We start from the raw sequence: 57671 nt of genomic DNA, 5'->3' as shown, positions 1-57671 counted from the left end.
GGTGACGCGGCTGCCGTCGGCGGCGGCGCGCGGCGAGGCCACGGCGGCGAAGTGCAGGAGGTAGGGGTCGCGGTCGTGCAGGACCCAGTGCTGAGCGCCGTCGAGCCGGGGCGCGAGCCAGCGGCCCATGGAGCCGGTGCCGCAGCCCAGGTCGTGGATGACGCGCCCGCCCGCCTTTCCGGGCAGGTTGGCCAGCCGGATGCGCAGCGGGTCGAGCAGTTCGACGGAGCGCGCGGCGGCGTCGGCGCCCTCGCGCAACTCCAGCCAGTCCGGGGCGTAGCGGGGCGGGTCGTCGGGTCCGGTGTCGCGCAGCCGGATCGTGCTCCGCTCCCCCGGGCCCACCGGCCCGGCGCCGGCCTTGACGTCACGGTGCGTGGGCTGGGCCGGAATCCCGGCGGCGGGCTGGGAATTGGCGTCCACCGGTGTCACCGGCCCCCGTCGCTGTATCTCCGACGCCGCCGAAGCGCTGATCGTCGTCGTCTTCTTCATGCCGCGCTCCTTGCGTCCCGGGAGGTTCGCCCCGGCGTTCCCACGAGACTCCGTAGCGCGGCCGCACGGCGGCCGGGCTCCGACCCGGCCGAAGCCGGGAACGTCGTCACCTTATTCGGGGCGCTCTTCGGGGCGCCGACCGGTATCCGTCCTCGTACCCCGACCGCGCTTCGCAGCGCGGCCACCCGAGGTCCCCGGGCGGAGACCGATCCGGCGGCCGAAGCCGCTGTCGCGCTCGCCGTCCTCATGCGGCCCTCCGGGGTTCCCAGGGGATCCGGCCCAGGACTCCGGCCAGGCTCCGTGCCGTTGCCGCCCAGCCGTCCAGGGCTGCCCGGCGGCCCCTCGCGGCTGCCTTCAGGCGGCGGCGGACGTCCGCCTCACCGAACCAGCCGCGCAGTTCCGCGGCGAGCGCCGCCGGGTTCTCCGGCGGTACGAGGATGCCGGGGACGCCGCCGTCGGGCGCGCGCCCGACCGCCTCGGGGAGGCCGCCGACGTCGGTGGCGAGGACGGGGATGCCGCGCGCGAGGGCCTCGGTGACCGCCATGCCGTATGTCTCCGCGTAGGAGGTGAGGACCATCAGGTCGGCGGCGGCATAGCTGGCGTCGAGCTGGGCGCCCGCCTGGGGGCCGGCCAGGGTCAGCCGGTCCTGGAGGCCGTGTCGCGCGATCAGGGCACGCAACTCGGCGACGTACTCGGGGTCCTGTTCGAGGCCGCCGACGCAGACGCAGCTCCACGGCAGGTCGGTCACCGAGGCCAGGGCTTCGACCAGGCGGTGCTGGCCCTTGCGCGGGGTGACGGCGGCCACGCACAGGAGGCGGGAGACGCCGTCGGTACCGGAGGCGAGGGGCGCGATGTCCGCACCCGGGGCCGCCATGTGGACGCGGTCCGGGGCGAGTCCGTGGTGGGAGACGAGACGGCGGACCGCCCAGTCGCTGGTCGCGATCACCGAGGGGACCGCCCTCAGGGTGGTCCGCTCCAGGGCGTCCAGCTCCGCCGCGTCGGCCGGGTCGAGGCCCGTCTCGTCGCCCAGCGGGAGGTGGACCAGCACGGCGAGGCGCAGGCGTTCAGCCTCCGGGACAATGATCTCGGGGACCCCGCAGGCCACCAGTCCGTCGAGCAGGACGACCGTGCCGTCCGGCAGGTCGCGCAGCGTCCGCGCCAGTTCCGCGCGGGCGTCCGCACCGGGCCGGGGCCACGAACCGGCGACGGCGTGCTTGTGGACCTGCCAGCCGAAGCCGGGCAGATCGAGGCTGATCCGGCGGTCGTAGGCGTTGCCGCCGCTCGGCCTGACCGGGTCGTCGACACCGCCCGGCATCACGAAGTGCACGGAGCGCAGGGACATGGGGATGATCGCCGCGTTCTTGAGGGTCGCGTTCTGCACCGGTACGTAGTTGAGCGACTTCTGCACGTGAGCCTGTACCTGTACCTGAGCCGGGGCGACCGCGGGGGCCTCCGGGGAAACGGGAACCGCGCGGTCGAGGGTCGTGTCGGTCACAGGGCACGCTCGTAGCTCGCCCAGGCGACGTGCGACTCGTGCAACGTGACCGTCAGGCCCGCGAGGCCTCGCGCGCCCTCACCCAGGGCGCCCTTCTCGATCCGCGCGGCGAGCCGGTCGGCGATGACCTTGGCCAGGAACTCCGTGGAGGTGTTGATCCCGGCGAAGTCGGCCTCGTTGTCGAGGTTGCGGTAGTTCAACTCGCTCACCACGGCACCGAGTTCCTGGGTGGCCAGGCCGATGTCGACGACGATGTTGTCCTCGTCCAGCTGTTCGCGGCGGAACGTGGCGTCGACGAGGAACGTCGCTCCGTGCAGGCGCTGCGCGGGTCCGAAGACCTCTCCGCTGAAGCTGTGGGCGATCATGATGTGATCGCGGACGGTGATGCTGAACAACGGACGACCCTCCAGGTGCGGCACGCCTTGTCCCCTGCTGATCGCTGCGGGGACATGCCGAGTAGTACGTCTGCCCAGGGCAGCTTGTTCAAGGCTTGTTCAAGGGATTCTGTCAGTCGGCGTCCGGATACCGGACCCGGTGGCAGAGGGCCGGTGTCTGCCCGGAGGCGAGCCTCGGCAGTACGTCCGGGAGTTCCTCGAAGGCGCACTCACCGGTGATCAGCGCGTCGAGCGCCGGGTCGGCCAGCAGGTCCAGGGCGAGGGCGAGGCGGTCGGCGTAGGAGCGGCCGGGCCGCGCGGCCGGAGACACGGTGCCCACCTGGCTGCTGCGGACGGTGAGGCGCCGGGAGTGGAACGCCTCGCCCAGCGGCAGACTGACGCGCCGGTCGCCGTACCAGCTCAGCTCGATCACCGTGCCTTCGGCGGCGAGGAGTTCGAGCGAGCGGGCGAGCCCCGCCTCTGTCGCGCTCGCGTGGACGACCAGGTCGCACTCCCCCAGGGCGTCGCCCGGCAGCGCGAAGTCGACGCCGAGCGCCGCCGCGGTCTTGGCCCGCCCGGGGTCGGCGTCCACCAACTGGACGCGTACGCCGGGGAACCCGGCGATCAGGGCGGCCACCGAGCAGCCGATCATCCCGCCGCCGACCACCGCTATCCGGTCGCCGGCCAGCGGCGCCGCGTCCCACAGGGCGTTCACCGCGGTCTCCACGGTCCCGGCGAGGACGGCGCGCTCGGCGGGCACCGAGTCGGGTACCGGTGTCACCGCGCTCACCGGCACGACGTACCGTGTCTGGTGCGGATAGAGGCAGAAGACCGTACGGCCGACCAGCGCGTCCGGGCCCTCCTCAACCACACCGACGTTGAGGTAGCCGTACTTGACCGGGCCGGGGAAGTCGCCCTCCTGGAACGGCGCCCGCATGGCCGCGTACTGGCTGACGGGAACCCCGCCCCGGAAGACGAGCGTCTCCGTGCCGCGACTCACCCCGGACCACAGGGTGCGTACCAGTACTTCGCCCTCGCCGGGCTCCGTCAGTTCGACGTCACGGATCTCTCCGTGGTCCGGCGAAGCGAGCCAGAACGCTCGTGCGGCGAGCTTCATCGGAGTCCTCCTGAACGCTTGGGAAGTTGTTCACGTACTGCGATGTGCACAGTCCGCGCACAGTACGCGGCATGATCCACTCTGTACATACGGCGGAGGACTCGCGGTGGCCCTGAACAACACGTACGAGGCGAGGCTCGTCCAGCAGGAAACGGCTCTGGGGGCAGGCCTGCAGGTCCTGTTGCTGGTTCTGCTCGGCTCGGCGATAGGCCTGGGCCCGGCGGGCTGGCTGACCGGACTGACGTTCGCCATCGCCACGTGGGCCGTCCTGTCGCGCGCGCTGCACCGGTCCGGGTCCAAGTCCTTCGGCCCGGCCAACCGTGTGACCCTGGGCCGGGCGACCCTGGTCGGCGGGGTGACGGCCCTGGTCGCCGACTCCTTCGAGAGCTCACCGCCGGTCACGCTGTTCGTCGGGCTCACGGCCGTGGCCCTGATACTCGACGGCGTGGACGGCAAGGTCGCCCGCCGCACCGGTACCTGCTCGACGCTGGGCGCGCGCTTCGACATGGAGGTCGACGCGTTCCTGATCCTGGTGCTCAGCGTGTACGTGTCGATGTCGCTCGGCCCGTGGGTCCTGCTGATCGGCGGTATGCGCTACGCGTTCGTGGCCGCCGCCCGCGTCCTGCCCTGGCTGAACGCCCCGCTCCCCCCGAGCACCGCCCGCAAGACCGTGGCCGCCCTCCAGGGCGTCCTGCTGCTGCTCGGCGCCTCCGGCTACCTGCCCCTCGCGGCGACCCAGGCCGTCATCGCGCTGGCGCTGGGCACGCTGGTCTGGTCGTTCGGCCGGGACGTCCGGTGGCTGTACCGCACGTCCCGCCCGCGTACGACGCCCCTCGCGTCGATCGCCTCGGTCGAGCAGCAGCTCCGCGCGCTGGTGCCGGAGTCGGTGTCGCGCTGAGACACGGTCGCACCGTTCAGCCCGTCCGGCGGCTACTGAGACACGGTCCGCACCATCCGGCCCGTCCGGCGACTACTGAGACACGGGCCACACCATCCAGCCCGCCCGCCCGGCGGCTACTGAGACACGGTCCGCACCATCCGGCCCGTCCGGCGACTACTGAGACACCGGCCGCACCCTCCAGCCCGTCCCGCGACTACTGAGACACGGTCCGCACCATCCGGCCCGTCCGGCGACTGCTGAGACACCGGCCGCACCCTCCAGCCCGTCCGGCGATTGAGGACGAGCGCGTTCAGCGCGACCCGGGGGTCCGGGGGCAGAGCCCCCGGGTCGGGGACCGGGGAGTCACTCGCCTCCCCCGGTCACCTCGTCCTCCAGCTCCTTCGCCATCCGGCGCAGATGCGGCCCGTACTCGGGGTCGTTGAGCGCCGCCGCGAACTGGGCGGTGAGATAGGCGAGCGGGTTGCCGGTGTCGTACCAGCGGCCGTGGATCACCTGGCCGTAGACGGCCCGGCTCGCGGCGTAGGCGTTGATGGCGTCGGTGAGGTAGACCTCGCCGGTGCGGTGGTCGTACCAGCGCTTGGTCTGGTCGCGCAGTTCGTCGATGATGCCGGGCGTGATGACGTAGCCGCCGATGGCCGCGTACGAGGACGGCGCGTCCTGCGGGCGGGGCTTCTCGACCAGGCCGGTGATACGGAGCAGACCGTCGTCGAGGTCCTCCTTGACGACGGGGACGCCGTAGCGCTGCGAGTCGCCCGGGTCCATCGGCATCAGCGCGAGGACCGGCGAGTTGGTCGCCTCGTACGCCTTGATCAGCTGCTGGGCGCGCGGCACCTCGGCCACGAACACGTCGTCGGGCCACAGCACCAGCATCGGCTCGTCGCCGAAGTTGCGGGCGGCGTTGAGGACCGGGGTGCCGTTGCCGTAGGGGCCGTGCTGGTCGAGGTAGGTGATGTGGCCGAGCCGGGACAGCTCGCCGACCTCCTCGACGGCGTCCGCGTAGGCGGCCTTGCCGTCGGCGCGCAGCTGGTCGACGAGGCCGGGGTTGGGCCGGAAGTGGTCCTGGATCAGGCCCTTTCCGCCGGACACCACAATGGTGATGTCGGTGATACCGGAGGCCACGAGCTCCCGGACGGTGTGCTCGATGACGGGTTTGTCACCGACGGGCAGCATCTCCTTCGGTGTCGCCTTGGTGAGCGGCAGCAGCCGGGACCCCAGTCCGGCTGCGGGAATGACTGCCCTGCGAATCGTGGCCATAGGCCCCCCTGTACAAAAGCGCGTACGCGTATCAACGGTCGTCGTGCGTGGTGCGTGGGTGGTACGTGGCCGTGCTCAGCGGCGCTGATCGATGCTCACCCGTGCCGGTCGGCGCGAGTGGTGTGACGCTACCAATTCGGCATGCCCCACCGCCCTGCCGCCCAGACTCTCGAGGTACTCCCCCGGCCACGGTTCAGGCCCGGCGCGGCAGGACGGCGATCGCCGCGAGGGGTACGGCGGCCAGCACCAGCCAGGGCACCGGCGCGGGCAGCCCGGTGTCGAGGAGGGTGCCGGTCAGCGCGCTGCCGACCAGCACGATCGCGCCGGATACCGATGAGAGGGCGCCGGTGTAGAGGCCGAGCCGGCCCTCTTCGGCCAGGTCGGGCACCCAGGCGCGGGTCACCGGCGCGACCAGCATCTGGCCGAAGGTGAGCAGGACGACGAAACCGGCGGCGGGCAGCAGCCCGGTGATGCCGGTCCAGCCTGCGGGCCTGGCCAGGGCCACGACGGCGAACCCGGCGGAGATCAGCAGCATCCCGGCGACCATCGAGCGACGCAGGGCGAACCGGTCGCCGACCCAGCGGGTGACCGGCAGTTGGGCGGTCACGACGAGCAGCGAGGACAGGGCGAACAGCCAGGCCAGCGCGGTCTGCGAGCCGGTCGCGCGCTCCACCTCGTCGGGCAGCGCCAGGTACAGCTGGTTGTACGCGAGCAGATAGGCGCCGTACGCGCAGCAGAGTGCCAGAAATCGCCGGTTGCCCAGCAGGGTGCGCACGCCCCCTTTCGCGCGGATGCGCTCCCGGCCGGGTGTGTGCTGCGGGAGCAGCACGGCGTGCCCGGCGAGGACGAGGACGAAGATTCCGGCGCCCGCGAGGCACACCAGCCGGAAGTCGACGGACAGCAGCAGCCCGCCCAGCAGCGGCCCGACGAAGGCGCCCGCCTGTCCGGCGACGGTGAACAGCGCGAGAACCCGGGTGCGCGAGCCGTTGCCCTGCTCCTCCCAGGCCACGGCCTGCCGGGCCACCTCGGACTCGACAGCGGGCGAGAACAGCGCGGCGGCGAAGCCGATGAGGAGAACGGCGCCGATGACGGTCGCGGTCGAGTCGGCGTAGCCGAGCCAGGCGAAGCCGGCGATGCGCAGGGCGCAGCCCGCGAGCACCACCGGCCGGAGGCCGTACCGGTCGGCGAGGGCGCCGCCCACCACGAACAGCCCCTGCTGACTGAAGGTACGCAGCCCGAGCACGAACCCGACGAGCCACCCGGCCATGCCGATGCCCTTCCCCAGATGCTCGGAGAGGAAGGGCAGCACGGCGAAGAAGCCGACGTTGAAGGCGAGTTGGGTAAGGATCAGCAGCCGCAGCAACGGCGACAGCCGCGTCCGGCCGGACGCGTTGCCTTGAAGGGCGGTTGCGGGGGTGATCATGGGAAAGCCGACTCCCGTGTCTCCGGGCACGGTTGAGCGCCCCTCACTGGCTTCCGCCGCCGCCGCGTCCCGAGCGACGGCGCCGGGCTCGTCCGGGCACGCACCCTCTCCGCGACGGCGGCCGGGCATGTCACGCTCCTCCCACGCCGCCGCGCCCCGAGCAACACCGGCAGGCACTCCAGGCAGGCGTTCCTCCCTCGGCGACGGCTGCGGACGATGTGATCACTGGAAGGCCAACTCTCGTGCCTCCGGGCGCGGTTGGGTCGCCGGCGCCGGCTTTCGGCGGGGGCGGCGGACCGTCAGGCCCGCCGCGGTGACTGCCAGGGCGCCGAGCAGAGCGAGTACGGCGGCGGGGGCGAGGACCGCCCAGGGGGCTCGTTCGGCGTACGGCTGGTTCTCGGCGAGGAGCAACCCCCATTCCGGGGACGGTGGTTGCGCGCCCAGGCCGAGGAAGCCGAGGGCGGCCAGGGCCAGGGCGACACCGGGCAGCCGCAGCAGGGCGTGCCGGGTGACCGGGGGCAGCGCGGCGGGCAGGAGTTCGTGGCGCAGGACGTACCAGCGGTCGGCGCCGAGGCCCCGGGTGGCCGCGACATGGAGGGTGGCCCGTTCCTGGCCCAGCAGGGCGGCGGTGTGCGCGGCCAGCGGCGCCCAGGCGACGGCGGTCACGGCGAGCGCGGGGGTGGCACCGCCGCTGCCCACGACCGCCGTGACGAGCAGCGCGGCGAGTACGGCCGGTATCGCGTTCACGGTGTCGACGAGGGGTCCGGACAGCCTGGGTGCCAACCCGAGGAGCAGCCCGATGAGGAGGGCTGCGGCGCTGATCGCGGCGGCGAGGAGCAGCGTGTCGAGGGCGCCGTGCCCGACGCGGGCGAGGACATCGCGGCCGAGGGCGTCCGTCCCGAACGGGTGTGCCCAGGACGGGTGTTGGAGCCGGGCACGGGTGTCCAGCGCGAGCGGGTCGCGCGGCAGGCCGAGGGCGACGACACCGAGCAGCACACCGGCGTACAGCAGGGGCGGGGTGCGGCGGGCGGGCGGCGCGGGCCGGTGCAGGGAGGAGAGGCCGCCGTCGCGCAGGGCGGGGCCGATGAGCAGCCTGGCCGCCAGCCGGGTGCCGCCCGCGGCGACCGCCGCGAGCAGGACGAGGGCGAGGGTGCCGGCCTGGAGGACGGGCAGGTCCTGGGCGACGGCGGCCTGGAGGGCGGTGCGGCCGAGGCCGGGGATGTCGAAGATCTGCTCGACGGCGACCGAGCCGCCGGTCAGCCCGACGACGAACAGCCCGGCGTTCGGGAGCAGGGCGGGCAGGCAGCGCCGTACGGCCTGACTCGCGATGCGCCGGGCGCGGATGCCGCGTGCGGCGGCGGCCAGCGCCCAGGGCTCGGTGAAGGCACCGGGCAGCAGGTCGTCGAGGAGCCGTCCGAGCAGCGCCCCGGCGGGCACGCCGAGGGCGAGGCCGGGCAGGATCGTCCACTGGAGTCCGTACCAGCCGAGGGCGGGCAGCCAGCCGAGCTGGACGCCGACGACGGTGGCCAGTACGGACGCCGTGAGGAACTCGGGCAGCGCGGCGACCATCGCCGACCCGCTGCCGCCGCGCCGGCGCCCGCCGCTCCACAGCGTCGGCGCGCACACCAGCGCGGCGACGAGAAACGCGATCGTGAGCGCCACAGCCATCAGCAGCAGTGAGGCGCCGAGCGCCTGGACGACGCCGGGCATGACCTCGGCCCCGGATATCCAGGACCGCCCGGCGTCCCCGCGCGGCAACCCGCCGAGCCAGTCACCGAGCAGCTTCAACGGCCCTGCTTCGAGGCCGAGTTGCTCCCGAACGGCGGCGAGCACGGCCGGGGTCGCCTCGCGCTCCGCCGACCGGGCCCTGAGTACGGTGAGCGCCGGGTCGGTGCGGGTCAGCCAGGGCAGCAGGCCGATCCCGCACACGAGCAGCGCGGCGAGCAGGGCACGCCACACCAGGGTGCCCACATGTCCCCGCACGGGTCAGCGCCGCGTTCCGGTACCGACCAGCGTGCGCTCGTACGGATCGAGGAGCACACCCTGTACGCCGGCGTCGACGCCGGTGATGATCCGCTGGTGGACCAGCGGGACGACGGCGTCTGAGCCGAGGATGAGGGCCTCGGCCGCCATGGCCGCGTCCTGTCGCTCGGCGGTGTCCTCGATGCCCTCGGCCTTGGCGACGGCCTGGTCGACCTTCTTGTCGCAGAGCAGGGAGAGGTTGTTGCCGCCGTCGCAGGTGTAGTCGCTCGCGAGGACGGAGACAGGGTCCCCGGTGTCGAGCATGGTGTTGCGGGCGGCGACGGCTGCGTCGAACTTCCCGGCGAACAGGTCGCGTTCGAGGCGCGAGTACTCCCGCACCTCCAGTGTCACCTTGAAACCGGCCTTCTCCAGCTGCTGCTTCAACACCTGTGCGGCTTCCGGGAGTTCGGGCCGGTTGTCGTACGTGGCGAGGGTGATGGAGGTGTCGTCGGGCGCCGCCGCCTTCGCGCGGCCGACAGGCTGGACGCGCTTGCCCTCGGCCCAGCTCAACGCGGGGCCGTAGATGCCCTTCCCGGCGTCGGCGTGGCCTTCGTAGACACCGTCGGCGAGTGCGCCGGTGGCCACGGCGGCGCGGGCGGCCGCCCGCAGCTTCGCGTCCTTGAAGGCGCCGGCCTTGGTGTTGAGGTGCAGGAAGGCGGTGCGGGCCGTGGCGGTCTCGCGGCGGGTCGCCTTGTCGAGGGAGGCGGCCTGGGCGACGGGGATCGACTCCGCGATGTCGACCTGGCCGCTGCGCAGGGCGTTGGCACGGGCGGTGCCGTCGGCGATGAACCGGGCGTCGACACCGGCGGCCTGGGCGCGTCCGCCCCAGTAGTCGTCGAAGCGGTCGAGGGTGGCCGCGGTGGTGCCGGTGGTCTTCGTCAGCTCGAAGGGTCCGGTGGCGGTGCCGACCGGGTCGACGGCGCCTTTCTTCGTGAACGCCTTCGGCGCGAGCACGGCGAGGGCGGGGCTGGACATGCGCAGGGGAAGCACGGGGTCGGGCGCGGCGGTGGTGACGGATATCCGTCCGTCGCCGGCGACCTTCGCGGTGAGGGTGACGCCGGTGAGGGCGGCGGGTTGGGGCTCGGCCCGGGTGGCGTGGGTGAGGGCGGCGGCGACGGTGGCCGCGGTGACGTCGGTGCCGTCCTGGAAGGTGGCCTCGCGCAGCGTGAACAGCCAGGTGCGGTCGTCTTCGCGGGTCCAGGACTCGGCGAGCGCGGGGGCCGGGGAGCCGTTGGCGTCCAGGGCGGTGAGGCCCTCGGTGACGCCGAGGCGGCTGAGAAGGGTGGCGTCGGCGCCGTACGGGGAGAAGTTCTCGGTGGGCGGGAAGGCGAGCGCGACGCGCAGCCGGGAGCCGGATCCGGCGTTCGAGGACGAGTCGCTGTCGGCGCCGCCGGCCGCGAAACAGCCGGTGAGCAGCGGGGATATCAGCAGTCCGACGAGCAGTCGGCGACGGCGGGGGGTGCGCATGGTCCTCAGTTCCGTAAGAAGGGTGGGGTGGGTGGGGTGGGATGGCGCGGACAAGGCCCGCACAGAAATCGGAGAGTATCTGATAATCATTTCCAATAGCCAGCCCGGGTCAGCCACCCGACGATCACCCGACGATCACCGGGTCAGCGGAACCTCGAAATGCAGGACGCTCTGCCCGCCGCCCGCACCCCCACGTTCGTCGTGCACGACCTTGCCCAGCGACCGCCAGAACCCCTCGGCGCCGGCCACCGCCGGATCCGTGTGCAGATACACGGCGCGATAGCCGCCGTCGGCCGCGGCGAAGGCCAGCAGTTCGCTCACGAGCCGCCGGGCCAGACCGCGCCTGCGGTGCTCCTGACGGACGTACACCCGGCGCAACTGGGCGGTGGCGCCCGAGGGATAGCACTCGGCGACCTGGCGCGGGTTCGGCGGATGGAGGGGGCCGCGCGAGTCGAGGGCGGCGGTGGCCACGACGCTCGCGTCGCGCTCGTCGACCGCCACCAGGAGGGTGTGGCGGGCGGGCGCGAGGTAGGCGGACACCGGGTCGATGATGTCGCCGTGCCAGCGGGGCACGTAACCCGTGCCGAAATCGCGGTACACGGTGTCGAGCATGACGGCTCGCGCGCCGTCGAGGTCGTCGGGCGTTGCCGTCCTGATGCAGTAATCATGCACCTGCACATCATATGCATTTAGGTTGATCGAACAAACGCTCGCCAACTGCACGCCACCGCTGCCCAGTTGGCGGCGAGGCGATTTGACAGCACCCCGGGTGCCGCATAAAAACTTGCCACATGACATTCATTTTCAAAACAGCTGCCGGGAAGCCGGCTGCCGCAGAACGAGAAGCGGCCCGGTAATGCGCGTCGCGTTCGTCGGCAAGGGCGGCAGCGGCAAGACCACGCTGTCCGCCCTGTTCTCCCGCCATCTCGCACGTTCCGGCGCGCCCGTCCTCGCCATCGACGGCGACATCAACCAGCACCTGGCCCAGGCCCTCGATCCGGTCGGCGGCGAGGCCTTCGCCGCGCCGCCACTCAGCGCCCACCTGGGTGACATCAAGGACTTCCTGCGCGGCACCAACCCGCGTATCGAGTCGCGCGAGGCCATGGTCAAGACGACCCCGGCCGGCCGGGGATCACGGCTGCTGCGCCCGCTCGGCGACGACGAGCTCCACCAGCGGCACGTCCAACGCGTGGGCGGCGTACCGCTGATGGCGACCGGCGCCTTCGAGGAGAGCGACCTGGGCGTGGCCTGCTACCACTCCAAGCTGGGCGCGGTGGAGCTCTACCTCAACCATCTCGTCGACGGCCGCGGCGAGTACGTCGTCGTCGACATGACCGCCGGCGCGGACGCGTTCGCCTCCGGACTGTTCACCCGGTTCGACATGACGTTCCTGGTCGCCGAACCGACCCGTAAGGGCGTCTCCGTCTACCGCCAGTACCGCGACCACGCCCGCGAGTTCGGGATTCCGCTCGCGGTGATCGGCAACAAGGTCACCGGCGAGGACGACCTGCTCTTCCTCAAGGAGGAGACCGGCGACGACCTGCTCACCCACCTCGTCCAGTCCAGTTGGGTGCGCGCCGCCGAACAGGGCCGCGAACAGGGCGAGTTGGAGGCGCAGAACCTGCATGCCCTGAACCTGCTCCGGGACGCGGTGGACGCCCGGCCCAAGGACTGGGCCACCTTCCAGCGGCACGCCGTCGAGTTCCATCTGCGCAACGCCCGGGCGTGGGCGGACCGGGCGACGGGCCTGGACCTCGCCGAGCAGGTGGACCCCGAGTTCACGCACGGGCCCTCCGCTCTCACCTGAACACCACGCCTCTCATGCACCACACGCATCTCCCCTGAACAACACGCAAGAGACCGCAAGAGACCTCCCGCACGAGACCGCGCGAGACCGCACGAGAACCAGAGAACAGGACACCCCTTCATGTCGCTCGACGTCTCCCCCCAGCTCCTCGCCGAAGCCGAGCAGGGTGACATCCCTGAGGACGCCTTCGTCGAAACCGTCCGCACCTCGCTCCCCTATGCCTACCGCCTCATCTCCGATCTCGCCGCCGAACTCCAGGGCGGAACCGCCGAGTTCGCCGACAACCAGACCCCGCCGCCCTCGGAGCAGGAGCGCGGTCAGCTGCTGCGGGCGCTCGCCAGTGACGCGATCCGGGGGAGCCTGGAGCGGCACTTCGGTATCGCGCTCGCCTTCCAGAACTGCCACCGGGTCGCCGCCTTCCACCCCGGCGCGCGTAGCGGCGCGACCTACGCCCGTTTCACCTCGCCGCGCTCGCAGGTCCTCAACCAGTCGCCGGAGTTCCGGGACTGCTGACTGCTGACGCTGTGGCGGCCGGGTGATTGCCCGGGGCACTGCGGAACACGGGGCGGTCCAGGCGCGTTCCCCTACGGGACGTTCCCGCGTGCACTCCTGGAGAGGAAGTGAGCACGATGGCGGCCGACACCGAGGTGACCGACGTGTTCGACCCGGCCGCCGAGGACGAGAGCGACGCTCCCCTCCCCCGGCTCGCCACCGGGGGCGGTTCGGTCGACCAGGTGCGGGACTACCTCCGGCTGATCTCCCGCGTCCGCCTCCTCAGCGCCGAGCAGGAGGTCGACCTCGCCAAACGGATCGAGGCCGGGGTGTACGCGCAGTACAAGCTGGTAAATGAGCCGCCCGCGGCCGCCGCGCTCCAACGGGAGCTGGAGCTCCTCGCTGAGGACGCGGAGCGCGCCAAGGACCACCTCATCGAGGCGAACCTGCGCCTGGTCGTGTCCGTCGCCAAGCGCTACACGGGCCGCGGGCTGCTGTTCCTGGACCTGGTCCAGGAGGGCAACACGGGCCTGATCCGGGCGGTCGAGAAGTTCGACTACACGAAGGGCTTCAAGTTCTCGACGTACGCGACCTGGTGGATCCGCCAGGCGCTCTCGCGCGCGCTGGCCGACCAGGGCCGCACCATCCGCATCCCCGTGCATCTGGTCGAGGTCATCAACCGGGTGGCCCGCACCCGCCGCGAGCTGATCCAGGACCACGGCACGGAGCCCTCGCCGCAGGAGCTGGCGGAGAGGGCGGGCGTCCCCGTGGCGCGGCTGTCGGAACTCGCCGCCTACACCAAGGAGCCCGTCTCGCTGCACACCACCCTCGGCGAGGACGGGGACGGCGAGTTCGGCGACCTGATCGAGGACCGCGACAGCGTCACCCCGATGGACATGGTCACCTTCCTGCTGCTCCAGGAGACCATCCGGTCCATCCTCGCGGAGATGACCCCACGGGAGGCCGGGATCATCTCCCTGCGTTACGGCCTGTCCGGCGGCCGGTCCAGAACCCTGGAGGAGATCGGCCAGGTGTACGGCGTGACACGCGAACGCATCCGCCAGATCGAGTCCAAGACCATGTCCAAGCTGCGCCACCCGTCCCGCTCCCAGGTACTGCGGGACTATCTCGACGCCATGTGAGGCGGCGGTCCTCCGCTGGGTAACGGGCTTCAGTCGGCGCCGAGTTCGACCATTCCCTCCGGCTGCTCACCGCGGACGTGAGCGGCGGCCGACGCCGGTCCTGCGAACAGGGCCCCCTGCCGTGCCGGGTGTTCACCCCGGGGACGTAGTCTCCCGCTCGGCGAGTCGCTGACCCTGCTGTGCCGCCGTACGCACGATCCTGGTCCGGCAGGCGGCAACCCGTCGGCACCTCGCCGGTACCTCGCCGAAACGACGACCGTCTCCCCGTACGGTCCCGAACCGCTCCAGAGCCACCGGAGAACCATGGCAACCGACGACACCCCGTCCGAATCACCGTCCCCCGCACCCTCCCCCGCCACCGGCGGCCAGGCGCGTGCGACCGCTCTGCTGGGGCGGCCCAAGCTGTGGCTGCTGCCCACCGTCCTGACCGGGCTGCTCGCGCTGCTGCTGTCGCTGCTCTACATGGGCGGCATCGTGAGCCCCAACCGCGATCTGCACGACCTGCCCATCGGCATCGTCAACGCGGACCGGGGCGCGCCGCTGCCCGGGCAGAAGGAGAATCTGGGTGCGCAGATCACCAAGGCGATCACCACCGACACGTCGGGCGGCGACAAGGCCGAGTGGCGTGAACTGAGCCTCGCCCGGGCCCAGGACCAGCTGGACGCGGGCAAGCTCTACGGCGCGCTGGTCGTGCCCGACGGCTTCACCGCCTCGATCGCCGCGCTCACCGGCACCGACGCCGCCGCCCGCCCGGCGCTGATGGTGCTGACCAACCCCGGCAAGGGCAGCCTCGGTTCCTCCCTCGCCAGCCAGATCACCACGCAGGCCGCGCACCAGGCCTCGCAGACCATCGGAAAGCAGCTGACGGCGAGTGTGCGGGGGGCGAACGCCACGACGAAGCTGCTGCTGGCCGACCCGGTCACGGTCACCCCGCAGGTCGGCCACCCCATCGGTACCCACAGCGGCCTCGGCCTCAGCACCTTCTACTACACGCTGCTGCTCGTGCTGGCCGGATTCCTGGGCGCCAACGTCATCAGCAACGGGGTGGACACCTCCCTCGGCTACGCCGACAACGAGATCGGCCCCTGGCACACGCGCCGGCCCACCGTGCCCATCAGCCGGACCCAGACGCTGCTGCTGAAGATGGGCATGACCGCCGGGATCTCCCTCCTGAGCGTCTCCCTGATCATGGTCGCCACCGTCGGCATCCTCGACATGGACTCCGCTCACCTGCCCCTGCTGTGGCTGTACTCGTACTGCTCCACCCTCGCGGTCGGCCTCGGCGTCCAGGCCATCAACACGGCCTTCGGCGGCATCGGGCAGCTCGTGTCGATGTTCGTGTTCATCGTCCTGGGCCTGCCCTCGTCGGGGGCCACGGTCCCGCTCCAGGCGGTGCCGGACTTCTACCGCTTCCTGTCCGTCTTCGAACCCATGCGGCAACTCGGGGACGGCGCCCGCGCGATCCTCTACTTCGACGCCCGCGGGGACGCGGGGCTGACCCGCGCCTGGATCATGATCGCGGTCGGCACCGCGCTCGCCCTGCTCTTCGGCTTCGCGATGGCCCGCTACTACGACCGCAAGGGCCTCAAACGCCTTACTCCGCAGCCCTCCTGAGCCCAAGTCCGCAGCCTTCCTGAGCCCAAGACAGCACCGGAGGCGCGGTGTTGAGATCAGCAGTTGCCCGTTCACCCTTTCGGTCAGTGGCCCCGGACTGACAGACTCACGAGGGTGCCCGACTTCGACATGCTTGTCATAGGATCCGGCCCGGGCGGCCAGAAGGCTGCCATCGCGGCAGCCAAGCTCGGCCGCCGGGTCGCCGTCATCGACCGCCCCGACATGGTCGGTGGGGTCTCCATCCACACCGGCACCATCCCCTCCAAGACGCTGCGCGAGGCGGTGCTCTACCTCACCGGCCTCACCCAGCGCGATCTGTACGGCCAGAGCTACCGCCTCAAGGAGGACATCACCGTCGCCGACCTGACCGCGCGCACCGAGCACGTGGTCAGCCGGGAGGTCGATGTCATCCGCAACCAGCTGTCCCGCAACCACGTCTCCCTGTTCGCCGGCAGCGGCCGCTTCGTCGACGACCACACCATTGCGGTCGACGAAGTCAACGGCAACGAACGGCTGTTGACCGCCGAGCACATCGTCATCGCCACCGGGACCCGGCCCGCCCGCCCGGACACCGTCGAGTTCGACGAACGCACGATCATGGACTCCGACAACGTGCTCAACCTCGAAGGTGTGCCGCGTTCCATGGTCATCGTGGGTGCCGGGGTGATCGGCATGGAGTACGCATCGATGTTCGCGGCCCTGGGCAGCAAGATCACGGTGGTCGAGCGGCGCCCCGGGATGCTCGACATGTGTGACGTCGAGGTGATCGAGTCGCTCAAGTACCACCTGCGGGACCTGGCCGTCACCTTCCGCTTCGGCGAGACGGTCGCGGCGGTGGAACGCCATTCCCGGGGCACCCTCACCGTCCTGGAGAGCGGCAAGAAGATCCCTGCGGACGCGGTGATGTACTCGGCGGGCCGCCAGGGTCTCACCGACGGACTCGCCCTCAACAAGGCCGGGTTGTCCGCCGACCGGCGCGGGCGGATCACGGTCGACGAGCACTACCGCACCGAGGTGCCTCACATCTACGCCGTCGGCGACGTCATCGGCTTCCCGGCCCTCGCCGCGACGTCGATGGAGCAGGGCCGGGCGGCGGCGTACCACGCGTGCGGCGAGCCGGTCGACCGGATGCACAACCTCCAGCCCATCGGCATCTACACCATCCCCGAGATCAGCTTCATCGGCCGGACCGAGGACCAGCTCACCGAGGAGAGCATCCCGTTCGAGGTGGGCATCTCCCGCTACCGCGAACTGGCCCGGGGCCAGATCATCGGCGACTCCCACGGCATGCTCAAACTGCTCGTCTGCCCCGAGACCCGCAAACTCCTCGGCGTCCACTGCTTCGGCACGGGAGCGACCGAGCTGATCCACATCGGCCAGTCCGTGATGGGCTGCGACGGCACGGTGGACTATCTGGTCAACGCGGTCTTCAACTACCCGACGCTCGCGGAGTCCTACAAGGTCGCGGCGCTGGACGCGACGAACAAGCTGCGACAGCTCGACCGGCTGCGGGACTGAGCCACCGCCACTCGGCCGGGCCCGCACGAAGGGCCCGGCCTGGGCGGAAGCGGGTCCCCGACGGCGCAACGACAGAGGCACCCGCTCCCGGCTGTGAGCCGGAGGCGGGTGCCTCTGTTTCTGTGTGTCCGAGGGGGGACTTGAACCCCCACGCCCGATAAAGGGCACTAGCACCTCAAGCTAGCGCGTCTGCCATTCCGCCACCCGGACAAGGTGTCTGCCGCTTCGCGGGGGTGTTCCCCGCAGCGGCACGACCAACAATACCAAGCTTTCGGAGTGGCTTTCACCTGCATATCTCTCACCCAGAGCGACCGCACGACTACGGGGCGCCCGGCGCTCGCTCGCGGCTGCCTCGGTCTCCGTCGCGCACCGCTCGTCGCCGTCGGCGATCGCCGCGATCAGCTCACGGTGCTCGATCCACCACTGCTGTCCGGACTGCCGGGCGACCGGCGTGCAGTACCAGCGCGACCCGTCGCTCGACCTGCGCGGCCGGCTCGGCGAGGACCGTGGCGCCGGTCGACTCCATGATCTTCGCGTGCGGCCGGGCGTTCATGGCGACCGTGCCGTCCACGTCGCCGACGGCGAGGGCGCACTCACCCTCCGCGCCCAGCTCCTCCAGCGCGGCGACGGACGCGGCACCCGCGCCGGCGGCGACGTGCGGTCCGACCGGGCTCGCGGGGCCCGGCGGCGGCGCCCGGCAGGACCGCAACGATTGTGAGGGCCCTCGCGGGGTTCCGGGAGGGCCCCCTCACCTCTGCACGGCCGCCGTCAGCACCTCTCGCGCAGCGAGTGGAGGTGCGCGCTGGAGCGGCGCGCGAAGGTGAAGGACTCGGTCGGGTTGTCGTGCTCGACCTGCCAGTGGTGGGCCAGACGCTCACCGCGCAGGCGGGTCACGGCGGAGATGAACCGCCGGTAGTCGATGTCTCCGTCGCCGACGTCGGTCATGCGGTAGCCGTACTGGTTGCTCGGGTCGCTCACGCCGTCCTTCACGTGGAAGAGCGGGTAGCGGTGGGGCTGCCTGAGTATGTAGTCGAGCGGCTCGAACGGCGCGGGGGTGCCGTCGGGGCGCTTGGAGAAGCGGAACTGGCCCGAGTACGCCCAGAAGATGTCCATCTCCAGGTACACGAGCTCGGGATCGGTCTCGGCGAGCAGTACGTCGTAGAGCCGGACCCGCGGGTTGTCGGTGGCGAAGGAGAACTCGTCGGAGTGGTTGTGCTGGTAGAACTTCATGCCGCGTGCCCTGGCCGCCGCGCCGTACGTGTTGAACTCCTCCGCCGCCCGCTTCCAGGCGTCGACGGTGGAGCCATAGCGAAACGGCCCGGAGGCGGTGCCGATGTGCTTGAGGCCGAGGGCCTGGGCGTCGTCGAGAACCTTGTCGAGGTTCTGCGCGAAGGTGTACGCGTTCGGGTCGTCGGCGTAGTAGCCGACGTGGCTGCCGATCGGGTTCAGGCCGTTGTCGCGCGCCAGTCGCCTGAGCTGGGCGAGGGTGATGGGGCCCGCCGAGCCCTGGGTGTATCCGGCGAACTCGACCTCGTCGTAGCCGTACTTCCTCAGCTCGGCGAAGACGGGTGCGAAGCCCAGCGTGGAGACCTTGTCGCGCACGCTGTACAGCTGGATGCCGAGCCGGCCGGGCGGCAGGACGGGCCGGCCCCGGCCAAGGGCAGCCGTCGCGGTGGCGGCCCCGGCAGGGGCGGCCGCTGCGCCCAGCAGCGCGGCGGCGGTCGCGCCGGCGGCCACACCGAGCATGTTTCGTCTGCTGAGGCGGTGGGTGAGTTCGGGGTCCGTGTGGTGGGTGCGGCTCATGCCTGGAACTCCTCTGGATGTCGGGGCTTCGTGGGCGGGCGGGGACTCATGGCAGTTCCTTCAGGCCCAGGTCGGTCAACAGGTCGCGGGTGAGGGCGAGTTCGGCGGCGATGCCGTCGGCGAGCCGGGCGCGGGCGCGGGGCCGTAGTGCGGGCGGGAGGGCCCGCCAGGTGTAGGTCTCGACCTCCAGGTGCCGGGTGAGGGGGTGCGGGCCGCCGACGAGCCGGGTCAGCGCGGACTCGAGGACGGGGAGCGTGGAGGTGAGGGGTGCGGCGGGGGCCGCGTGGAGCGGGACGTGGAAGTGGGCGCGCCATGGGGAGGCGTCGGGCAGGGCGTCGCCGTGGAGGGCCTCGCCCAGGTCGTCCGTGCCGCGCAGGCCGGCGGCGGTGGCCGTGCGGGTCTGGTGCAGGAAGCGGGGTTCGTCGAAGGCGGCGAGCGCCTCGCGGACTTCGGGGAGATGGGGGTGTTCGGCGTGCAGGGCGGCCGAGAGCTGGGACTTGACGACGGGGACGCGGGCCTGGGTGAGCGCGTCCAGGGCGGTGTGCGGATCTTCGAAGGAAGTGGCGAGGTGGCAGGTGTCGACGCAGACGCCGATGCGGTGGTGGCCGATCTTGCTGAGCGGGGCGATGGCGTCTGCGGTGGTCTCGAGGGTGCAGCCGGGTTCCGGTTCCAGGCCGATACGAATGGAGCGGCCGGTGAGTTCGGCGAGGGCGTCGAGGCGTTCCGCGAGGGTGACCAGGGCGGTCAGGGCGGTGGTCGCGCGCTCGTCGTCGTAGGGGGTGCGCCAGGCGAGCGGCAGGGTGGAGATGCTGCCTTCGGTGACGTCGTCGGGGAGGAGACCGGCGAGTACCCGGGCCAGGTCGGTGGTGTGGGTGAGCCGCTCGGGGTCGGCCCAGTCCGGCTTGTAGACGCGGTACTTGACCTCTTCGGCGCCGTAGCCGTCGTAGAGGAAGCCGTTGAGGGTGACGACTTCGAGGCCGCGCCGGTCGAGTTCGCCGCGCAGGCCGCGCAGGGCGGCGGGGTCGATGACCAGGGCGCGGGCCGCGTCCCTGGCCAGCCACAGGCCGATGCCGAGGCGGTCGCGGCCGAGGCGTCGGCGTACGGGTTCGCAGTGGTCGCGGAGTTGGGCGAGAACGCCGTTGACGGTTTCGGCAGGGTGGACGTTGGTGCAGTAGGCGAGGTGGACGAGGGAGCCGTCCGGGTGGCGGAAGCGCATCGGTCACTCCCCGCCGCGCGGGACGGAGTCGCCCTCGCGGCGGGAGAGGGGGCTGTCGGACGTCGGGGTGCCTGGGCCGGGGTGGGGCTGGGTCATGGGGGTGCTCCCTTCGGCCGAGGGGGAGGCGTGGCAAGGGAACGGGGGGGGAGGGGAAGGCGGCGGGCGGAGGTCCGGCGTCCTCCGCCCGTCGCCGCTCAGTGGCCCGTGGCGGCCGTGGCGGCCGGGCTCGCCGGTGCGTTCGCGGGGAGTCCCTTGATGCGGATGTCCCGGAAGGACACCTGGTCGTCGGCTCCGTGGTTCTGGATGCCGATGTGGCCATCCCGCAGGCTGCGGGCCGGATCGGTGTTGGTGAAATCGTTGATCCGTACGCCGTTGAGCCAGACGCGGAGGCGTTCGCCCTCCACGCGGATCTCGTACGTGTTCCACTCCCCCGGCGGATTCAGCGCGCGGTCGCGCTTCTTCAGGTCGGCGGAACGGAAGCCGTACACGGCCCCGGTGGTGCGGTCGGGGGTGTCGGTCGCGTCGATCTGGATCTCGTAGCCCTTGTCGACCGCCGACCACGGGTCGTCCGAGGGCGGGAAGCCCACGAACACACCGGAGTTGTCGTCTCCGCGGGCCTTCCAGTCGAGCTTCAGCGAGTAGGCGCCGAAGCTCCGGCCGGCGTACCAGAGCAGGCCCATGCCGCCGGACGACGTCAGCGTGCCGTCGTCGGAGACGGTGAAGGTGCCGGGGCCCGCTTGTTTCCACCCGTCCCGCGAGGTGCCGTCGAAGAGAGACTGGTAGCCGTTCTCCGGGCGGCAGTCCGCCTGTGCCCTGCCGGTGGCCCAGCGCAGACCGCCCAACAGGTGCTGTCTGAGCGCCGGTTCGGCGTACGCGGACGACAGGTGGCCGACGCCGGTGTAGAAGGAGCGGCCGCCCGCGTAGTTCTGGCACCAGGCGATCGGGTGGTCGCCGTTCATCGTGCCGCCGGTGTAGGACGACTCGTCGAGGGAGGCCAGGACGTGCACCGAACTGCGGGGATTGGAGCGGTAGTTGTACCACTCGTCGGTACGGTTCCACTCCGTGCCCAGGCCCGAGGTCGCCGGGTGGGCGCGGTCCTCCACCTGCGTCCGGGCCGGCTGGATCGCCGGGTGGCCCTGGAAGTAGGCGCCGACCAGGCCGCCGTAGAACGCCCAGTCGTACTCGGTGTCCGCCGCCGCGTGGATGCCCACATAGCCGCCGCCATGGTGGATGTAGCCCTCGAACGCCCCTTGTTGACCGTCCGTCAGTACATCGCCGGTCGTCGAGAGGAAGACGACGGCTGCGTACCGGCGGAGGTTCTTCGGGGTGAACGCCGCCGCGTCCTCCGTCGCGTCGACCCTGAAACCAGCGCTCGCACCGAGCTCCTTGAGTGCCGTGATGCCGTCGGGGATGGAGTCGTGGCGGAAGGCCGCCGTCTTGGAGAAGACCAGCACCCGGTCGGTGTGCCGTGGGGCGGGCTTGGAGGCGGCCGGGGTCGACATGCCTCCGAGGAGCAGAGCCGTGCCCACAACAGCGGTGACAGTTAACCCTGTTCGTCCCGTTGATCGCATGGCGCGCTCCCCTCAGCCGGTGGTGAAGGCGAAGTCGTCCACCTCGTACAGATCACCGCTCGCCGCTCCCTTGAAGACCAGGTAGAGCGTCGTCGTGCGATGCGGGGCGTGGGACAGGCTCGCGGTGACGTCCTGGTAGGTGTCCCAGCCGCCGGTCGCCGGTACGGTCGCGCGGCCCAGCACCCTGCCGGTCGGGGAACCCGCGCGGACCTCCAGCTTGCCGCCCGCGCCGGCCGAGGCGACGCGTGCCGTGAGCGACGTGGCGTTGCTCAGGACGTACGGCTTGAAGGCGATCCAGTCACCGTTGTCGATGTCGCCGACCGTCTTGCCGCCGCTCGCCGATTCCCGTGAACTCACTGCTGTACCGGAGGAGTTGTTGAAGTGCTCCGCCTGACGGTGGGTGGGCTGGACGACGTTCTGGTCATGGGTGGTCAGGGGTGCCTGGCCGCCGCCCCCGAGGTCGGTGTACTGGGCGTCGATGACCCCGAAGATGTTGGCGTTCGGGTCGTGGCCGCCGTCGGCGCTGGTCTGGATGGTGCCGGAGCAGCCGTTCGCCGAGGTCTGCGGGTGGCCGTGGCTGTCGTGACCGAGGATGAAGGTGACCTCGACCTTGGTGCAGTCGATGGTCCGGCCGTCCTCGCGGTCGGAGACCTTCACCTTGAACGGGATCGCGTCGCCGAACGCGAACAGCTGCCCATCCTGCGGGAGTTGGAGAAGCACCTTGGGCGCGGTGTTGCCGACGACGACCTGGACGCTCGCACCGCCCGTGCGGCCGGTGGTGTCCTTCACGGTCACCGTCGCCGTGTACGTCCCGTTCTTCTTGTACTTGTGGGTGGGGTTCGCCGAGGTGGATGTTGTGCCGTCGCCGAAGTCCCAGCTGTACGTGAGGGCGTCGCCGTCCTGGTCGGAGGTGCCGGCGGAGGAGAACTTCACCTTCAGCGGAGCCGGTCCGGAGGTGACGTCCGCGGCGGCCTGGGCCACCGGGGAGTGGCCGTCGGTGGCGTTCTCGATGCGGTACAGGGCGGAGTGCTCGTCACCGCCGAACCACGAGACGCCGTAGTCGAGGACGTACAGCGCGCCGTCCGGCCCGAAGGCCATGTCCATCACCTGGGTGCCGGTCCACGGAATGTCGTTGATGGACTGCACGGTCCCGTTGGCGTCGCTGCTGATCCGCTTGATCCACTGGCGGCCGAACTCACCGGCGAAGAAGTCGCCGTCGTACGCCTCCGGGAACTTGACCAGGGAGTCAAGCGAGGGGTCGTAGTGGTAGACGGGCCCGCCCATCGGTGACTCGGAGCCGTCGCCGAACTCCGGTAGGGACGCGCCGTCGTAGGGGATCCAGGCGGGCTGCGCCGGGGGAAGGTCGGTCAGGCCGGTGTTGTGGGGCGAGGTGTTCCTGGGGGCGGCGCAGTCGAAGGCGGCGCCCGAGGCCTTGGTCGCGAAGTCGTAGTCCACGTAGGGGTCGTTGGCGCCGGTGCAGTACGGCCAGCCGAAGTTGCCGGGGCCGGTGACGCGGGCGAACTCGACCTGGCCCGCGGGTCCTCGGGCCGGGTCGGCGGCGCCCGCGTCGGGGCCGTACTCGCCGATGTAGAGGATGCCGGTCGCCTTGTCGACGCTGAAGCGGAACGGGTTGCGGAAGCCCATCGCGTAGATCTCGGGGCGCGTCCGGTCCGTGCCGGGGGCGAACAGGTTGCCGTCCGGGACGGAGTACGAGCCGTCGGCGTTGACCTTGACGCGCAGGATCTTGCCGCGCAGGTCGTTGGTGTTGCCGGCCGAACGCTGGGCGTCGAAGGCCGGGTTACGGTTCGCGCGCTCGTCGATGGGGGTGAAGCCGTCGGACTGGAAGGGGTTGGTGTCGTCGCCCGTCGACAGGTACAGGTTGCCCGCCGCGTCGAAGTCGATGTCGCCGCCGACATGGCAGCACAGGCCGCGCGAGGCCGGCACGTCGAGGATCTTCTTCTCGCTGGCGTTGTCGAGGGTGCCGTCGGCGTTGAGGACGAACCGGGAGAGCCGGTTGACGCCGTCGAAGGGCGCGAAGTCGGCCGCGGTGCCCGTCTCGGGGGCGTCGCCCGCCGGGGTGTTCAACGGGGGTGCGTAGTAAAGGTAGATGAAGCGGTTGGAGCTGAACTGCGGGTCCACGCCGATGCCTTGGAGGCCCTCTTCGTCGTGGGAGTAGACGTCGAGCTGGCCGGCGAGCCGGGTGTTTCCGGCGGCGTCGGTGATGCGGAGTTCGCCGTCGCGTGAGGTGTGCAGGACCGAGCGGTCGGGGAGGACGGCGAGCGACATGGGCTCGCCGACCTCCGGTTCGCCCTTGGCGAGGGTGACCTGCTGGAAGTCCTCGACCGCGGCGGGCTCGGCGACGGCTGCGCCGGCCTGGGGCGCGACCAGGGTCAGGGACGCTCCGGCGAGCAGAGCGCCCGTGATCAGGGCGAGCGCTCTGCGGAATCCGGGGTGTCGTCTGCGGCTCTTGTTTCTACCGGTGCGGGTGGTGCTGATCTTGGCGTGCACGAATGCCTCCAGAACGAAAGCTCGTGGTACATGCGGGTGCGGCTCGTGGTACCTGCGGGTGCGATACGCCGGGGTGCGCCGTCACCCCGGAACAGTCGGAAGCGGAACAGCCGGAAACGGCTCAGTCGTTGCTGCCGAACGCCGCGTCGAACGAGGCCGACGGCGGGTCGAAGTCGTACGCCTTGAGGCGGGTCAGTGCCTCGGGGGCGCCCTGGAGCCGGTCCATGCCGGCGTCCTCCCACTCCACGGAGATGGGGCCCTGGTAGTCGATGGAGCGCAGCATGCGGAAGACGTCCTCCCAGGGGACGTCGCCGTGGCCGGCCGACACGAAGTCCCAGCCGCGGCGCGGGTCGCCCCAGGGCAGATGTGAACCGAGGCGGCCGTTGCGGCCGTCGAGCCGCTTGCGGGCCTCCTTGCAGTCGACGTGGTAGATCCGGTCGCGGAAGTCCCACAGGAAGCCGACCGGGTCGAGGTCCTGCCACACGAAGTGGGAGGGGTCGAAGTTCAGGCCGAAAGCGGGACGGTGGTCAACGGCCGCCAGTGCGCGCTGAGTTGTCCAGTAGTCGTAGGCGATCTCGCTCGGGTGGACCTCGTGGGCGAACCGCACGCCCTGGGCGTCGAAGACGTCGAGGATCGGGTTCCAGCGGTCGGCGAAGTCCTGGTAGCCGCGGTCGATCATCGATTCGGGGGCCGGCGGGAACATCGCTACCAGGTGCCAGATCGCGGAGCCCGTGAAGCCGATGACGGTGTCGACGCCGAAAGCGGCGGCGGCCCGCGCGGTGTCGGCGATCTCGGCCGCCGCCCGCCGCCGTACGCCCTCCGCGTCGCCGTCGCCCCAGATACGGGCGGGCAGAATCGCCTGATGCCGTTCGTCGATGATGGCGTCGCAGACGGCCTGGCCGACCAGGTGGTTGGAGATCGCCCAGCACTTGAGGCCGTACTTGTCGAGGAGCTGGTGGCGGCCCGCCAGATAGGAGGGGTCGGCGAGGGCCTTGTCGACCTCGAAGTGGTCGCCCCAGCAGGCGAGTTCGAGTCCGTCGTAGCCGAAGTCACGGGCGAGGCGGCAGACCTCTTCGAGAGGCAGGTCGGCCCACTGGCCGGTGAAGAGTGTGAAGTCGCGTGACATTGTCGTCGAGCCTCCTCAGACCGATGTGGACGGGACAGCGATGGGCGTGTAGACGGAGTTCTTCTCCGCGCTCTCCTCGACCGCCGCCAGGACCCGCTGCACCTGGAGGCCGTCCGCGAAGGAGGGGCGGGGCCTGCTGCCCGCCGCGATCGCGTGGACGAGGTCGCGGGCCTGGTGGATGAAGGAGTGCTCGTAACCGAGGCCGTGGCCCGGCGGCCACCATGCCTCCAGGTAGGGGTGGTCGGGTTCGGTGACGAGGATGCGCCGGAAGCCCGCGTGGGTGCCGGGTTCGGTGCCGGCGTGGAACTCGAGTTCGTTGAGGCGTTCCAGGTCGAAGGCCAACGAGCCCTGTTCACCGTTGAGTTCGATGCGCAGGGCGTTCTTGCGGCCGGTCGCGTACCGGGTGGCCTCGAAGGAGGCGAGGGCGCCCGAGGCGAAGCGGCCGGTGAAGACGGCGGCGTCGTCCACGGTGACCTGTCCGGTGCCGGAGGCCGCCGCGGCGCTCAGGCCACTGGTCGGGCCGCCGGGCAACGGGCGTTCCCGTACGAAGGTTTCGGTGAGGGCGGAGACTCCGGCGAGCGGTTCGCCCACGAGGTACTGGGCGAGGTCGACGATGTGGGCGCCCAGGTCGCCGAGCGCGCCCGACCCGGCCGCCTCCTTGCGCAGCCGCCAGGTGAGCGGGAACCCCGGGTCGACCAGCCAGTCCTGAAGGTACGTCACCCGTACGTGCCGCAGGCGGCCCAGCCTGCCCTCGGCGACCATGGAACGGGCGAGCGCGGTGGCGGGCAGCCGACGGTAGTTGAAACCGACCATCGCCAACTGGCCGCGCCGCTCCGCCTCTTCGGCCGCCGCCGTCATCGCCTCGGCTTCCTCGACGGTGTTCGCGAGGGGCTTCTCGCACAGTACGTGCTTGCCCGCGGCGAGGGCGGCGAGGGCGATCTCGGCGTGGCTGTCGCCGGGGGTGCAGATGTCGACGAGGTCGACGTCGTCCCGTTCGATCAGGGCACGCCAGTCGGTCTCGGCCGCCGCCCAGCCGTGCTTTTTCGCTGCCGCTCGGACGGCGCCGGCGTCCCGGCCGCAGATCGCGGCGAGTGCCGGGCGCCTGGGCAGGTCGAAGACGTGGCCCACAGTGCGCCAGCCCTGGGAGTGGGCTGCGCCCATGAAGGCGTATCCGACCATGCCGACGCCCAGTGCCGGCGTGTCCGCCTCGGCGGCGTCTGCCTGCGGCTGTGCCATGCGGAGGTCCTCCTCGTGGTGGTGGGGGTGATCCAGTGGTCGGCTGCGGGTGCGTCGTGGCTGGTCGCGCAGTTCCCCGCGCCCCTTTGGGGCGCGGATGTACCGCATGCCTGAAGGGGCCCGGCAACTGACCCCGCCCTGTGCTACTTGAAGCCGGTCGGCATGTACTGGTCGACGTTGGTCTTGTCGACCACTGCCGAGTAGAGGGTGAGCGACGAGGGGATCTCGAACTCGGACAGGCCGCTCACGCCCTTGCCCTGGCCCAGTGCGCGGGCCAGGTCGATGGCCGACGCGGCCATCGTGGGCGGGTAGAGCACCGTGGCCTTCAGGACACCGTTGTCCTGCTTGATGGCCTGGAACGCGGAGAGGGCGCCCGCGCCGCCGACCATCAGGAAGTCCTCGCGGCCGGCCTGTTCGATCGCCCGCAGCGCGCCCACGCCCTGGTCGTCGTCGTGGTTCCACAGGGCGTCGAACTTGGGCTGCGCCTGAAGGAGTTGGGCCATCTTGGCCTGGCCCGACTCGACCGTGAACTCGGCGGCCTGGCGGGCGACCTTCTTGATGTTCGGGTAGTTCTTCAGGGCGTCGTCGAAGCCCTGAGTGCGCTGCTTGGTCAGTTCCAGGTTGTCGAGGCCCGCGAGTTCGATGACCTTGGCGTCGGCCACGCCCTTGAGCTTCGCGCCGATGTAGTGCCCGGCGTTGAGGCCCATGCCGTAGTTGTCGCCGCCTATCCAACAGCGGTACGCCTGCGGGGTGTTGAAGATCCGGTCCAGGTTGACGACTGGGATGCCGGCGCGCATCGCCTTCAGACCGACCTGGGTGAGTGCCTTGCCGTCGGCGGGCAGGATCACCAGCACGTCGACCTTCTTGTTGATCAGCGTCTCGATCTGGCCGATCTGGGCCGCGGTGTCGTTCGAGCCCTCGGTGATCTCCAGCGTCACGTCGGAGTACTTCTTCGCCTGACTCTTGGCGTTGTCGTTGATCGCGTTGAGCCAGCCGTGGTCGGCCTGCGGTCCGGCGAAGCCGATGGTGACGGCCTTGCCGGGGGTGTCGGCGGCGGCCGGCCGGTCGTCGACCGCGGCGGGCTCGTCGTCCGGCTCGTTGCTGGTGCAACCGGTGAGCAGGACTCCCGCCCCGACGGCGGCGGTGCCGAAGAGCAGTCCTCTGCGGCTGGTGAAAGGCGTCGACTCTGGCATGGCGGTGAACCCTTCCCTCAGGTCGTGCCGGCGGTACGGCGCTGGACGAGCACGGCGGCGACGATGATCGCGCCCTTGGCGATCTGCTGCACATCGCTCTGCAGGTTGTTCAGGGCGAAGATGTTGGTGATGGTGGTGAAGATCAGGACGCCCAGCACGGAGCCGACGATGGTGCCGCGACCCCCGCTGAGCAGGGTGCCGCCGATGATCGCGGCGGCGATGGCGTCGAGCTCGTACAGGTTTCCGTTGGTGTTCTGGCCCGAGCCGGACAGGATGATCAGCAGGAAGGCGGCGATCCCGCAGCACAGTCCGGACAGGAGGTAGAGGTAGAGGCGCTGGCGGCGTACGTCGATGCCGGCCAGGCGGGCGGCCTCCGCGTTGCCGCCCACGGCGACCGTGCGGCGGCCGAAGGTGGTGCGGTTCAGGATCAGCCAGCCGATGATCGTCACTACCGCGAAGACCAGCACCAGCGGCGGGATGCCGAGGATGTACGCGTCGCGCTCGCCGAGATCGAGGACGCCGTCGATCGAGACGATCTGCGTCGCGCCGTCCGTGATCTGGAGGGCCAGTCCGCGCGCCGAGGCGAGCATGGCGAGGGTGGCGATGAACGGGACCATCCCGCCGTACGCGATGAGCAGCCCGTTGACCAGTCCGCAGCACACTCCGACGAGCACGGCGGTGAAGAGGATGCCCGCGAAGCCGTACTCCTGGGTGGCGACGGTGGTTGCCCACACCGAGGAGAGGGCGACGATCGCGCCCACCGACAGGTCGATGCCCCCCGACATGATGACGAAGGTCATGCCGACGGTGACGACACCGATCACCGAGGCCTGGGTGAGGACGAGTTGGAGGTTACGGGTGTCGAGGAACTCGTCGGGCTTGGTGATGCCGCCGACGACGACCAGCGCGGCGAGGACACCGAGGAGGGAGAGGGTACGGACGTCCGCGCGAGCCACCATGGTTCGCCAGACCGGGGGTTGACCGGTGGACGGGAGCTTGTCGGTGCCGGTGCGTGGCGGGGACACGGGCTGCGTCATGATGCGGGGCCCCTTTCACCGGCCGCAGAGCTGCCGGCCGTCGAGCTTGTGCTGGCCACTGGGGCTCCTTCCATCACGAGGTCGAGCACGCGGTGTTCGTCGAGTTCGCGGGCGGGTGCCGTGTGGACGACCCGGCCCTCGCGCAGGACCAGGACGCGATCGGCGAGGCCGAGCACCTCGGGCACTTCGCTGGAGACCAGCAGGACGGCGAGGCCCGCGTCGGCGAGGCGGCGGATCACCGCGTACAGCTCGGCGCGGGCGCCGACGTCGACGCCCCGGGTGGGTTCGTCGAGCAGCAGGACGCGGCAGCCGCGCAGCAGCCAGCGGGCGAGGACGGCCTTTTGCTGGTTGCCGCCGGAGAGGGTGCGGACGGGCACGGAGGGGTTGTCGGGCCGTAGCGACAGCTCACGGGTGGCGGCGCGGGCGGCGCCCAGTTCGGCGCCCCGGTCGATCCAGCCGGCGCGAGCGAAGCGGGACATGGAGGAGACCGACACATTGCGGGTGACGGACTCCAGCATCAGCAGAGCCTGCGCCTTGCGTTCCTCGGGGGCGAGCCCGAGCCCGGCACGCACCGCGGCTCGTACGCTGCCCGGCTTCAACTCCCGTCCTTCGACGACGACCTGTCCGGCTGTCGGCTTGCGCGCGCCGTAGATCGTCTCCAGGATCTCCGAGCGCCCGGAGCCGACCAGACCGGCGAGGCCGACGATCTCGCCCGGTCGTACGGTGAGGTCGACGGGTGCGAACTCGCCCTCCCTGGCGAGCCCTTGGACTTCGAGGACCGGCGCGGCGGCCGGGTTGCCCGCTGTCGCCGGGCGCTCCGGGAAGACGTACTCGACGTTGCGGCCCGTCATCAGGGCGACCACCTCGCGGGTCGGCGTGGACTTCGCGGGGAGTCCGCCCGCCACCGCGCGGCCGTCCTTGAGCACGGTCACGCGGTCGCCGATGCGGCGGATCTCCTCCAGCCGGTGCGAGATGTAGACGACGGCGACCCCGTCTGCGGTCAGGTCGCCGACGATCCGGAAGAGGTTGTCGACCTCCTCCGGGTCGAGCGCGGCGGAGGGTTCGTCCATGACGATCAGCCGAACGTCGTGGGAGAGCGCCCGCGCCATCGACACGATCTGCTGCTGCGCCGCCGACAACTCCCCGACCAGGCGCCCGGGATCGACCTCGGGATGACCAAGACGCTTGAGCAGTGCGGCAGTTGACGCTTTGGCCGCCTTGCCCCGTACGACGAATCCGGCGGTCGTGGGTTCGTGGCCGAGGTGGACGTTCTCCGCCACCGACAGGTCCTCCACCAGGTCGAGTTCCTGGTAGATGGTGGCGATGCCGAGGCGCATGGCGGCGCTGGGCGAGCGCAGGGTGACGGGTTCTCCGCGCCAGGTGAGGCGGCCGTCGTCGGGCTGGTGGGCGCCGGCCAGGACCTTGATGAGCGTCGACTTGCCGGCACCGTTCTGGCCGAGCAGACAGTGCACTTCTCCGGCCTGGACGTCGAGGTCGACGCCGTCGAGAGCGCGGACGCCGGGGAACGACTTGGTGATGCCGGACATGCTGAGCAGCGGTGGTTCTGGTGCCATGACGGTTCCCCTTGGCAGGCGTGCGGGCCGGTTGCAGGGCGGTTCATTTGCAGGGCGGTTCGGTTCGCTTGCAGGACGGTTCACTTGCCGGGGAGGCGTTTCGGGCAAGCGCTTCAAGCAGGCGGAGCAGGGCGCTGTACTGGCGATCCGTGGCTACGAAACGGTCTACGCGGGCGAGAACAGGTGGTCGCTGATGAGCCGGGCCGCGCCGATGACTCCGGCGGTGGGGCCCAACTCCCCCAGAACGATGGGCAGGTTGCCGGTCGCCAGGGGCAGCGACTGACGGTAGACCTGGGTGCGGATCGCGGCGAGGAGGGTGTGGCCGAGGCCGGTCACCCCGCCGCCGATCACCACCAGGCCGGGGTTGAAGAAGCTGACCAGGCCGGCGATGACCTGGCCGGTGCGGTTGCCGCCCTCGCGGATCAGGTCGAGCGAGGTGGCGTCCCCGGCGGCAGCGGCGGCGGCGACGTCGACGGCGCTCAGCGCGCCGTTCGCCTCCCACCGGGCCGCGAGTTCCGCCGAAAGTCCCTGCTGGGCCGCCTCTTTGGCGTCACGGGCGAGAGCGGCGCCACTGAAGTGGGCCTCCAGACACCCCCGGTTGCCGCAGGCGCACGGACGGCCGCCGGGCACCGCCTGGATGTGCCCGATGTCGCCGGCGCTGCCCGTCACCCCACGGTGGACCTCCCCGCCGACGACGATGCCGCAGCCGATCCCCGTGCCGATCTTGACGCAGAGGAAGTCGCCCACGGAACGGGCGACGCCCGCGTGCTGCTCCCCCATCGCCATCAGGTTCACGTCGTTGTCGACCATCACCGGGCAGCCCAGTTCCTGGCTGAGCGCCTCCCGTACGGGGAAGCCGTCCCAGCCGGGCATGATCGGCGGGGCGACCGGGACGCCCTCGGGGAAGCGGACCGGACCCGGGACGCCGATACCGGCGCCGTCGAACTCCTCCGCGAGCCCGGAGGCTTTCAACTTGGCGGCCATGGAAAGGACTTGCTCGAAGACCGCGACGGGGCCCTCGCGTACGTCCATGGGCTGGTTGAGGTGTCCCAGCACTTCCAGTTCGGGGTTGGTGACCGCGATGTCGATCGAGGTCGCGCCGATGTCGACGCCGAGGAAGCGCAGGGCGGGGGCGAGCCGGATGTTGTGGGAACGGCGGCCGCCGCGCGAGGCGGCGAGCCCGTCGGCCACGATCAGGCCCGTCTCCAGGAGCCGGTCCACCTCCACGGCCAGCTTGGACCGTGACAGGTCGACCTGATCCCCCAGCTGGGCCCGGGAGTTGGGCCCACCGTCACGCAACAGACGCAGCAGCCGGGCCTGATGGGAGTTCGCGGGTCGCGCGGTCATACGTCTCACAAACCCCTCCCCGCCTAGTCAGGCACCAACCGGCCACGTTCTCCGGCTACTTCGCCGGGCTTTCGAGTGGAACGTAGCAGCGGGGGCCGGGGCTGGGAAGAAGTAGTGCACAGATTGCCGCCGACTTCTTCCACTGGCAGGACAAAGAAGAAGGCGCCACGAGGGCGCCTTGAACGGGCCGCGCAGGGACCCGCCCGTCCATGGTGAGCCGGAAGCTCGCCCGGCCTACGGGCAGCGGACGACCTGTCCCGCGTACGAGAGGTTGCCGCCGAAGCCGAACAGCAGGACCGGGTCGCCGGTGGAGATCTCCGCGCGCTCGACGAGTTTCGAGAAGGCGAGCGGAATGCTGGCGGCCGAGGTGTTGCCGGACTCGATGACATCGCGTGCCACGACGGCGTTCACCGCGCCGATCTTCGCGGCCAGCGGTTCGATGATGCGCAGGTTGGCCTGGTGGAGGACCACGGCGGCGAGGTCCGCGGGGGTGAGGCCGGCGCGCTCGCAGGCCTGGCGGGCGAATCGCGGCAACTGGGTGGTGGCCCAGCGGTAGACGCTCTGGCCCTCCTGCGCGAACCGTGAGGGCGTGCCCTCGATCCGTACCGCGTTCCCCATCTCGGGCACCGAACCCCACAGCACGGGCCCGATGCCGGCGAGGCCCGGCTCGGTCGAGGCCGGCGGCGGACAGGCTTCGACGACCGCCGCGCCCGCGCCGTCCCCGACCAGTACGCAGGTCGTACGGTCGGTCCAGTCCGCCACGTCGGACATCTTGTCGGCGCCGATGACGAGGGCACGCGTCGATCCACCGGCCCGTACCGCGTGGTCGGCGGTGGCCAGGGCGTGGGTGAAGCCCGCGCACACGACGTTGAGGTCCATCGTGGCCGCCGAGGGGATGCCGAGCCGGTTCGCGACACGGGCGGCCATGTTCGGGGAGCGGTCGACGGCGGTGGAGGTGGCGACGAGGACGAGGTCGATGTCGCTCGCGGACAGGCCCGCCGACGCGAGCGCCTTGGCGGCGGCGTGCGCGGCGAGCTCGTCCACGGGCTCGTCGGGCCCGGCGATGTGGCGCGTGCGGATGCCCACCCGGCTTCTGATCCACTCGTCGTTGGTGTCGACCAGTCCCGCCAGGTCCTCGTTGGTGAGCACCTTGGCGGGCTGGTAGTGACCGACGGCGGTGACGCGCGAGCCGTACATGGGTGGGTCCCCCTTGCTGCTTTTCGGTAGCGGGATCCACCAGTCTGATGAGTGACTCACCAGTACGACGGCACGCGATGCCACAGGATTAGCCCGGCCGTGTTGTCGGCTTCCATCAGACTCCGCAGTGAGCGAACACCTACCCCGTGAACAACTGGGTCGCCTTCTGCACCAGCTCGTAGAGCCCGTAGCAGAGCGGCGCCCCCACCCACAGCCAGGCGAAGGCGATCAGGGGCCGGCGGTCGGACAGCGGGCCCGCGCTCTCAGACGGACTGCTCTCGCTGGACATGGGCGGCCTCCTTCGGTGCGGGCGCGGGGATGTGGTGGCGGGGGTGGACGGGGCGGATGAGCTCGTTGGCGGCGAAACCGACGGCGAGCAGTCCGATCATGATGGCGAACGACAGCCCGTAGAGCGCCGAGCCGTGTTTGCCGGCCTCCTCCTGCCGGTCGGCGATCCAGTTGACGATCAGCGGGCCGAGGACACCGGCCGTGGACCACGCGGTGAGCAGCCGTCCGTGGATCGCGCCGACCTGGTAGGTCCCGAAGAGGTCCTTCAGATAGGCGGGGACGGTGGCGAACCCGCCGCCGTAGAAGGAGAGGATCACCAGCGCGCAGATGATGAACAGCGGCTTGGAGGAGTCCCCGAACCAGGCTATCGACGCGTACATCAGCGCGCCCACGCCCAGGTAGACGCGGTAGATGTTCTTGCGGCCGATGAGGTCGGAGGTGGACGACCAGCCGATACGGCCCGCCATGTTGGCCGCCGACAGCAGCGCGACGAAGCCGGCCGCCGCCGACACCGAGACCGGCGTGGAGCTCTCCGCGAAGAAGTCCTTGATCATGGGCGCGGCCTTCTCCAGGATGCCGATGCCCGCTGTCACGTTCATGCAGAGGACGACCCACAGGCACCAGAACTGTGGGGTCCGCACGGCGCTGCGCGCGGAGACCTGGACGCCCGAGAGGGCGCTGGGCCCGCTCGCCCCGTCGTCGCCGGCGGGCTTGTCGCCGCGCGGCACGCGCACCAGAAGCACTCCGAGGGTCATGAACACGGCGTACGAGAGTCCGTGCACGAGGAAGGCGAGCGCGATCCCGGAGCTGTCGGAGCCGAACGACTCCAGCATCTGCGCCGACCAGGGGGAGGCGATGAGCGCACCGCCGCCGAAGCCCATGATCGCGATGCCGGTGGCCATGCCCGGCCGGTCCGGGAACCACTTGATGAGGGTGGAGACGGGCGATATGTAGCCGATGCCGAGGCCGATGCCGCCGACAAAGCCGTAGCCGAAGACGATCAGCCAGTACTGCTCGGTCGCGGCACCGAGCGAGGCGATCAGCAGACCGGAGGAGAAGCAGATCAGGGCGACGGTCATGGCCCAGCGCGGGCCGTTGCGTTCGACGAGGGTGCCGCCGAACGCGGCGGACAGGCCGAGCATGACGATGCCGAGCTGGAAGGGCAGCGCGCTCTGTGTGCCGCTGAGGCCGAGGGCAGATTCCAGGGGCGGCTTGAAGACGCTCCAGGCGTAGGCCTGACCGATGGAGAGATGGATCGAGAGGGCGGCCGGAGGAACGAGCCAGCGGCTCCAGCCAGGGGGTGCCATGGGGGGACTCATGATCGGACGATAGGAACCGGCCGCATGGTTGGGAAGGCGGCCAGGCCAACTCGCCGACCGTATGCGGTGAACGGTATCTACCATGCGCCGAACGGTCGTTCGGACCGGACGAACGGTATCTCCGGCCACGCGGGATCGGCGTTTCAGGCCAGGTGGCGGCAACAGAGCCCAGGGGGCCGCAGTGCCACTGGGGACGTGCAGGACAATGGATCCGCGAGGGTCACTTGCCAGCACGTACAGAACCGGGGCTGATCACACCATGGGACGAGTCACGGAGCGACGCAGGGTGATCCGGGTCCGCGACGGGGTGGTCTCCGCCCGGCCGGACACGCTCGTCGCCGAGGAGCCCATGGAGATCCGGCTGAACGGCAAGCCGATCGCCATCACCATGCGGACACCGGGCGACGACTTCGCGCTCGCCGTGGGCTTCCTGGTGAGCGAGGGAGTGCTGGCCGAGCAGCGGGAACTGCGGAACATCGTGTACTGCGCGGGCGCGACGGCGGACGGCTCCAACACCTACAACGTGGTGGACGTGAGCACGGCCGCGGACGTGGTCCTGCCCGACATCACGCTCGAGCGGAACGTGTACACCACGTCGTCGTGCGGGCTGTGCGGCAAGGCGAGTCTGGACGCCGTCCGTACGACGGCCCGCTGGGCCATCGACGACGGCCCCGACGCTCCCCCGGTCCGGCTGGCGCCCGAACTGCTCGCGAGCCTGCCCGACCGGCTTCGCGCGGCCCAACAGGTGTTCGACCGGACCGGGGGTCTGCACGCGGCGGCCCTGTTCACGGAGGAGGGCGAGCTGCTCGACATCCGTGAGGACGTGGGGCGGCACAACGCGGTCGACAAACTGGTCGGCCGGGCACTGCAGAATGGCGACCTGCCCCTGTCCCGCACGATCCTGCTGGTCTCGGGCCGGGCGTCCTTCGAGCTGGCACAGAAGGCGGTCATGGCCGGGATTCCGGTACTGGCGGCCGTATCGGCACCGTCGTCGCTCGCCGTCGACCTGGCGGCCGAGTCGGGGCTGACCCTGGTGGGATTCCTCCGGGGCGCCAACATGAACGTGTACGCGGGCGAGGACCGTATCGCCCTGCGCGCCGCAGCCTCCCAGGGCTGACCGGCTCGTTCGTCACCCGGTGCCCGCGACCCGGGTGAGCAGAGCCGTCAGCAGCTCGCGTTCCACGCCCGTGAGCGGTGCCAGCAGCTCGTCGTTGGCCTTGCGCGCGGCCCGTTCGCAGCGGGCCAGCAGCCGTCGTCCCGCCGCCGTGACCGTCACCGCGTTCTTGCGCCGGTCGTGCGGATCGGGTGCGCGTACGACCAGTCCGGCGGCCTGGAGGTCATTGAGGACGCCGACCATGTCCTTGGCGTCGAGCCCCACCCCGCGCACCAGTTCGGCCTGCGCGACAGGGCCCAGCTCCGCGACGGCGGAGAGCACCACGTGGTGCCACATCTTCAGCCCTTCACCGGCCAGTGCGGCGGCGACGAGCGCCCGCCCACGGTCGGCGGCCCTCCCCAGGATCCAGCTGGGGAGGACCCGTATGGAACGAAGTTCGACAGACATACGAAAAGACTAGCCAATAATCATTGGACCTTCCAACGGTTATACGTTTATCGTTGGATCTCCCAACGGTTCTGCGGAGGAGCGCTGTGATCGCGTACGGCCGAATAGCAAGGTTGTCCTGAACCCGCGACACGCGGTTCTTGTGGGGCGGCTGAGCATCCAACTACCGTCTGATGCACGCCCGTTGGACGTAGGATGTCCAGATTTCCGGATGCCCGATTGTTCAGATGTCCAGACCTCTGAAGTCACGAACTCTGAATTCCAGACGCATGAAGTCCAGACGTTGAAGGGCAGGGCCGTACATGCCGTCAAGTCTTCCCGCACGTCTCAGATTCACCCTCACGGCCGTGTTCACCACGGCCGCTCTGCTGCTCGCGCAGCCGAGCCCCGCAGGCGCCGACCAGGCGACCCCGACGGCCACGTTCGAGCAGCAGGTGCTCTTCCGGGCCTCCCAGGACCCCGGCTACTCCTGCTACCGGATCCCCGCGATCGTCCGGACCCTGAAGGGCACGCTGCTGGCCTTCGCCGAGGGACGCAAGGACAACTGCGGGGACGCCGGTGACATCGATATCGTCGTCAAGCGGTCGACCGACGACGGGCGGACCTGGGGCCCGGTCCAGGTCGTCGACGACGGCGGGGTCGACACGCACGGCAATCCGACGCCGATCGTGGACCGGGAGACCGGCCGTGTCATCCTCGCGGAGAGCTGGAACACGGGCCGGGGCGGCGGCAACTGCCCGGTCCCCTGTGACCGCAGCCCCCATCTGCGGTACAGCGACGACGACGGGGTGACCTGGTCCCAGCCGCGCGACCTGAGCGCCGAGATCATGCCGGCCGAGTGGAACTCCTGGTACGCCACGGGCCCCGTCCACGGCATCCAGCTCACCCGGGGCGAGCACGCGGGCCGGCTCGTCTTCGGTGTCAACACCGAGACGTGGGAAGGCACTCGGATCAGCGCCAACCACGCCGCGCTGATCTACAGCGACGACGGCGGCGACCACTGGAAGGTCGGCGCCACCGACAGCTGGCCCATCGCGGCGGACGGCACCTTCCGGCAGAAACCGTCCGAGCTCACGCTCACCGAGCGCTCGGACGGCCAGATCCTGGTCAGCGGGCGCGAACAGGACGGGACGGATCTCGGCCACCGCACCCAGGCCTTCAGCGCGGACGGCGGCAGCAGCTTCCTCACCCCGTTCCGCGCCCTCCCCGACCTCTACGCGCCCCAGGTCCAGTGCTCCACCGTCGACTTCGGCGCCCGCGTCCTGCTGGCCTGCCCGGCCGACCCCGACCGGCGCCGCACGATGATGATCCGCTCCTCCTACGACGGCGGGCGCACCTGGGACAGCGTCGACCGGGGCACAGTGGTCACCCGGGACTGGTCGGGCTACTCCGACCTGGTGAAGATCGACAGCGAGACGGTGGGCCTGATGTACGAGGGTGGCACCGTCGAGGCCCGCGACGAGATCCGCTTCGCCCGCTTCACCCAGGACTGGCTGACACCGGCGCGCGGCCCGGACCCGACCACCCCGGACCTGGCCCCGCAGGCCCGTCCGGCCGCCGTCCTCGGCGGCGCCACGCAGACCACCGGCGTGTTCGGCGGCGGCGCACTGGAGTTCGACGGCGTGGACGACGCCGTACGCCTCCCGTACAGCGACCGGCTGCCCCTGGGCACCAAGGACTTCACGGTGGCCCTCTGGTTCCGGACCACGGCGACGTCGGGTGACCGGCCGCTGCTGTGGATGGGCGGGGTCGGCTCCACGCAGCCGCAGGTCTGGCTGCGCGCCGAGCCCGCAAGCGACCGCGTCCGGGGCCTGATGACGGTCCGGGACGGCGCGTCGGCCCTCAGGACGGCGTCCGCGACTTCGGTGGGCACCTACAACGACGGTCAGTGGCACTTTGTCGCCCTGCGTCGCGGCGGCGGCCAGTTCACCCTGTTCGTCGACGGTACGGCGGTGAGTGTGGCGGACGTGGCCGGTTCGGTCAGCCGCAACTCGGGGTTCGGGGTGCACATCGGGCAACGGGTGGACAGCCTGCAGCACTTCAGCGGCGCGATCGACGACGTACAGGTGTGGGACCGGGCGTTGACCACGCCCGAACTGTCGGCGGCGTCCGTGTCGGCGACGGCTGGTGCGAAGAGGGCGACGAGCGACACGGTGGTGCGGCTGCCGCTGGACGAGGTCAGCTCCAGCTAGGTGGTCCTTTTGCCGCCGGCCCGGTGGGGGCTGGTCGCGCAGTTCCCCGCGCCCCTAGGGGCGCGGGGCGCGAGCGCCCACCCGGCCCTTTGGGCGTTCGGCTTCCGTCGTTTCCTGTTCGGTGGTCACCGGATCGTTCGAGCGGCGTTTGGCGATCACCGCGCACACCATCAGCTGCATCTGGTGGAAGAGCATCAGCGGCAGTACCGCCAGCGAGGCCTGTGCGCCGAACAGGACGCTCGCCATGGGCAGTCCGGCCGCCAGGGACTTCTTCGAGCCGGCGAACTGGATCGTGATCCGGTCCTCCCGGTTGAAACCGAGCGCCTTGCCGCCGTACCAGGTGAGCGTCAGCATCACCGCGAGGAGTACGGCCTCGACGGCCATGAGTCCGGCGAGCTGGGCCGGGCTGACCTGGTGCCAGATGCCCTCGGTCACGCCCTCGCTGAACGCGGTGTAGACCACGAGCAGGATCGAGCCCCGGTCGACCAGCCCGAGCACCTTCTTGTGCCGGGTGACGAAGCCGCCGATCCAGCGCCGGAGCACCTGCCCGGCGAGGAACGGGACCAGCAGTTGGAGCACTATCTCGAGAAGCGAGTCGAGCGAGAGGCCGCCGCCGCTGCCGCCGATCAGGGTGGCCGCGAGCAGGGGGGTGACGACGATGCCGACGAGGGACGAGAAGGAGCCCGCGCAGATCGCGGCGGGCACATTGCCCCGGGCCATCGAGGTGAAGGCGATCGACGACTGGATCGTGGACGGGACGAGGGTGAGGAAGAGCAGGCCGATGTAGAGGTCGTGGGTCAGGAACGCGGGTTCGAGTCCGCGGGCGGCCAGGCCGAGCAGCGGGAAGACGACGAACGTACAGACGAGGACCGTGGTGTGCAGCCGCCAGTGCTTCAGTCCCTCCAGCGCTTCGCGAGTGGAGAGACGGGCGCCGTAGAGGAAGAAGAGGAAGGCGATGGCCGCCGTGGAGGCTCCCGAGGCGACGTCGGCGCCCGTCCCGCGCGCCGGGAGGAGCGCGGCGAGGCCCACTGTCCCGAGCAACAGCAGGATGTAGGGGTCGATCGGCATCCAGCTCGGCCACTTCAGGCGTTTCACGGTGCTCCACTACTCGGGTACGGGGACGGTCGGGCCTGTCTCGGCTTTCATGGTCCTCCTCGGGTCCGTGATCGGGAATCCCGTACACCGCTCTGACTGTCATCGCGTTTCGCGATAAGCGGTTACCGTGGAGAGATGTACGACCCTTCTCACCTGCGGACCTTCCTGACCGTGGCCCAGACGCTCAGCTTCACGCAGGCCGCCCGGCGGCTCGGCCTGCGCCAGTCGACGGTCAGCCAGCATGTGCGGCGCCTGGAGGACGCGGCCGGACGACAGCTGTTCTCCCGGGACACGCACTCCGTGGAGCTGACCGAGGACGGCGAGGCGATGCTCGGTTTCGCCCGCCGGATCCTCGAGGTGCACGACCAGGCGACGGCGTTCTTCACGGGCACGCGGCTGCGCGGCCGACTGCGGTTCGGCGCCTCGGAGGACTTCGTGCTGACCCGGCTGCCGGAGATCCTGGAGGCCTTCCGGTACGACCATCCCGAGGTCGATCTGGAGCTGACGGTCGAGCTGTCGGGCACCCTTCACGAGCGGCTGGCCGCCGGGAAACTGGACCTCGTCCTGGCCAAGCGGCGCCCCGAGGATCCGAGGGGCGAGCCGGTCTGGCACGACGAGCTGGTGTGGATCGGTGTGGAACGGCTCCGCCTGGACCCGGACCGCCCGGTGCCCCTGATCGTGTACCCGCCGCCGGGCATCACCCGCGCCCTCGCCATGGAGGCGCTGGAACGGCAGGGGCGGGCCTGGCGCGTCGCCTGTACCAGCGGCAGCCTCAACGGGCTGATCGCTGCGGCCCGCGCGGGCCTCGGGGTGATGGCGCACTCGCGCGGGATGATCCCGCCCGGCCTGGTCCGCGTACCCGACCGGGCCGGGCTGCCGGAGCTGGGCAAGGTCGACTTCGTCCTGGTCCACGGCCACCGTCGGACGTCCGCCCAGAGCGCGGCGGACGCGCTGGCCGCGGCGATCCTGACCAGCGGGGACCGACTGCACCGGCGATGACCGTCGCCGTCACCGCGGGTAGTCGACCAGTGCGCCCCGAAACCTAAAGAGAGCCCCAAGAGGCCTGGTGCGGGCGGTGAGCGGGTCGGTCGGATTCGGTGGAGATTACCGGGCCGGAACCCGCTTCCCCGCAAGAAATTCTGTCCGCCCCCGACCCATACAGACACATTTTCTCCCCCCGGTACAGCGCCGAAACCGTACACCACTCGGCTTGGTACCCACTCCCGCGATGCGTGGCCGTGGGGTAGCTTTCACGGCGCCGTGCGAAGCGTCACTAGGAGTGGGTTTGCGCGAATTCACCAACCCTCCACTGGCGTTGGCGCCGCCTGTGGGCGGACTGGCCGACGTGGTGTTCGAACATGCCCTGGAAGACCCCCTCCGTGTCGCGCTCGGCCGCAAGGACGAGGCCGGCCAGTGGCGGGACGTGACCGCGGGCGAGTTCCGCGACGAGGTCCTCGCCCTCGCCAAGGGCCTGCTCGCGCAGGGCATCCGGTTCGGGGACCGGGTCGCGATCATGTCCCGTACACGCTACGAGTGGACGCTCTTCGACTACGCGCTGTGGACGATCGGCGCGCAGGTGGTGCCGGTCTATCCGACGTCCTCGGCCGAGCAGGTCTTCTGGATGCTGTACGACGCCGAGGTGACGGCGGCGATGGTGGAGCACGAGGACCACGCGATGACCATCGCCACGGTCATCGACCGGCTGCCCCGGCTCCAGCAGCTGTGGCAGCTCGACGTGGGCGCCGTGCAGGAGCTGTACGAGGCCGGCGCGCACCTCGACGACGAGACGGTGCACCGGCACCGGCTCGCGGTCACCCCGGAGTCGACGGCGACGATCATCTACACCTCCGGCACCACGGGCCGCCCCAAGGGCTGTGTCATCACCCACGCGAACTTCATGTTCGAGGCGGACACCGTGATCGAGCGCTGGGAACCGGTGTTCCACTCCCGCAAAGGCGACGAGGCGGCGACCCTCCTCTTCCTCCCCCTCGCGCATGTTTTCGGCCGGATGGTGCAGGTGGCCGCGATCCGTGGCGGGGTGCGTTTCGGCCACCAGCCGCAACTGAACGCGGCGGCTCTGCTGCCCGACCTCGCCGCTTTCCGGCCGACGTTCTTCCTCGGCGTGCCGTATATCTTCGAGAAGGTGTTCAACGCGGCCCGCCGCAAGGCCGAGCGGGAGGGCAGGTCCGGTCCCTTCGAGAAGGCCGTCGAGGTCGCGGTGCGCTACGCGGAGGCCATGGAGGAGAAGGCCTGGGACCTGGGTCCCGGTCCGTCGGCGAGCCTGCGGATGCAGCACCAGCTGTTCGAGAAGCTCGTGTACTCCAAGATCCGGGCCGCGATGGGCGGGCGGGTACGGCACGCCATGACGGGCGGTTCGGGGATGGACCGGCGGCTCGGCCTGTTCTTCGCGGGCGCGGGCGTCCACATCTACGAGGGCTACGGCCTCACCGAGACGACGGCGGCGGCCACCGCGAACCCGCCCGAGCGCACCCGCTACGGCACGGTCGGCCAGGCCATTCCGGGCATGACCGTGCACATCGCGGAGGACGGCGAGATCTGGCTGCGCGGCGACAACGTCTTCCAGGGCTATCTGAACAACCAGAAGGCGACGGACGCGACCCTGCACGACGGCTGGCTGGCCACCGGCGATCTGGGCTCCCTCGACGAGGACGGCTTCCTCACGATCACCGGGCGCAAGAAGGAGATCCTGGTGACGTCGGGCGGCAAGAGCGTCTCCCCGGGGGGCCTGGAGGAACGCGTCCGGGACCATCCCCTGGTCGCCCAGTGCATCCTGGTCGGCAACGACCGCCCGTACATCGCCGCCCTGATCACCCTGGACCACGAGGCGGTCGAGCACTGGCTCACGATGCGCCGCAAACCGCAGCTGACCCCGACGGAACTGGTCCGCGACGCGGACCTGGAGAAGGAGGTGCGGCGTGCGGTGGTCGCGGCGAACACCCTGGTCTCCAAGGCGGAGTCGATCCGTACGTTCCGCATCCTGGCCCAGCCGTTCACCGAGGAACACGGTCTGCTCACCCCGTCCCTGAAACTGAAGCGCGGGGCGATCGAGAAGGCGTACGCGAAGGAGGTCGAGGCCCTGTACCGGGCCTGACCTCCCGCGGTGCGGGTCTCATGGCTGACGAACCCTCAGATCAATTGGTAGCCACGGAGGTTGGTGAGCAGAAGGTAGGTGTCGCGCAGGGATCCGGAGGTGTCGCCGAGGGAGCGGTAGATGCCCCACTTGGGGCGTACACGGTCGGCCAGGAAGGTGTCGACGCCGGTCTTCGAGGCGTCGATCACGGTGGAGCCACCGGACTTGAGGATCCAGCGGACCGTGCCCGCCGAGCCGTTGCCGACCTTGATCTGGAAGTCGACGTCGGTCCACCTGTCGTGCAGCGGTTCCAGGTTCGTGCGGCCGACCAGGATGTCGTCGACGGCCAGCTTGAGTTCGATGGTCTGCACGCCGTTCACCCGGCGCAGCGACTGCACGACGAGCGGTGAGGTGCCGTTGCCCGGCTGCTTCATCTGCATGATGTGGGTGAAGGTGGTGGTCGCCCTGAGCGAGCTCGGGATGTACATCGAGTAGGTGACCCGCCAGGTCTGACCCTCCGTCCACTTGGGGTAGTTGCCGCCGCTTCCGTTGCGCAGACCGGTGACCTCCTGGCGCTGGCGGTCGGTCGAGGTGTCGCGGTCGACGGTGTGGATGTTGAAGCGCCAGTTGTCGCCGGTGGCGTAGATGTGCGGGTGTGCGGCGGGGTGGGAGTCGGCGCGGTCGTCCTCGACGGTCTCGAAGGCGCCGAGGCCGTCGGCGCTCGCCGACGGGGCCCACTTCTGCTGCCAGGAGGCGGCGTGTGCGGTGGTGGCGGTCGGCAGACCGGTGGCCGCTCCTGCGGCCCCGCCGAGGACGGCACCCAGCATCGCCCTTCTGGATGTGCTCATGACACTGATCACCTCGCGGTTTGTGAATGTCGTTTGATTCGGGGGCCTGGCCGGATCTCTCGCCGACCGACTGTTCACATGGCTGCACCGAGTTCACCAACTCGTTCGCCGGCGCGATCCAGCGTCGCGGTACGGGAGCCCGGCGGTCAATGGTCCGGACCGCTGATCCCGGATGCGTTTTCGGCCATTCCCGCCTCCGGTACTGACTAGCCAGTCAGTTCGAACGGACTCTCCGGCGGGGATGCGCCACGGGATACGGCGGGGTTTGTGATCGTACGATGGGCATCCCACCCGACGACTGAAGGATCGAGAGCTCGTGAGCAGCAAGGTCCCCCCGATCATTCTGAACAACGGCGTCGAGATGCCCCAGCTGGGCTTCGGCGTCTGGCAGGTGCCGGACGACGAGGCGGAGCGGGCGGTCGCCACCGCGCTGGAGACCGGGTACCGCAGCATCGACACAGCGGCGATCTACGGCAACGAAGAGGGCACCGGCAAGGCCATCGCCGTGTCCGGCGTCGCCCGCGAGGACCTCTTCGTCACCACCAAGCTCTGGAACAGCGACCAGGGTTACGAGTCCACCCTCCGCGCCTTCGACACGTCCCTGGAGAAGCTCGGCCTGGAATACGTGGACCTGTATCTGATCCACTGGCCGCAGCCGGCCAAGAACAAGTACGTCGACACGTACAAGGCGCTCGAGAAGCTCGCCGCGGACGGCCGCGCCCGGTCCATCGGCGTCTCCAACTTCCTTCCGGAGCACCTCGACCGGCTCCTCGCCGAGACGTCGGTCATTCCGGCCGTCAACCAGATCGAGCTGCACCCGCACCTCCAGCAGCACGCGGCCCGCGAGTACCACGCGCAGCAGGGCATCGCCACGGAGGCGTGGTCCCCGCTCGGCTCCGGCAAGGGCCTGCTGGAGGTTCCCGCGATCGTGGCCATCGCCCAGAAGCACGGCCGTACACCGGCCCAGATCGTGCTGCGCTGGCATCTCCAGTTGGGCAACGTGGTGATCCCCAAGTCCGTGACGCCGTCCCGGATCAAGGAGAACATCGAGGTCTTCGACTTCAGCCTGGACACCGAGGATCTCGCGGCGATCAGCGCGCTGAACGAGGACCGGCGAACGGGACCGGACCCGGCCACGTTCGAAGCCGGCTGACGGCACTCACGACAACGCCCCGGCACTCACCACAACGCCCCGGTCCGCACCGGCCACGGTCGCGGTTCCGGGGCGTTTCGCTTGGGCGACCGGGGCCCCTCGAAGCCCGGTCGACAGGGTTGACGCGGCCATGCCTGAAGGTCCACCTTGGATCGCACCCGGTAAGGAAACTTTCCTAACAGAAGGGCCCCCCACAGTGCGCTCTCGAACACTGGCCCTCGGCGCGGTCGCCGGCGCGGCCCTGCTCGCCTCCGCCACGCTCCCCTCGTACGCCTCCGGTACGTCCAAGACCGCGTCCGTCAGGGAGGGCTCGGTCAGCGCCGCCGCCCTGCTCGCCAAGGTGACGTCCTGCTCCCAGCTCTCCAACGGCAAGTACCGGACCGACGACGAGACTTCGGCCTCGATACCCGTGTGCGGCAAGAACGGCGCCGTGTTCTGGAAGGCCGACATGGACGTCGACTGCGACGGACAGCGCACGTCGAAGTGCAACGAGAACACCGACCCCTGGTATCAGGACGACACGGCGTTCCACCAGTCCAACGGCAAGCCGCTCAAGGCCGATGCACTGCCCTACGTCGTCGTGCCCAGCTCCAGCGGTATCTGGAACTACGCCGGCGCCGGCATCAAGGGCGGCGGTGTGGTCGCCGTGATCTACAACAACAAGGTCGAGTACGCGGTCGTCGGCGACACCGGCCCCACGAAGATCATCGGTGAGGCGTCCTACGCCACCGCTCAGGCCCTCGGCATCAACCCCGACCCGGAGAGCGGGGGCGCGGACTCCGGAGTGACGTACATCCTGTTCAAGAACTCGCAGGTGTCGCCCATAGAGAACCACGGCGCGGCGGTCTCCCTCGGTGATCAGCTGGCCAAGCAGTTCATCCGCGACAACTGAACCGGGGCGGCAGGACAGCAAAGCCGGGAGTCCCGGACGGGCCGGCGCCGCGTCCACGCACGCGGCGCCGGGCCCGTCTCCCGTCAACTGGAGCTGTACACGGCTCAGTTGGGCTGCCCGATCGGCCGTACGACCACGGTGTTGACGTCGACTCCCGCCGGCTGCCGGATCGCCCAGACGACCGAGTCGGCCAACTGGTCGGCAGTCAGCAAATGCCCCGGGGGCAGGCTTCCGTAGCTGTCCCAGAAGGGGGTTTCGACGCGCCCGGGAGCCACCAGGGTCACGCCGACGCCGAACTCCGTGACCTGGCGGCGGGTGTTCTCGGCCAGACCGGTCACCGCCCATTTCGTTGCCCCGTAGATATTGCCCGGCGTGTTGACGAACCCGGCGACACTGCCGATCAGCACGATCCGGCCCCGGGTCTCCTTCAGCGCGTCGATAGAGGCCCTGATGAGCAGCGCCGGCCCGAGCACGTTGGTCAGCACCATCTCCGGCCAGCCCGCCGGGTCGCCGTCGGCGACCGAGTCGTGGGTGGCGAACCCGGCGTTCGCGACCACCGTGTCCAGCCGCCCGAACTCCTTCAGCGTCGTCGCGACGGCGGCGCGTATGTCGTCGTACTCGGCCGCGTTTCCCTGAATCGTCAACAGGCCCTCGGGGCGGCCGAGTTCCTCGGCGAATTCGCGCAGCCGTTTCTCTCCCCGGCCGGTCACGGTGACCCGGTGGCCGGCTTCGAGCAACTGTCGCGCGACGGCGGCACCGATACCGCTGCCGCCCCCGGTGATGAGTGCGACGGGTGACTCGGTCATGGTGATTACCCCCTGTCTGTGCCACGCATGTGCCACATATGTGCCCTGCGCGGCGGTGCACCGCGCGTCGGCGAACAGCGAGGAGTCCATCACTTGGAGAGCTCTCGAAGTCAAGCTCGGCGGCGGCTGCGGCTACACCGGCGGCCTGCTGCCCGTGTGGACCGTGTGCGTGGCCAGGACGAAGATGTCGGGGCGGTGGTGCAGGCCCGCCTTGTCCTCGGGGTCGAGGAGGCGGTCGAGGGTGGCGCGGTCCTCGGCGTCGAGTTCTTCCGCGAACATCGTGCGGCGCCGGTCGAAGACGCCGATCACATAGGCGCGGGCCTCGTCCGTGAGGGGAGCGGGGAGGTCGAGGAGGAAGGAGCGGGTGCCGGAGGGGCGCAGACCGGCGGCGGTGAGCAGGGCCGGCCAGTCCTCGGTCTCGCGAATGTGGCCGGGCAGGCTGGTGCGCATCGCGGTGAACCAGGTCTGCTCGATCGTGTCGAGCCGTGCCTCCAGGCCCGGGCGCCCGAAGCCGAGGTCGCGCGGCAGGTTCCGCTCCGCGAGGCCGCCCTCCATCACGGCGAGCGTGCCGCCGGGCGCGAGGACGGCGGCGAGAGCTGCGAGCGCGGCGCGCTGGTCCCCGACGTGGTGCACGGCCCTGCTCGACCACACCAGGTCCGCCGGGTACTCCAACTCACCCAGACCGTGCGGAAGTTCGGCCTGTACGGTGCTGAAGCGGTCGGCGTGTCCGAGGCGGTCGGCGTTCTCGCGGGCTCGCTCCAGCAGCGGCGCCGAGCTGTCCGCGGCGACGATGCGTGCCTCGGGGAACGCCTTGGCGAAGAAGCCCGAGATGACGCCGGGGCCGCTGCCCGCGTCGACGATCAGCCCCGGTTCGGGCTGCTGTCCGGCCAGCCAGGCCAGGGCGTCGGCGTAGAGCGGCGCGAACAGTTCGGCCTGCCCCTCCAGGTGGGGGATCATCGTGGCGAAGTCGATGTCGGCGTTGTCGTGGGAATGGTTGTGCCGGTGCTGATGGGCCATGGTGTACGGGCCTCCCCTTGTCGTTGCCACCAGCCTGCTCCGCCTTCGCCGACCGAGCCAGTTCTGTTGCCGTTACGGCAAACGGCGATTGCCTCCCCGCCCTCGTCCGGCAAAAACCGGATGCGGGCACCGTCCCGCTCCCCCACGATGCCTCTATGGACGACAAGCAGGTGGAGCGCTTCCTCGACGACGGGTTCGTGAAGATCGAAGGCGCCTTCCCGCCACGGGTCGCCGAGCACTGCGGACGGCTGCTGTGGCGGGAGACGGGGTGCGACCCGGACGACCCGGGCACCTGGACGAAGCCCGTGCACTGGGTGTCGGACATGGCGCAGGGCCCGTTCGCCGCCGCGGTCAACACCCCTGTGCTGCATGAGGCGTTCGACGCGCTGGTGGGCGAGGGCCGCTGGGCGTCACGTTATTCGCTGGGCAGCTTTCCCCTGCGGTTCCCGCACGAGGAGGAACCGGACGACGCGGGCTGGCACATCGAGGGCAGCTACTTCCCCGACGGCGCGACCTGGCCGTACACCAATCTCCGCTCCCGGGACCGCGCTCTGCTGATGCTGTTCCTGTTCAGCGAGGTCGGCGAGGCGGACGCCCCGACGCGTATCCGGGTGGGCTCCCATCTGGACGTACCTCCACTGCTGGAGCCGTACGGCGAGGAGGGCGTCTCGGGCCTGGAGATCGCACCGCGGCTGGTGGAGGCCTCGGCACACCGGCCGCTCGCACACGCCACCGGCAGCCCCGGGGACGTCTACCTCTGCCACCCCTTCCTGGTACACGCGGCGCAACCCCACCACGGCACCCACCCCCGCTTCATGGCCCAGCCACCTCTGTACCCGGCGACCCCCTACGACCTGAACCGCACGGACGAGAACCACTCCCCGGTGGAGCAGGCGATCCGCCGGGGGCTGGCACAGCACAGCTGAAGCCCCCGGCGAACCATCACTTACCTTCTGTTACCGCCTACGCGGGCCGACGGGGTCGGGAGGCGCAACGCGCCCCCGACAGGGGCGCGGGGCTGTGCCCGATTTGCGGCTGCCGCCGCGGGGCGCGACAAGCCCCCACCGAACCCGCACCGGACAATCCCGCCGACCCAGCGGAGCTCAGAGCGCCGGGTAGGCGTTCCGCATCAGCTCCTGGAACTGTGCCGAGAACCACTTCCCGGCGAGCGGCGAGTTCCCGAGCGCACCCGACAAGTTGTTGTTGTTCAACGGGTTACCCGTGTACGTCGGGTCGCACATCCGGTCGAAGCCCTTGCCCTCGTCGTTCGGGATCGCCGAGCTGGCGCCGTCGGACTCACCCGGAGGCTTCATCCACACGTACGCGTCGATCCCGGCCGCCGGAGCGGCCTTCGGGCGTTCGCCCAGACCCGCGCCGGCCTGGTTGCACCAGTTGCCGACGTGGATGCGCCGGTCGATGCGTCCGCCCTCGACGTACGTGTCGACGGTGGTCTTCGGGCCGGGTCCGGTGGGCCGTGCGGTGCCGCCCCAGCCGTTCCTGGACGTGTCGATCAGCATGCCGATGCCTGCCGGGAAGCCGGCCGTGACCAGCTGGTTGCGGAAGGCCTGCGCGAAGGAGAGCTCATCGGTGTACCGGTTCCAGTCCACCCACTTCGACTCGCGGACGGACTTGCCGGCCACGGTGTCGCCGATGGCGAAGTTGGTCTCCTTCAGGGCGCTGAAGTTCGCCGTGTTGGTGATGAACCCGTGCACGTCGTTGACGGTCGCGCCCTCGGCGGTGGCCGCCTGCTTGAACAGGTCTGCCGCGGGGCCGGAGTTGTCGTCCCAGCCGAGCCAGCCGTGGTGGGCGACATCGATGTAGTTGTAGACGTTCGGCACGTGACCGAGTTTGTTGAGCGCGTAGCCGACACCCTTGATGTAGTTGCCGTTCGCCTTCATCACATTGCACGCGGGCGTGGCCGTGGGCTTGCTGCCCGTGTTGGTGATGAGGTTGGGCAGCGAGTCGATCTCGACTGCCGTGACGATACGCAGGCCCGCGTACTTGGCGTCCGCGAGGATCGCCGCGATCGGGTCGATGAACTGGGTCTTGTACTTGTCGATCTCCGTCGGGCCGAGCTCGCCGTTGGAGGCGAGGGCCGCGCAGTCGCGTCCGGGCAGGTCGTAGACGACCAGCTGGACGACCATTTCGCCGGTGCCCTTCTGCTGGAGGGCCGCGTCGAGGTGGGCACGCAGGCCCATCTTGCCGCCCGCTCCGCTGATCGCGGAGATCCGGTCCAGCCAGACGCCGGTGGGCTGGCTGGAGACCCGGCTGCCGCCCGGTTCGGCGGCGGCGTTCGCCGACCACTCCGGGTTCACGTACACCTTGGCGCCGGCGTACGGGTTGTCGACCTTCGTGCCGGTGCCGGGGCCCGGGTCCGTGGGGCCGGGCGGGTCCGTGGGGCCGCCCCCGCCGTCGACGTTGCAGGTGACGCCGTCGAGGGTGAAGGAGGTCGGGAGCGCGTTCGTGCCGCTGTAGCCGCCGTTGAAGCCGAAGCTCACCGAACCACCGGTGGGGAGCGTCCCGTTGTAGCTCTCGTTGGCGGCGGTCACGGTGGCGCCGCTCTGGGTGAACTTCGCGCTCCAGCCGCTGGTGACCTGCTGGTTACCGGCGTACGACCACTTCACGGCCCAACTCGACTTGGCAGCACTGTTGTTGGTCACTGTCACGGCGGTGGTGAAGCCGGTGTCCCACTGGTTCTGCACCTTGTAGTCGACGGTGCAGGGGATCGCGGAGATGCCGGCATCGGCGGGCGCGGCGGCTACCGCGGCGCCGGTGGCACCTGCGATCAGCGCCATGGAGGCGAGGATCGCTGTTCTGGTACGGCTCATGGGTGCGGGTGTCCTCTCGTTTTCCTGTGGGGTGGAACGCGCCTTACTGGGTGGGGAAGTCGGCGCACTGACCGATGGCGCGCGGATGGTCGCGCGGACCGGTTGCGAAGGCTGTGGGTGTGCCGTCGTAACCGGAGATCAGGTGGGACGGGCCGGTGGTGCCGGGTGCCAGGTGTTCTCGCCGATCTCGTCCACCGCCAGCGGGACCTGGGCGGCGGCGAGAGTGCCCGTCGGGTCGGCCGACTTGTACGTCAGCCACGTGCTGAGGTCGTTCGCGTGCACGAGCCCGCCGGCGAGGATCACGTTCCGCAGGCGGCGATCACCTTCACGGAGGCGTCGTCGACCGGTCCGTCCCCGATGCCGTTGCCCTGGACGCACGCGAACTCGCCGCCGAAGCGGTGGACGCGGAGCAGTCCTGAACGACGCCGGTACGGGGTTGCTCCCGGACCGGGAGGCGACGAACCCCGGCGCGACCGCGGTGCCCACAGGGGCGACGGCAGCGCCGAGCACGACTAAAAGACCTGAACGCGGAGGGTGTCGCATGAAGCGACTCCTTGCCGATCGGGCGCGTCGTTGCGGACGCGTCGACTGACGGTATCGCTCCCACTGGTGTCAACGAAGCTAGCGGCAAGTGACGGCAAAGGACAGGGGGGTTGAGGTGTTTCCATCAGATGACGACGTCGAATCAATTCGAGTCTTCAAACACCTTGACCCCTGATACCCCTGTCTTCAATATGGGAGCGCTCCCACTGGTTCAAGGCTTGTTGCTCCTCCCCACATCTCCACGAGCACCTCCGAGCCGCTAGGAGGAACCAGCACCATGCACCCCCGAAACAGACACCGCGTCACGCGGCGGTTCTGGACCGCTGTCGTGGCGGCCCTCGCCCTCCCCCTGACGATGCTCGCGACGAGCACAACTCCCGCCCAGGCAGCGGCAGTTCAGTGCAGCGTCGACTACAAGACCAATGACTGGGGCTCCGGTTTCACCACGGATGTGACGATCACCAACCGGGGCACCGACGTCATCAACGGCTGGACACTGACGTACGCCTACGCCGGGAACCAGAAGCTCGGCAACGGCTGGAACGGCACCTGGTCCCAGTCCGGCAAGACGGTCACCGTGCAGAACGCGCCGCACAACGCGACGATCGCCGCCGGCGCGGCGGTCACCACCGGCGCGCAGTTCTCGTACAGCGGCACCAACGCCGCGCCGACCTCGTTCGCGATCAACGGGACGACCTGCGCCGGGGCCCATCAGCCGCCGGTCACGGTGCTGACCAGCCCGGCAGCGGGCGCGGTCTACTCGCAGGGTGACGCGGTGCCGATGGCGGCGACCGCCGCTGCGGCGGACAGCGCGACGATCACCAAGGTCGAGTTCTACGACGACGCCACGCTGCTCGGCACGGACACGACCGCGCCGTACACGTACTCGGCCACCGCACTGGCCGTGGGCAGCCACTCGCTGCTGGCGAAGGCGTACGACAGCCTGGGTGCCTCGGCGCCGTCCACACCGGTCGGCATCACGGTCGCCTCGGGTCCCGCCGTGGTCGCCGTACCGACCCAACTCGGCGTGCAGCAGGGCAAGTCGGCGACGTACGACCTCAAGCTGTCGACGCAGCCGAGCGCGAACGTGACCGTGACGACCGCTCGTGCGAGCGGCAACACCGGTCTGTCGGTGACCGGCGGCGCCTCGCTCACCTTCACGCCGGCGAACTGGAACACGGCGCAGAAGGTGACGATCACCGCCAACGCGACGGGCACCGGATCGGCGGCCTTCGACTCGACGGCCACCGGCCACGCCAAGGCGACGGTCACCGTCACGGAGCTGGCGGCCTCGAAGGTGTACGACGCCCGGTTCCTGGACCTCTACGGCAAGATCACCAACCCGGCGAGCGGCTACTTCTCCCCCGAGGGCATCCCGTACCACTCGGTGGAGACGCTGATCGTCGAGGCGCCGGACCAGGGCCACGAGACCACGTCGGAGGCGTACAGCTACCTCCTGTGGCTGCAGGCCATGTACGGCAAGGTGACGGGCGACTGGAGCAAGTTCAACGGCGCCTGGTCGATCATGGAGCGGTACATGATCCCCACCCACGCCGACCAGCCGACCAACTCCTTCTACAACGCCTCGAAGCCGGGGACGTACGCCCCTGAGCAGGACCTGCCGAGCCAGTACCCGGCCCGGCTGGACAGCAACGTCGCGGCGGGCTCCGACCCGATCGCGGCCGAGCTGAAGAGCGCGTACGGCACGGATGACATCTACGGCATGCACTGGCTCCAGGACGTCGACAACGTGTACGGCTACGGCAACTCGCCAGGCAAGTGCGAGGCGGGCCCGGCGGACACCGGACCGTCGTACATCAACACCTTCCAGCGCGGCGCGCAGGAGTCGGTGTGGGAGACGGTTCCGCAGCCGACCTGCGACACCTTCAAGTACGGCGGCACGAACGGGTACCTGGACCTGTTCACCGGCGACTCGTCCTACGCCAAGCAGTGGAAGTTCACCGACGCCCCGGACGCCGACGCGCGCGCCGTGCAGGCCGCGTACTGGGCGAACGTCTGGGCGAAGCAGCAGGGCAAGGGCAGTGACGTCTCGACGACCGTCGGCAAGGCGGCCAAGATGGGCGACTATCTGCGCTACGCCATGTACGACAAGTACTTCAAGAAGATCGGCAACTGTGTCGGCCCGACGACCTGCGCCGCCGGTACCGGCAAGGACGCCTCGCACTACCTGCTGTCCTGGTACTACGCGTGGGGCGGCTCCACCGACACCTCGGGAGGCTGGGCCTGGCGCATCGGCTCGAGCCACACGCACGGCGGCTACCAGAACCCCCTGGCCGCCTACGCGCTCAGCTCGAACGCCGATCTGAAGCCCAAGTCGGCGACGGGACAGGCGGACTGGTCGAAGTCACTGCAGCGGCAGATCGAGTTCTACCGCTGGCTCCAGTCCAACGAGGGTGGCATCGCGGGCGGCGCGACCAACAGCTGGGCGGGCCGCTACGCGACCCCGCCGGCCGGTACGCCGACCTTCTACGGCATGTACTACGACGAAGCTCCGGTGTACCACGACCCGCCGTCCAACCAGTGGTTCGGCTTCCAGGCGTGGTCCATGGAGCGGGTGGCCGAGTACTACCAGCAGACGGGCAACGCCGCCGCGAAGAGCGTGCTGGACAAGTGGGTCGACTGGGCGCTGTCCAAGACGACCATCAACCCGGACGGCACGTACCGTATCCCGGCGACACTCCAGTGGTCGGGCGCGCCCGACACCTGGAACGCGACAACTCCGGGTGCCAACACGGGACTTCACGTCACCGTCGCTGACTACACGAACGACGTGGGGGTGGCGGCCGCGTACGCCAAGACGCTGAGCTACTACGCCGACCGCTCAGGTGACACCAGGGCGGCGACGACAGCGAAGGCACTCCTCGACGGCATGTGGTCCAACTACCAGGACACCCTGGGCATCGCCGTCCCGGAGACCCGCGCGGACTACAACCGTTTCAACGACAGCGTCTACGTTCCGTCGGGCTGGACGGGGAAGATGCCGAACGGCGACACGATCAACTCGTCGTCGACGTTCGCCTCGCTGCGCTCCTTCTACAAGAACGACCCCAACTGGTCGAAGATCGAGGCGTACTTGGCGGGCGGCGCCGCGCCCACGTTCACCTACCACCGGTTCTGGGCCCAGGCGGACATAGCCCTCGCCATGGGTTCGTACGCGGAGCTACTCGAATAGCCCCCGCAAGGTCCACCGGGACCTGAGCTCCGCGTACCTCGCCGGGCGGCCCCTTCCCGCACTGGGGGCCGCCCGGCGCCTCTCGCACCACATAGAAAGCGCTTACCGCCCGGTGATCTCTGCCTTCCCGAATCCCCCCACCCGGAAAGGACTTCCATGCGAAGAACCCGTATCCTCACGGCCGTCATGGCCCTGGCCGCAGGCCTGTTGGCGGGCAGCCCCCTCGCACTCGCCGCCCCGTCCGCCCCCGAGTCGACGCTCGCGGCGGACACGTACACCTGGAAGAACGCCCGGATCGACGGCGGCGGCTTCGTCCCCGGCATCGTCTTCAACCGCACCGAGAAGAACCTGGCGTACGCCCGTACGGACATCGGCGGCGCCTACCGCTGGCAGGAGCCGACGAAGACGTGGACCCCGATCACGGACTCCGTCGGCTGGGACCGCTGGGGCCACACCGGCGTGGTCAGCCTCGCCTCCGACTCCGTCGACCCGAACAAGGTGTACGCGGCTGTCGGCACGTACACCAACAGCTGGGATCCCGGAAACGGTGCCGTGCTGAGGTCCGGTGACCGGGGCGCGAGCTGGCAACGGGCCGATCTCCCCTTCAAGTTGGGCGGCAACATGCCCGGCCGGGGCATGGGTGAGCGGCTCGCCGTCGACCCCAACAGGAACAGCGTGCTGTATCTGGGCGCGCCCAGCGGCAAGGGGCTGTGGCGGTCGACGGACTCGGGGGCGACCTGGGCGCAGGTGGCGAACTTCCCCAACGTCGGCAACTACGCGCAGGATCCGGCCGACACCAGCGGCTACGCCAGCGACAACCAGGGCATCGTCTGGGTCACCTTCGACGAGTCGACGGGTACGGCGGGCAACGCGACCCGCACGATCTACGTCGGGGTCGCCGACAAGGACAACGCGGTGTACCGCTCGACGGACGCGGGCGCGACCTGGTCGCGGCTGGCCGGGCAGCCCACCGGCTATCTGGCCCACAAGGGCGTCCTGGACGCGAAGAACGGCTATCTGTACCTGCCGTACAGCGACAAGGGCGGCCCCTACGACGGCGGCAAGGGCCAGTTGTGGCGGTACGCGACGGCCACCGGCATCTGGAAGAACATCAGTCCGGTCGCGGAGGCGGACACCTCCTACGGTTTCAGCGGTCTGACGATCGACCGGCAGAAGCCGGGCACGGTGATGGCGACGGCGTACAGCTCATGGTGGCCGGACACGCAGCTCTTCCGCTCCACCGACAGCGGCGGCACCTGGACGAAGGCCTGGGACTACACCTCGTACCCCACCCGCGCGAACCGCTACACGATGGATATCTCGTCCTCCCCGTGGCTGACCTTCGGGGCGAACCCGTCGCCGCCCGAACAGTCGCCGAAACTGGGGTGGATGACGGAGTCGCTGGAGATCGACCCGTTCAACTCGAACCGCATGATGTACGGAACGGGTGCGACGGTCTACGGCACCGAGAACCTCACCAACTGGGACAGCGGCAGCCAGTTCACCATCAAACCGATGGTCCAGGGCCTGGAGGAGACGGCGGTCAACGACCTCGCCGCTCCCCCGTCGGGCGGCGCCGTGCTGCTCAGCGCGCTCGGCGACATCGGCGGTTTCCGCCACACGGATCTCACCAAGGTCCCCTCGATGATGTTCACTTCACCGACCTTCACGACCACGACGAGCCTGGACTTCGCCGAGACCAACCCGGGGATCGTGGCCCGCGTCGGCGATCTGGACTCGGGCCCGCATGTCGCGTTCTCGACGGACAACGGCGCCAACTGGTTCGCGGGGACCGACCCTTCGGGCGTCTCGGGCGGCGGCACGATCGCGTCGGCGTCGGACGGCAGCCGCTTCGTGTGGAGCCCGGCGGGCACCGGCGTGCGGTACGCGACGGGCTTCGGTACCTCGTGGTCGGCGTCGACGGGTGTCCCGGCGGGCGCGATCGTCGAGTCGGACCGGGTGGACCCGAAGACGTTCTACGGCTTCAAGTCGGGCACGTTCTATGTGAGTTCGGACGGCGGGGCGACCTTCACCGCGTCGGCGGCGACCGGTCTCCCGGCCGGCGACAGCGTGCGTTTCAAGGCCCTGCCGGGCACGAAGGGCGACATCTGGCTGGCGGGCGGCGCGGCGGACGGCGCGTACGGCTTGTGGCACTCGACGGACAGCGGCAAGACGTTCACCAAGCTGTCGGGCGTCGACCAGGCCGACACGATCGGCTTCGGCAAGGCGGCGACGGGAGCGGCGTACCAGACGCTGTACACGAGCGCGAAGATCGGCGGCGTACGCGGCATCTTCCGGTCGACGGACAAGGGCGCGAGCTGGACGCGTATCAACGACGATGCCCACCAGTGGGGTTGGACGGGCGGGGCGATCACCGGTGACCCGAGGGTGTTCGGGCGCGTGTATGTGTCGACGAACGGCCGCGGTGTCGTCTACGGCGAGTCGTCGGACGCGAGCGGTGGCGGCGGGGGCGGCGGTACGGACCCGACGCCGACGCCCACGGGGGCCTGTGCGGTGACGTACAAGGTCACCGGCGAATGGTCGGGCGGCTTCCAGGCGGAGGTGAAGCTCAGCAACACGGGCACAAGCGCCTGGAACAGCTGGTCACTTGGCTGGTCCTTCCCGAACGGCCAGACCGTCTCCCAGCTCTGGAACGCCGAGTACGCCCAGTCGGGCGCGACGGTGACGGCGAAGAACGTGACCTGGAACGCGAACGTGGCGGCGGGCTCGTCCGTGACGTTCGGATTCACCGGCAACTCGCCGGGCACCAACGGAAAACCGTCCGCTTTCAAGCTGGGCGACCAGTCCTGCACGGTCGCCTGACGCACCCCGGTGGGCGTGCGCTCGGCGGAGCACACGCCCACCGGCACCTGGGCTCGCACCGGCGCCGGTCCACAAGGGCCCCCTACGCCTTCCGGAACGCCCGCAGCGTGAACACCGGGTCCGGGCGGGGCCGGTCCTGGTCGGGCAGCGCCCCCAGACGGGCGGCGAAGCCGTCGGCCAGGGGGTCGCCCGGCGGTAACGTCATGAACCAGCCGCGCCGCAGGTCAGCGACGGTCCGCCGGGGACTGCGCCCCTGCCCGTGCCCCCGGAATCGCGCCTCACCGACCGGCACCAGCCCGTGGCCGACGGCGTGCGCCTCGACGACAGCGGCCGCGTCCGGCGGCGCACGCCAGGGCCGCGAGGCGAGCACGGCGTCGATGTCACTGCCCACGTTGTGCGAGGCGCCCTTGTCGACGGTCGTGACGTACACCCCGCCCGGCCGCAGCACCCGCGCGCACTCCGCGATGACGGCCCGGACGTTCTCGTCCGGCCCGGCGAGATGCAGCAGCCACACACTGGTCACCGCGTCCAACTGACCATCCGGAATAGGAAGTTGACGACAGTCGGCGAGCACGACGGCCCCGGGGAGCCGGGCGGCGGCCCTGCTGGCCATCGCGGCGTTCAGGTCGACGCCCGCCACCCGCATCCCGGCCCGCCCCTCCGCCAGCCGCCGGGTCACGATGCCCGTCCCGCACCCCACGTCGAGCAGGCTGCGCGTCTGTTCGGGTACGAGGCTCAGTACGGCCTCCGCGGCGGCCGCCGCCCTCGGCTCGCCGCCGCGCAAGGCGTCGTACAGCTCCGCCTCCTGGCTGTAGTCCAGCACGATCGCGATCCCGCGGCCGGTCAGCTCGCCCCATGGCCCGGTGCGAGGTCCTCGACTCTTCGGGCGAGCTCGAAATCGAGGTCCGTGACCGCACCTCCCACGCTGTGGGTGTTCACGGTGAGTGACACGGTGTTGTAGCCGAGGCTGAGGTCCGAGTGGTGGTCCAGTTCCTCCTGGACCTGGGCGATGTGAATGACCAGCGCCGTCGCGGCGAAGTGCGAGCCGAGACGGTAGGAGCGGGCGATCCGGTCTCCGTCGAGCGTCCAGCCCGGCAGC

General features: G+C 70.3%; 46 protein-coding genes, 1 tRNA gene and 1 pseudogene (2 of these 48 cut by a window edge). 15 read left to right on the top strand and 33 right to left on the bottom strand.

Going from position 1 to position 57671, the window contains the following annotated elements:
* From ADL01_RS04835 to ADL01_RS04820, 4 genes are all read right to left on the bottom strand, one after another.
* Positions 1–489 carry the beginning of a trans-aconitate methyltransferase gene (locus ADL01_RS04835; protein WP_234354496.1) on the bottom strand. It extends 546 nt beyond the left edge of the window, so the window shows 489 of its 1035 coding nt (coding positions 1–489); it begins with the start codon at positions 487–489; its stop codon lies beyond the left edge, outside the window.
* 244 nt (positions 490–733) lie between these two features.
* Positions 734–1984, bottom strand: a complete 1251-nt coding sequence (locus ADL01_RS04830) for a glycosyltransferase (RefSeq protein WP_053740623.1) — start codon at positions 1982–1984, stop codon at positions 734–736.
* Entirely contained in the window at positions 1981–2379 is a 399-nt protein-coding gene (locus ADL01_RS04825) for a 6-pyruvoyl trahydropterin synthase family protein (RefSeq protein ID WP_053740622.1), read from the bottom strand. The genes ADL01_RS04830 and ADL01_RS04825 overlap by 4 nt, the downstream gene beginning before the upstream one ends.
* Before the next feature lie 112 nt (positions 2380–2491).
* Positions 2492–3475, bottom strand: a complete 984-nt coding sequence (locus tag ADL01_RS04820) for a dehydrogenase (protein WP_053740621.1) — start codon at positions 3473–3475, stop codon at positions 2492–2494.
* 106 nt (positions 3476–3581) lie between these two features.
* Here ADL01_RS04820 and ADL01_RS04815 point away from each other — a divergent pair, with 106 nt between their 5' ends.
* Entirely contained in the window at positions 3582–4373 is a 792-nt protein-coding gene (locus tag ADL01_RS04815) for a CDP-alcohol phosphatidyltransferase family protein (RefSeq protein WP_053740620.1), read from the top strand.
* Between the two features lie 345 nt (positions 4374–4718).
* Here the strand turns inward: ADL01_RS04815 and ADL01_RS04810 are convergent, their stop codons facing one another.
* The 5 genes from ADL01_RS04810 to ADL01_RS04790 all read right to left on the bottom strand — a co-directional run bounded on the left by ADL01_RS04810 (position 4719) and on the right by ADL01_RS04790 (position 11214).
* A complete protein-coding gene (locus ADL01_RS04810; RefSeq protein WP_053740619.1) occupies positions 4719–5630 on the bottom strand; it encodes a UTP--glucose-1-phosphate uridylyltransferase in 912 nt (303 codons plus the stop codon).
* Between the two features lie 193 nt (positions 5631–5823).
* Complete coding sequence (locus ADL01_RS04805; RefSeq protein WP_053740618.1) at positions 5824–7053, bottom strand: MDR family MFS transporter; 1230 nt, start codon at positions 7051–7053, stop codon at positions 5824–5826.
* Positions 7054–7275: 222 nt separating this feature from the next.
* On the bottom strand, positions 7276–9036 hold the full coding sequence (locus ADL01_RS04800) for an ABC transporter permease subunit (protein ID WP_053740617.1): 1761 nt from the start codon (positions 9034–9036) through the stop codon (positions 7276–7278).
* A 3-nt stretch (positions 9037–9039) separates the two neighbouring features.
* Complete coding sequence (locus ADL01_RS04795; RefSeq protein ID WP_053740616.1) at positions 9040–10542, bottom strand: ABC transporter substrate-binding protein; 1503 nt, start codon at positions 10540–10542, stop codon at positions 9040–9042.
* Between the two features lie 135 nt (positions 10543–10677).
* Complete coding sequence (locus ADL01_RS04790; protein WP_053740615.1) at positions 10678–11214, bottom strand: GNAT family N-acetyltransferase; 537 nt, start codon at positions 11212–11214, stop codon at positions 10678–10680.
* 184 nt (positions 11215–11398) lie between these two features.
* Between ADL01_RS04790 and ADL01_RS04785 the strand changes: the two genes are divergently transcribed.
* The 5 genes from ADL01_RS04785 (at position 11399) to sthA (ending at position 17115) form a co-directional block, all read left to right on the top strand.
* A complete protein-coding gene (locus ADL01_RS04785; RefSeq protein ID WP_053740614.1) occupies positions 11399–12349 on the top strand; it encodes an ATP-binding protein in 951 nt (316 codons plus the stop codon).
* Between the two features lie 120 nt (positions 12350–12469).
* Positions 12470–12862: an SCO5389 family protein gene (locus ADL01_RS04780; RefSeq protein WP_053740613.1), complete on the top strand. Its 393-nt coding sequence runs from the start codon at positions 12470–12472 to the stop codon at positions 12860–12862.
* Positions 12863–12978: 116 nt separating this feature from the next.
* Complete coding sequence (locus ADL01_RS04775; RefSeq protein ID WP_053740612.1) at positions 12979–13983, top strand: RNA polymerase sigma factor; 1005 nt, start codon at positions 12979–12981, stop codon at positions 13981–13983.
* A 303-nt stretch (positions 13984–14286) separates the two neighbouring features.
* Entirely contained in the window at positions 14287–15597 is a 1311-nt protein-coding gene (locus tag ADL01_RS04770) for a DUF3533 domain-containing protein (protein WP_053740611.1), read from the top strand.
* Positions 15598–15711: 114 nt separating this feature from the next.
* Complete coding sequence (gene sthA, locus ADL01_RS04765) at positions 15712–17115, top strand: Si-specific NAD(P)(+) transhydrogenase (RefSeq protein WP_053740610.1); 1404 nt, start codon at positions 15712–15714, stop codon at positions 17113–17115.
* 125 nt (positions 17116–17240) lie between these two features.
* Here the strand turns inward: sthA and ADL01_RS04760 are convergent.
* The 15 genes and pseudogenes from ADL01_RS04760 to ADL01_RS04695 all read right to left on the bottom strand — a co-directional run bounded on the left by ADL01_RS04760 (position 17241) and on the right by ADL01_RS04695 (position 34530).
* Positions 17241–17325: transfer RNA gene (locus ADL01_RS04760), tRNA-Leu, on the bottom strand.
* A 126-nt stretch (positions 17326–17451) separates the two neighbouring features.
* Positions 17452–17767 (bottom strand): annotated as a pseudogene (locus ADL01_RS04755) (FCD domain-containing protein); the annotation flags it as partial.
* 116 nt (positions 17768–17883) lie between these two features.
* Positions 17884–18918 carry a sugar phosphate isomerase/epimerase family protein gene (locus ADL01_RS04750; RefSeq protein WP_053740608.1) on the bottom strand — a complete coding sequence of 345 codons (1035 nt, stop codon included), beginning with the start codon at positions 18916–18918 and terminating at the stop codon, positions 17884–17886.
* 46 nt (positions 18919–18964) lie between these two features.
* On the bottom strand, positions 18965–20134 hold the full coding sequence (eboE, locus tag ADL01_RS04745; protein ID WP_053740607.1) for a metabolite traffic protein EboE: 1170 nt from the start codon (positions 20132–20134) through the stop codon (positions 18965–18967).
* 194 nt (positions 20135–20328) lie between these two features.
* On the bottom strand, positions 20329–21705 hold the full coding sequence (locus ADL01_RS04740) for a ThuA domain-containing protein (protein ID WP_053740606.1): 1377 nt from the start codon (positions 21703–21705) through the stop codon (positions 20329–20331).
* 12 nt (positions 21706–21717) lie between these two features.
* Positions 21718–24213, bottom strand: a complete 2496-nt coding sequence (locus ADL01_RS04735; protein ID WP_053740605.1) for a PQQ-dependent sugar dehydrogenase — start codon at positions 24211–24213, stop codon at positions 21718–21720.
* A 121-nt stretch (positions 24214–24334) separates the two neighbouring features.
* Positions 24335–25339 carry a sugar phosphate isomerase/epimerase family protein gene (locus ADL01_RS04730; protein ID WP_053740604.1) on the bottom strand — a complete coding sequence of 335 codons (1005 nt, stop codon included), beginning with the start codon at positions 25337–25339 and terminating at the stop codon, positions 24335–24337.
* Positions 25340–25354: 15 nt separating this feature from the next.
* The gene (locus ADL01_RS04725) at positions 25355–26575 is read right to left on the bottom strand and encodes a Gfo/Idh/MocA family protein (RefSeq protein WP_053740603.1); all 1221 of its coding nucleotides are present in this window, start codon (positions 26573–26575) and stop codon (positions 25355–25357) included.
* 143 nt (positions 26576–26718) lie between these two features.
* Entirely contained in the window at positions 26719–27768 is a 1050-nt protein-coding gene (locus tag ADL01_RS04720; RefSeq protein WP_053740602.1) for a substrate-binding domain-containing protein, read from the bottom strand.
* Positions 27769–27785: 17 nt separating this feature from the next.
* Complete coding sequence (locus ADL01_RS04715; RefSeq protein WP_053740601.1) at positions 27786–28805, bottom strand: ABC transporter permease; 1020 nt, start codon at positions 28803–28805, stop codon at positions 27786–27788.
* The gene (locus tag ADL01_RS04710; RefSeq protein WP_053740600.1) at positions 28802–30379 is read right to left on the bottom strand and encodes a sugar ABC transporter ATP-binding protein; all 1578 of its coding nucleotides are present in this window, start codon (positions 30377–30379) and stop codon (positions 28802–28804) included. Before ADL01_RS04710 ends, ADL01_RS04715 begins: the two co-directional genes overlap by 4 nt.
* Positions 30380–30544: 165 nt before the next feature.
* Positions 30545–31726 carry an ROK family transcriptional regulator gene (locus ADL01_RS04705; RefSeq protein WP_053740599.1) on the bottom strand — a complete coding sequence of 394 codons (1182 nt, stop codon included), beginning with the start codon at positions 31724–31726 and terminating at the stop codon, positions 30545–30547.
* Between the two features lie 234 nt (positions 31727–31960).
* On the bottom strand, positions 31961–32923 hold the full coding sequence (locus ADL01_RS04700) for a beta-ketoacyl-ACP synthase III (RefSeq protein WP_053740598.1): 963 nt from the start codon (positions 32921–32923) through the stop codon (positions 31961–31963).
* A gap of 139 nt (positions 32924–33062) precedes the next feature.
* A complete protein-coding gene (locus tag ADL01_RS45240; protein ID WP_199834752.1) occupies positions 33063–33212 on the bottom strand; it encodes an MFS transporter small subunit in 150 nt (49 codons plus the stop codon).
* Entirely contained in the window at positions 33187–34530 is a 1344-nt protein-coding gene (locus ADL01_RS04695) for an OFA family MFS transporter (RefSeq protein WP_053740597.1), read from the bottom strand. Before ADL01_RS04695 ends, ADL01_RS45240 begins: the two co-directional genes overlap by 26 nt.
* A 259-nt stretch (positions 34531–34789) precedes the next feature.
* Between ADL01_RS04695 and fdhD the strand changes: the two genes are divergently transcribed.
* Positions 34790–35647: a formate dehydrogenase accessory sulfurtransferase FdhD gene (gene fdhD, locus ADL01_RS04690; RefSeq protein WP_053740596.1), complete on the top strand. Its 858-nt coding sequence runs from the start codon at positions 34790–34792 to the stop codon at positions 35645–35647.
* A gap of 12 nt (positions 35648–35659) precedes the next feature.
* Here the strand turns inward: fdhD and ADL01_RS04685 are convergent, their stop codons facing one another.
* Positions 35660–36091, bottom strand: a complete 432-nt coding sequence (locus ADL01_RS04685) for a MarR family winged helix-turn-helix transcriptional regulator (RefSeq protein ID WP_053740595.1) — start codon at positions 36089–36091, stop codon at positions 35660–35662.
* A 302-nt stretch (positions 36092–36393) separates the two neighbouring features.
* Between ADL01_RS04685 and ADL01_RS04680 the strand changes: the two genes are divergently transcribed.
* The gene (locus ADL01_RS04680; protein ID WP_053740594.1) at positions 36394–38283 is read left to right on the top strand and encodes a sialidase family protein; all 1890 of its coding nucleotides are present in this window, start codon (positions 36394–36396) and stop codon (positions 38281–38283) included.
* 54 nt (positions 38284–38337) lie between these two features.
* Here the strand turns inward: ADL01_RS04680 and ADL01_RS04675 are convergent, their stop codons facing one another.
* A complete protein-coding gene (locus ADL01_RS04675; RefSeq protein WP_053740646.1) occupies positions 38338–39351 on the bottom strand; it encodes a bile acid:sodium symporter family protein in 1014 nt (337 codons plus the stop codon).
* A gap of 162 nt (positions 39352–39513) precedes the next feature.
* On the opposite strand from ADL01_RS04675, the gene ADL01_RS04670 reads away from it, so the two are divergent.
* A complete protein-coding gene (locus tag ADL01_RS04670; RefSeq protein WP_053740593.1) occupies positions 39514–40377 on the top strand; it encodes a LysR substrate-binding domain-containing protein in 864 nt (287 codons plus the stop codon).
* 286 nt (positions 40378–40663) lie between these two features.
* Positions 40664–42490 carry an AMP-dependent synthetase/ligase gene (locus ADL01_RS04665; protein WP_053740592.1) on the top strand — a complete coding sequence of 609 codons (1827 nt, stop codon included), beginning with the start codon at positions 40664–40666 and terminating at the stop codon, positions 42488–42490.
* A gap of 35 nt (positions 42491–42525) precedes the next feature.
* On the opposite strand, the gene ADL01_RS04660 is transcribed toward ADL01_RS04665, so the two are convergent.
* The gene (locus ADL01_RS04660; RefSeq protein ID WP_053740591.1) at positions 42526–43317 is read right to left on the bottom strand and encodes a hypothetical protein; all 792 of its coding nucleotides are present in this window, start codon (positions 43315–43317) and stop codon (positions 42526–42528) included.
* A gap of 316 nt (positions 43318–43633) precedes the next feature.
* Here ADL01_RS04660 and ADL01_RS04655 point away from each other — a divergent pair, with 316 nt between their 5' ends.
* Both ADL01_RS04655 and ADL01_RS04650 read left to right on the top strand, forming a co-directional pair.
* Positions 43634–44470 (top strand): aldo/keto reductase, encoded by an 837-nt coding sequence (locus ADL01_RS04655; RefSeq protein WP_053740590.1) that lies wholly within the window; start codon positions 43634–43636, stop codon positions 44468–44470.
* Between the two features lie 196 nt (positions 44471–44666).
* Positions 44667–45362: a glycoside hydrolase family 75 protein gene (locus ADL01_RS04650; protein ID WP_053740589.1), complete on the top strand. Its 696-nt coding sequence runs from the start codon at positions 44667–44669 to the stop codon at positions 45360–45362.
* 104 nt (positions 45363–45466) lie between these two features.
* Here ADL01_RS04650 and ADL01_RS04645 read toward each other — a convergent pair whose 3' ends face one another.
* Positions 45467–46168 carry an SDR family oxidoreductase gene (locus ADL01_RS04645; RefSeq protein WP_053740645.1) on the bottom strand — a complete coding sequence of 234 codons (702 nt, stop codon included), beginning with the start codon at positions 46166–46168 and terminating at the stop codon, positions 45467–45469.
* Between the two features lie 132 nt (positions 46169–46300).
* Entirely contained in the window at positions 46301–47185 is an 885-nt protein-coding gene (locus ADL01_RS04640) for a class I SAM-dependent methyltransferase (protein WP_053740588.1), read from the bottom strand.
* 155 nt (positions 47186–47340) lie between these two features.
* On the opposite strand from ADL01_RS04640, the gene ADL01_RS04635 reads away from it, so the two are divergent.
* On the top strand, positions 47341–48111 hold the full coding sequence (locus ADL01_RS04635) for a phytanoyl-CoA dioxygenase family protein (RefSeq protein ID WP_053740587.1): 771 nt from the start codon (positions 47341–47343) through the stop codon (positions 48109–48111).
* Between the two features lie 177 nt (positions 48112–48288).
* Here ADL01_RS04635 and ADL01_RS04630 read toward each other — a convergent pair whose 3' ends face one another.
* Positions 48289–50013, bottom strand: coding sequence for a glycoside hydrolase family 6 protein (locus tag ADL01_RS04630; protein ID WP_053740586.1), 1725 nt, complete (start codon positions 50011–50013; stop codon positions 48289–48291).
* Between the two features lie 138 nt (positions 50014–50151).
* Positions 50152–50316: a hypothetical protein gene (locus ADL01_RS47405; protein WP_199834751.1), complete on the bottom strand. Its 165-nt coding sequence runs from the start codon at positions 50314–50316 to the stop codon at positions 50152–50154.
* 517 nt (positions 50317–50833) lie between these two features.
* Here ADL01_RS47405 and ADL01_RS04620 point away from each other — a divergent pair.
* Both ADL01_RS04620 and ADL01_RS04615 read left to right on the top strand, forming a co-directional pair.
* Entirely contained in the window at positions 50834–53749 is a 2916-nt protein-coding gene (locus ADL01_RS04620; protein ID WP_053740584.1) for a glycoside hydrolase family 48 protein, read from the top strand.
* Between the two features lie 156 nt (positions 53750–53905).
* Positions 53906–56572 carry a cellulose binding domain-containing protein gene (locus tag ADL01_RS04615; RefSeq protein ID WP_053740583.1) on the top strand — a complete coding sequence of 889 codons (2667 nt, stop codon included), beginning with the start codon at positions 53906–53908 and terminating at the stop codon, positions 56570–56572.
* An 82-nt stretch (positions 56573–56654) separates the two neighbouring features.
* Here ADL01_RS04615 and ADL01_RS04610 read toward each other — a convergent pair whose 3' ends face one another.
* Both ADL01_RS04610 and ADL01_RS04605 read right to left on the bottom strand, forming a co-directional pair.
* Positions 56655–57395, bottom strand: coding sequence for a class I SAM-dependent methyltransferase (locus tag ADL01_RS04610; protein ID WP_053740582.1), 741 nt, complete (start codon positions 57393–57395; stop codon positions 56655–56657).
* Between the two features lie 20 nt (positions 57396–57415).
* Positions 57416–57671, bottom strand: the 3' portion of a protein-coding gene (locus tag ADL01_RS04605; RefSeq protein ID WP_053740581.1) for a 4a-hydroxytetrahydrobiopterin dehydratase. 50 nt of this gene lie beyond the right edge of the window; the window shows 256 of its 306 coding nt (coding positions 51–306); the start codon falls outside the window, past its right edge; the stop codon is at positions 57416–57418.

The organism is Streptomyces sp. NRRL WC-3618, assembly GCF_001280005.1.
GTDB lineage: Bacteria > Actinomycetota > Actinomycetes > Streptomycetales > Streptomycetaceae > Streptomyces.
Note: the sequence above shows the minus strand (reverse complement) of the source record. Positions and strands in the feature narration are given on the sequence as shown.

What these genes read in the sequence shown, in the direction of transcription:
- ADL01_RS04820 (WP_053740621.1), bottom strand. Translation starts at nt 3,475, where the DNA reads ATGAAGCTCGCCGCACGAGCGTTCTGGCTCGCTTCGCCGGACCACGGA.
- ADL01_RS04810 (WP_053740619.1), bottom strand. Translation starts at nt 5,630, where the DNA reads ATGGCCACGATTCGCAGGGCAGTCATTCCCGCAGCCGGACTGGGGTCC.
- ADL01_RS04805 (WP_053740618.1), bottom strand. Translation starts at nt 7,053, where the DNA reads ATGATCACCCCCGCAACCGCCCTTCAAGGCAACGCGTCCGGCCGGACG.
- ADL01_RS04795 (WP_053740616.1), bottom strand. Translation starts at nt 10,542, where the DNA reads ATGCGCACCCCCCGCCGTCGCCGACTGCTCGTCGGACTGCTGATATCC.
- ADL01_RS04785 (WP_053740614.1), top strand. Translation starts at nt 11,399, where the DNA reads ATGCGCGTCGCGTTCGTCGGCAAGGGCGGCAGCGGCAAGACCACGCTG.
- ADL01_RS04780 (WP_053740613.1), top strand. Translation starts at nt 12,470, where the DNA reads ATGTCGCTCGACGTCTCCCCCCAGCTCCTCGCCGAAGCCGAGCAGGGT.
- ADL01_RS04775 (WP_053740612.1), top strand. Translation starts at nt 12,979, where the DNA reads ATGGCGGCCGACACCGAGGTGACCGACGTGTTCGACCCGGCCGCCGAG.
- ADL01_RS04770 (WP_053740611.1), top strand. Translation starts at nt 14,287, where the DNA reads ATGGCAACCGACGACACCCCGTCCGAATCACCGTCCCCCGCACCCTCC.
- ADL01_RS04750 (WP_053740608.1), bottom strand. Translation starts at nt 18,918, where the DNA reads ATGAGCCGCACCCACCACACGGACCCCGAACTCACCCACCGCCTCAGC.
- eboE (WP_053740607.1), bottom strand. Translation starts at nt 20,134, where the DNA reads ATGCGCTTCCGCCACCCGGACGGCTCCCTCGTCCACCTCGCCTACTGC.
- ADL01_RS04740 (WP_053740606.1), bottom strand. Translation starts at nt 21,705, where the DNA reads ATGCGATCAACGGGACGAACAGGGTTAACTGTCACCGCTGTTGTGGGC.
- ADL01_RS04730 (WP_053740604.1), bottom strand. Translation starts at nt 25,339, where the DNA reads ATGTCACGCGACTTCACACTCTTCACCGGCCAGTGGGCCGACCTGCCT.
- ADL01_RS04725 (WP_053740603.1), bottom strand. Translation starts at nt 26,575, where the DNA reads ATGGCACAGCCGCAGGCAGACGCCGCCGAGGCGGACACGCCGGCACTG.
- ADL01_RS04720 (WP_053740602.1), bottom strand. Translation starts at nt 27,768, where the DNA reads ATGCCAGAGTCGACGCCTTTCACCAGCCGCAGAGGACTGCTCTTCGGC.
- ADL01_RS04715 (WP_053740601.1), bottom strand. Translation starts at nt 28,805, where the DNA reads ATGACGCAGCCCGTGTCCCCGCCACGCACCGGCACCGACAAGCTCCCG.
- ADL01_RS04710 (WP_053740600.1), bottom strand. Translation starts at nt 30,379, where the DNA reads ATGGCACCAGAACCACCGCTGCTCAGCATGTCCGGCATCACCAAGTCG.
- ADL01_RS04705 (WP_053740599.1), bottom strand. Translation starts at nt 31,726, where the DNA reads ATGACCGCGCGACCCGCGAACTCCCATCAGGCCCGGCTGCTGCGTCTG.
- ADL01_RS04700 (WP_053740598.1), bottom strand. Translation starts at nt 32,923, where the DNA reads ATGTACGGCTCGCGCGTCACCGCCGTCGGTCACTACCAGCCCGCCAAG.
- ADL01_RS45240 (WP_199834752.1), bottom strand. Translation starts at nt 33,212, where the DNA reads ATGTCCAGCGAGAGCAGTCCGTCTGAGAGCGCGGGCCCGCTGTCCGAC.
- ADL01_RS04695 (WP_053740597.1), bottom strand. Translation starts at nt 34,530, where the DNA reads ATGAGTCCCCCCATGGCACCCCCTGGCTGGAGCCGCTGGCTCGTTCCT.
- fdhD (WP_053740596.1), top strand. Translation starts at nt 34,790, where the DNA reads ATGGGACGAGTCACGGAGCGACGCAGGGTGATCCGGGTCCGCGACGGG.
- ADL01_RS04685 (WP_053740595.1), bottom strand. Translation starts at nt 36,091, where the DNA reads ATGTCTGTCGAACTTCGTTCCATACGGGTCCTCCCCAGCTGGATCCTG.
- ADL01_RS04680 (WP_053740594.1), top strand. Translation starts at nt 36,394, where the DNA reads ATGCCGTCAAGTCTTCCCGCACGTCTCAGATTCACCCTCACGGCCGTG.
- ADL01_RS04675 (WP_053740646.1), bottom strand. Translation starts at nt 39,351, where the DNA reads ATGCCGATCGACCCCTACATCCTGCTGTTGCTCGGGACAGTGGGCCTC.
- ADL01_RS04670 (WP_053740593.1), top strand. Translation starts at nt 39,514, where the DNA reads ATGTACGACCCTTCTCACCTGCGGACCTTCCTGACCGTGGCCCAGACG.
- ADL01_RS04660 (WP_053740591.1), bottom strand. Translation starts at nt 43,317, where the DNA reads ATGAGCACATCCAGAAGGGCGATGCTGGGTGCCGTCCTCGGCGGGGCC.
- ADL01_RS04645 (WP_053740645.1), bottom strand. Translation starts at nt 46,168, where the DNA reads ATGACCGAGTCACCCGTCGCACTCATCACCGGGGGCGGCAGCGGTATC.
- ADL01_RS04640 (WP_053740588.1), bottom strand. Translation starts at nt 47,185, where the DNA reads ATGGCCCATCAGCACCGGCACAACCATTCCCACGACAACGCCGACATC.
- ADL01_RS04635 (WP_053740587.1), top strand. Translation starts at nt 47,341, where the DNA reads ATGGACGACAAGCAGGTGGAGCGCTTCCTCGACGACGGGTTCGTGAAG.
- ADL01_RS04630 (WP_053740586.1), bottom strand. Translation starts at nt 50,013, where the DNA reads ATGAGCCGTACCAGAACAGCGATCCTCGCCTCCATGGCGCTGATCGCA.
- ADL01_RS04620 (WP_053740584.1), top strand. Translation starts at nt 50,834, where the DNA reads ATGCACCCCCGAAACAGACACCGCGTCACGCGGCGGTTCTGGACCGCT.
- ADL01_RS04615 (WP_053740583.1), top strand. Translation starts at nt 53,906, where the DNA reads ATGCGAAGAACCCGTATCCTCACGGCCGTCATGGCCCTGGCCGCAGGC.